48 protein-coding genes, 1 tRNA gene and 1 riboswitch (1 of these 50 running past the window's edge) are annotated in these 57,671 nt (G+C 66.5%); of the genes, 21 read left to right on the top strand and 28 right to left on the bottom strand.

What is annotated here, in order from left to right; all coding sequences use genetic code 11:
- From BDW16_RS20090 to BDW16_RS20065, 6 genes are all read right to left on the bottom strand, one after another.
- Nucleotides 1-42, bottom strand: partial view of a GtrA family protein gene (locus BDW16_RS20090; protein ID WP_066581451.1) — the start only. Its footprint begins 369 nt before the window's first position; 42 of the gene's 411 nt are visible here — the first part of the coding sequence; the start codon lies at nt 40-42; its stop codon lies off the left edge, out of view.
- A gap of 1 nt (nt 43) precedes the next feature.
- On the bottom strand, nt 44-784 hold the full coding sequence (locus BDW16_RS20085; RefSeq protein WP_066581453.1) for an SDR family NAD(P)-dependent oxidoreductase: 741 nt from the start codon (nt 782-784) through the stop codon (nt 44-46).
- On the bottom strand, nt 781-2,091 hold the full coding sequence (locus tag BDW16_RS20080) for an FAD-binding oxidoreductase (RefSeq protein ID WP_066581455.1): 1,311 nt from the start codon (nt 2,089-2,091) through the stop codon (nt 781-783). The genes BDW16_RS20085 and BDW16_RS20080 overlap by 4 nt, the downstream gene beginning before the upstream one ends.
- Nucleotides 2,092-2,093: 2 nt before the next feature.
- Nucleotides 2,094-3,590, bottom strand: a complete 1,497-nt coding sequence (locus BDW16_RS20075) for a UbiA family prenyltransferase (protein WP_083954459.1) — start codon at nt 3,588-3,590, stop codon at nt 2,094-2,096.
- Nucleotides 3,591-3,664: 74 nt separating this feature from the next.
- Nucleotides 3,665-5,236, bottom strand: coding sequence for a hypothetical protein (locus BDW16_RS20070; RefSeq protein ID WP_066581460.1), 1,572 nt, complete (start codon nt 5,234-5,236; stop codon nt 3,665-3,667).
- 9 nt (nt 5,237-5,245) lie between these two features.
- Nucleotides 5,246-6,655: a hypothetical protein gene (locus tag BDW16_RS20065; protein WP_066581461.1), complete on the bottom strand. Its 1,410-nt coding sequence runs from the start codon at nt 6,653-6,655 to the stop codon at nt 5,246-5,248.
- Between the two features lie 319 nt (nt 6,656-6,974).
- Between BDW16_RS20065 and BDW16_RS20060 the strand changes: the two genes are divergently transcribed.
- Nucleotides 6,975-7,661: a hypothetical protein gene (locus tag BDW16_RS20060; RefSeq protein ID WP_066581463.1), complete on the top strand. Its 687-nt coding sequence runs from the start codon at nt 6,975-6,977 to the stop codon at nt 7,659-7,661.
- Nucleotides 7,662-7,679: 18 nt separating this feature from the next.
- Here BDW16_RS20060 and BDW16_RS20055 read toward each other — a convergent pair whose 3' ends face one another.
- On the bottom strand, nt 7,680-8,555 hold the full coding sequence (locus tag BDW16_RS20055) for an ROK family protein (protein WP_198585809.1): 876 nt from the start codon (nt 8,553-8,555) through the stop codon (nt 7,680-7,682).
- A gap of 10 nt (nt 8,556-8,565) precedes the next feature.
- Nucleotides 8,566-9,135: a TMEM165/GDT1 family protein gene (locus BDW16_RS20050; RefSeq protein WP_066581470.1), complete on the bottom strand. Its 570-nt coding sequence runs from the start codon at nt 9,133-9,135 to the stop codon at nt 8,566-8,568.
- 16 nt (nt 9,136-9,151) lie between these two features.
- Nucleotides 9,152-9,335: riboswitch (yybP-ykoY riboswitch) on the bottom strand.
- A 93-nt stretch (nt 9,336-9,428) separates the two neighbouring features.
- Here BDW16_RS20050 and BDW16_RS20045 point away from each other — a divergent pair.
- Together BDW16_RS20045 and BDW16_RS20040 are read left to right on the top strand one after the other, a co-directional pair.
- A complete protein-coding gene (locus BDW16_RS20045; RefSeq protein ID WP_066581472.1) occupies nt 9,429-10,193 on the top strand; it encodes a class II aldolase/adducin family protein in 765 nt (254 codons plus the stop codon).
- A 411-nt stretch (nt 10,194-10,604) separates the two neighbouring features.
- Nucleotides 10,605-10,943 carry a YciI family protein gene (locus tag BDW16_RS20040; RefSeq protein ID WP_066581520.1) on the top strand — a complete coding sequence of 113 codons (339 nt, stop codon included), beginning with the start codon at nt 10,605-10,607 and terminating at the stop codon, nt 10,941-10,943.
- Nucleotides 10,944-10,958: 15 nt separating this feature from the next.
- Here BDW16_RS20040 and BDW16_RS20035 read toward each other — a convergent pair whose 3' ends face one another.
- The 4 genes from BDW16_RS20035 to BDW16_RS20020 are packed head-to-tail and all read right to left on the bottom strand — an operon-like array spanning nt 10,959 to nt 15,854.
- Complete coding sequence (locus tag BDW16_RS20035) at nt 10,959-11,747, bottom strand: alpha/beta fold hydrolase (RefSeq protein WP_066581475.1); 789 nt, start codon at nt 11,745-11,747, stop codon at nt 10,959-10,961.
- Nucleotides 11,748-11,792: 45 nt separating this feature from the next.
- Nucleotides 11,793-13,673 carry an acetyl/propionyl/methylcrotonyl-CoA carboxylase subunit alpha gene (locus BDW16_RS20030; protein WP_066581478.1) on the bottom strand — a complete coding sequence of 627 codons (1,881 nt, stop codon included), beginning with the start codon at nt 13,671-13,673 and terminating at the stop codon, nt 11,793-11,795.
- Nucleotides 13,674-13,683: 10 nt separating this feature from the next.
- Complete coding sequence (locus BDW16_RS20025) at nt 13,684-14,253, bottom strand: hypothetical protein (protein WP_066581481.1); 570 nt, start codon at nt 14,251-14,253, stop codon at nt 13,684-13,686.
- Entirely contained in the window at nt 14,253-15,854 is a 1,602-nt protein-coding gene (locus tag BDW16_RS20020) for a carboxyl transferase domain-containing protein (protein ID WP_066581523.1), read from the bottom strand. Before BDW16_RS20020 ends, BDW16_RS20025 begins: the two co-directional genes overlap by 1 nt.
- Before the next feature lie 48 nt (nt 15,855-15,902).
- Between BDW16_RS20020 and BDW16_RS20015 the strand changes: the two genes are divergently transcribed.
- Complete coding sequence (locus tag BDW16_RS20015) at nt 15,903-16,241, top strand: DMT family protein (protein ID WP_066581483.1); 339 nt, start codon at nt 15,903-15,905, stop codon at nt 16,239-16,241.
- Between the two features lies 1 nt (nt 16,242).
- Here the strand turns inward: BDW16_RS20015 and BDW16_RS20010 are convergent, their stop codons facing one another.
- Nucleotides 16,243-16,590: a hypothetical protein gene (locus tag BDW16_RS20010; protein ID WP_066581485.1), complete on the bottom strand. Its 348-nt coding sequence runs from the start codon at nt 16,588-16,590 to the stop codon at nt 16,243-16,245.
- A complete protein-coding gene (locus BDW16_RS20005) occupies nt 16,587-17,744 on the bottom strand; it encodes an isovaleryl-CoA dehydrogenase (RefSeq protein ID WP_066581488.1) in 1,158 nt (385 codons plus the stop codon). Before BDW16_RS20005 ends, BDW16_RS20010 begins: the two co-directional genes overlap by 4 nt.
- Before the next feature lie 90 nt (nt 17,745-17,834).
- Here BDW16_RS20005 and BDW16_RS20000 point away from each other — a divergent pair, with 90 nt between their 5' ends.
- The 5 genes from BDW16_RS20000 to BDW16_RS19980 all read left to right on the top strand — a co-directional run bounded on the left by BDW16_RS20000 (nt 17,835) and on the right by BDW16_RS19980 (nt 21,747).
- Entirely contained in the window at nt 17,835-18,701 is an 867-nt protein-coding gene (locus tag BDW16_RS20000) for a LysR family transcriptional regulator (protein WP_066581491.1), read from the top strand.
- 50 nt (nt 18,702-18,751) lie between these two features.
- Nucleotides 18,752-19,201, top strand: a complete 450-nt coding sequence (locus tag BDW16_RS19995; protein ID WP_066581494.1) for a MaoC family dehydratase — start codon at nt 18,752-18,754, stop codon at nt 19,199-19,201.
- A gap of 290 nt (nt 19,202-19,491) precedes the next feature.
- The gene (locus BDW16_RS19990; RefSeq protein ID WP_066581497.1) at nt 19,492-20,007 is read left to right on the top strand and encodes a (2Fe-2S)-binding protein; all 516 of its coding nucleotides are present in this window, start codon (nt 19,492-19,494) and stop codon (nt 20,005-20,007) included.
- Between the two features lie 104 nt (nt 20,008-20,111).
- Entirely contained in the window at nt 20,112-20,957 is an 846-nt protein-coding gene (locus BDW16_RS19985; protein ID WP_083954460.1) for an RcnB family protein, read from the top strand.
- An 85-nt stretch (nt 20,958-21,042) separates the two neighbouring features.
- Entirely contained in the window at nt 21,043-21,747 is a 705-nt protein-coding gene (locus BDW16_RS19980; protein ID WP_066581506.1) for a 2OG-Fe(II) oxygenase, read from the top strand.
- Nucleotides 21,748-21,863: 116 nt separating this feature from the next.
- Here the strand turns inward: BDW16_RS19980 and BDW16_RS19975 are convergent, their stop codons facing one another.
- From BDW16_RS19975 to BDW16_RS19965, 3 genes are all read right to left on the bottom strand, one after another.
- Nucleotides 21,864-22,256, bottom strand: coding sequence for a response regulator (locus BDW16_RS19975; RefSeq protein WP_066581509.1), 393 nt, complete (start codon nt 22,254-22,256; stop codon nt 21,864-21,866).
- A 62-nt stretch (nt 22,257-22,318) separates the two neighbouring features.
- Nucleotides 22,319-24,745, bottom strand: coding sequence for an ATP-binding protein (locus BDW16_RS19970; RefSeq protein WP_083954461.1), 2,427 nt, complete (start codon nt 24,743-24,745; stop codon nt 22,319-22,321).
- Nucleotides 24,745-26,148 (bottom strand): EAL domain-containing protein, encoded by a 1,404-nt coding sequence (locus BDW16_RS19965; RefSeq protein ID WP_241230569.1) that lies wholly within the window; start codon nt 26,146-26,148, stop codon nt 24,745-24,747. Before BDW16_RS19965 ends, BDW16_RS19970 begins: the two co-directional genes overlap by 1 nt.
- Before the next feature lie 441 nt (nt 26,149-26,589).
- Here BDW16_RS19965 and BDW16_RS19960 point away from each other — a divergent pair, with 441 nt between their 5' ends.
- The 6 genes from BDW16_RS19960 to BDW16_RS19935 all read left to right on the top strand — a co-directional run bounded on the left by BDW16_RS19960 (nt 26,590) and on the right by BDW16_RS19935 (nt 33,379).
- Complete coding sequence (locus BDW16_RS19960) at nt 26,590-27,915, top strand: UDP-glucose dehydrogenase family protein (protein WP_066581512.1); 1,326 nt, start codon at nt 26,590-26,592, stop codon at nt 27,913-27,915.
- Nucleotides 27,916-27,991: 76 nt separating this feature from the next.
- Nucleotides 27,992-28,156 carry a hypothetical protein gene (locus tag BDW16_RS21425; protein WP_157081436.1) on the top strand — a complete coding sequence of 55 codons (165 nt, stop codon included), beginning with the start codon at nt 27,992-27,994 and terminating at the stop codon, nt 28,154-28,156.
- A 63-nt stretch (nt 28,157-28,219) separates the two neighbouring features.
- A complete protein-coding gene (cysD, locus tag BDW16_RS19950; protein WP_255265781.1) occupies nt 28,220-29,134 on the top strand; it encodes a sulfate adenylyltransferase subunit CysD in 915 nt (304 codons plus the stop codon).
- 124 nt (nt 29,135-29,258) lie between these two features.
- Entirely contained in the window at nt 29,259-31,187 is a 1,929-nt protein-coding gene (gene cysN, locus BDW16_RS19945; protein ID WP_075152307.1) for a sulfate adenylyltransferase subunit CysN, read from the top strand.
- Between the two features lie 237 nt (nt 31,188-31,424).
- Nucleotides 31,425-32,144 carry a 3'(2'),5'-bisphosphate nucleotidase CysQ gene (locus BDW16_RS19940; protein WP_066581127.1) on the top strand — a complete coding sequence of 240 codons (720 nt, stop codon included), beginning with the start codon at nt 31,425-31,427 and terminating at the stop codon, nt 32,142-32,144.
- 86 nt (nt 32,145-32,230) lie between these two features.
- Nucleotides 32,231-33,379 (top strand): SET domain-containing protein, encoded by a 1,149-nt coding sequence (locus BDW16_RS19935; protein ID WP_066581197.1) that lies wholly within the window; start codon nt 32,231-32,233, stop codon nt 33,377-33,379.
- Between the two features lie 22 nt (nt 33,380-33,401).
- On the opposite strand, the gene BDW16_RS19930 is transcribed toward BDW16_RS19935, so the two are convergent.
- Both BDW16_RS19930 and BDW16_RS19925 read right to left on the bottom strand, forming a co-directional pair.
- The gene (locus BDW16_RS19930; protein ID WP_066581128.1) at nt 33,402-35,267 is read right to left on the bottom strand and encodes a sensor histidine kinase; all 1,866 of its coding nucleotides are present in this window, start codon (nt 35,265-35,267) and stop codon (nt 33,402-33,404) included.
- Nucleotides 35,267-37,150, bottom strand: coding sequence for a putative bifunctional diguanylate cyclase/phosphodiesterase (locus BDW16_RS19925; protein WP_241230605.1), 1,884 nt, complete (start codon nt 37,148-37,150; stop codon nt 35,267-35,269). The genes BDW16_RS19930 and BDW16_RS19925 overlap by 1 nt, the downstream gene beginning before the upstream one ends.
- 303 nt (nt 37,151-37,453) lie before the next feature.
- Between BDW16_RS19925 and BDW16_RS19920 the strand changes: the two genes are divergently transcribed.
- Nucleotides 37,454-40,492 carry a TonB-dependent receptor domain-containing protein gene (locus BDW16_RS19920; RefSeq protein WP_083954437.1) on the top strand — a complete coding sequence of 1,013 codons (3,039 nt, stop codon included), beginning with the start codon at nt 37,454-37,456 and terminating at the stop codon, nt 40,490-40,492.
- A gap of 300 nt (nt 40,493-40,792) precedes the next feature.
- Here BDW16_RS19920 and BDW16_RS19915 read toward each other — a convergent pair.
- Nucleotides 40,793-40,869, bottom strand: a tRNA-Arg gene (locus BDW16_RS19915).
- A gap of 84 nt (nt 40,870-40,953) precedes the next feature.
- Here BDW16_RS19915 and BDW16_RS19910 point away from each other — a divergent pair.
- Together BDW16_RS19910 and BDW16_RS19905 are read left to right on the top strand one after the other, a co-directional pair.
- Nucleotides 40,954-41,457: a hypothetical protein gene (locus BDW16_RS19910; RefSeq protein ID WP_125458924.1), complete on the top strand. Its 504-nt coding sequence runs from the start codon at nt 40,954-40,956 to the stop codon at nt 41,455-41,457.
- Nucleotides 41,458-41,574: 117 nt separating this feature from the next.
- Complete coding sequence (locus BDW16_RS19905) at nt 41,575-42,216, top strand: YceI family protein (protein WP_066581132.1); 642 nt, start codon at nt 41,575-41,577, stop codon at nt 42,214-42,216.
- A 6-nt stretch (nt 42,217-42,222) separates the two neighbouring features.
- Here the strand turns inward: BDW16_RS19905 and BDW16_RS19900 are convergent, their stop codons facing one another.
- Complete coding sequence (locus BDW16_RS19900; protein WP_066581133.1) at nt 42,223-42,624, bottom strand: BLUF domain-containing protein; 402 nt, start codon at nt 42,622-42,624, stop codon at nt 42,223-42,225.
- Between the two features lie 245 nt (nt 42,625-42,869).
- On the opposite strand from BDW16_RS19900, the gene leuA reads away from it, so the two are divergent.
- From leuA to BDW16_RS19885, 3 genes are all read left to right on the top strand, one after another.
- Entirely contained in the window at nt 42,870-44,534 is a 1,665-nt protein-coding gene (gene leuA / locus BDW16_RS19895) for a 2-isopropylmalate synthase (RefSeq protein ID WP_066581134.1), read from the top strand.
- Between the two features lie 55 nt (nt 44,535-44,589).
- Nucleotides 44,590-45,813 (top strand): bifunctional glutamate N-acetyltransferase/amino-acid acetyltransferase ArgJ, encoded by a 1,224-nt coding sequence (gene argJ, locus BDW16_RS19890; protein ID WP_066581201.1) that lies wholly within the window; start codon nt 44,590-44,592, stop codon nt 45,811-45,813.
- A 113-nt stretch (nt 45,814-45,926) separates the two neighbouring features.
- A complete protein-coding gene (locus BDW16_RS19885) occupies nt 45,927-46,244 on the top strand; it encodes a hypothetical protein (RefSeq protein WP_066581136.1) in 318 nt (105 codons plus the stop codon).
- An 83-nt stretch (nt 46,245-46,327) separates the two neighbouring features.
- Here BDW16_RS19885 and trxA read toward each other — a convergent pair whose 3' ends face one another.
- The 7 genes from trxA to BDW16_RS19850 are packed head-to-tail and all read right to left on the bottom strand — an operon-like array spanning nt 46,328 to nt 57,540.
- Complete coding sequence (gene trxA, locus BDW16_RS19880; RefSeq protein ID WP_066581138.1) at nt 46,328-46,654, bottom strand: thioredoxin; 327 nt, start codon at nt 46,652-46,654, stop codon at nt 46,328-46,330.
- Nucleotides 46,655-46,714: 60 nt separating this feature from the next.
- Nucleotides 46,715-50,113, bottom strand: a complete 3,399-nt coding sequence (gene addA / locus BDW16_RS19875) for a double-strand break repair helicase AddA (protein WP_066581140.1) — start codon at nt 50,111-50,113, stop codon at nt 46,715-46,717.
- On the bottom strand, nt 50,094-53,039 hold the full coding sequence (gene addB / locus BDW16_RS19870) for a double-strand break repair protein AddB (protein WP_066581141.1): 2,946 nt from the start codon (nt 53,037-53,039) through the stop codon (nt 50,094-50,096). Before addB ends, addA begins: the two co-directional genes overlap by 20 nt.
- Nucleotides 53,032-53,730: a nucleotidyltransferase family protein gene (locus tag BDW16_RS19865; protein WP_083954438.1), complete on the bottom strand. Its 699-nt coding sequence runs from the start codon at nt 53,728-53,730 to the stop codon at nt 53,032-53,034. Before BDW16_RS19865 ends, addB begins: the two co-directional genes overlap by 8 nt.
- Before the next feature lie 59 nt (nt 53,731-53,789).
- Nucleotides 53,790-54,758 carry an aminoglycoside phosphotransferase family protein gene (locus BDW16_RS19860; protein WP_174532079.1) on the bottom strand — a complete coding sequence of 323 codons (969 nt, stop codon included), beginning with the start codon at nt 54,756-54,758 and terminating at the stop codon, nt 53,790-53,792.
- The gene (gene tsaE / locus BDW16_RS19855) at nt 54,755-55,198 is read right to left on the bottom strand and encodes a tRNA (adenosine(37)-N6)-threonylcarbamoyltransferase complex ATPase subunit type 1 TsaE (RefSeq protein ID WP_066581204.1); all 444 of its coding nucleotides are present in this window, start codon (nt 55,196-55,198) and stop codon (nt 54,755-54,757) included. Before tsaE ends, BDW16_RS19860 begins: the two co-directional genes overlap by 4 nt.
- Nucleotides 55,198-57,540: a sensor histidine kinase gene (locus tag BDW16_RS19850; RefSeq protein WP_066581156.1), complete on the bottom strand. Its 2,343-nt coding sequence runs from the start codon at nt 57,538-57,540 to the stop codon at nt 55,198-55,200. Before BDW16_RS19850 ends, tsaE begins: the two co-directional genes overlap by 1 nt.
- Between the last annotated feature and the right edge of the window lie 131 nt (nt 57,541-57,671).

Below are 57,671 nucleotides of genomic sequence, written 5' to 3'. Positions count from 1 at the left end.
GAAAACCGGTATGCGATCGATCGCGGGGGCCGCGAGCGCCATGTCAGAGCTTCGTGCGATGGAAGATTGGTGTCGGGACCGAGCGGACGATGGTCATGATCAGGCGCCAATAGCCGGGCGCGTACACGATCGTCCCCTTCCCGTCGGCCGCCTTGCGGATCCGCGCGGCGATCTTCGCCGGCGAACTCCACAATGCGCCCTTGGGCTGGATATGCGCGGTCATGGCGGTATCGACGAAGCCAGGCTTGATCAGCACCGCCCGCGCACCCGTCGGCGCGAGCCGGTGTGCGATCCCTTCGACCAGCGCCGCGAGACCCGCCTTGGTCGCGCCATAGAGGTAGTTTGACTGGCGGCCACGATCCCCTGCAACCGATCCGATCACCGCCAGCGTGCCGCTTCCGGCCGCCTCCAGATGACGGGCCGTGGCGAGGCACCAAAGACTGGCCGAACGGAAGTTGGTATCGATCATCGCCGCCGCTGCCGAAAGGTCCGCCTCATCGATCCGCTGATCACCCAGAACACCATAAGCGAGCAGGACCAGATCAAGCCCCCCCAGAATGCCGATCCATCGCTGCGTGCATGTTTCCACATCCGCCGCGGCAAGGTCGACCGCATCGACCTCTGCCAGGCTGGCGCCCCGCACCCGCAAATCCGCGGCGATGTCCGCAAGCCGCACAGGATCGCGCCCCGCCAGGACGAACCGCGCGCCCTCCGCAGCATAAAGGCGCGCCGTTTCCTCCGCGATCTCGGAGGTTGCACCCAGAACAAGGATCCGTTTCGTCATTGAGCCACTCGCGTCCAGAAATCGGATCGACAGCACGGGTCGATCATCGCTTCAAATTGTTTCGATTGGGGATAGCCCGCCCGGAACAGCGCCGCCGGCATGCGCAAATCCTTGGCCGGATAGAGCCGGCCGCCCGCTTCGAGGACGATGCGGTCCAGCCGATCGAACAACGAGAGGGTCGCCGCGCCCCGGTTGCGGAAATCGAGGGCCAGCGTCAGCCCCTTCGTCGGGAAGGACAGCATGCCGGGGCTCGGGAGGTCTCCGAACGTCTTTAGCACCGCCAGCAACGATCCCTCGCCGGACGCAGCGATCTCCGCGAGCAGGGCCGCCAGCGGCGCTCGCCCTGCCGCTGCCGGGATCACGCATTGATACTGGTAGAAGCCCTGTTTTCCGTAGAGCCGGTTCCAGTTGAGGATAGCGTCCAACGGATAGAAGAACGGCGAATAATGGATCTGCGCCCGGCCCGCCCGCATTTGCCCCATCGTGAAATAGGCGCCGTTGAACAGCTTGAGCGTCATTGGATTGAGCGGCGTCGGAACACCGATTCCGGGTACCGATCGCCGGGGCGGCGCATGAACAGAAAGCGGTCCCGTCTCGGCCCAGTTGGCACGGCTGACAATACCGCGCCCGTTGCGTGCGGTGCAGTCGATCCATGCGACGCTGTGTTCGAAACCGGTTTCGCTCCGCTCCAGCGTGTCGCACAAAGCGTCTAGATCGACGCAGGCGATGGTCTCCACGTCGAGCTGCGACGACGCGATCCGCTGGAGCTGAAGCTCGACCTCGACGATGATGCCGGTCAGTCCCAACCCGCCGATCGTCGCGGCAAAGAGCTGCGGATTCTCGCCCGGCGAAACGCGTACCCGGCCCATGTCCGAACGCTCCAGCACGATGCTCCGGACGTGGCGGCCAAAGGTGCCTGCGCGGTGATGGTTCTTGCCATGGACGTCGTTGGCGACGGCACCGCCCAGCGTCACGAACCGCGTGCCGGGCGTGACGGGCAGGAAAAAGCCGCGCGGAACGAACGTCTCCAGGATCGCGTCCAGCATCACACCCGCTTCCGCGACCAGGATCCCGGTTTCGGGATCGAAGCTGCGAAAGCGATCAAGCCCGCCCATCGCGATCAGATTGCCCCGGTCGCAAAGCCCGACATCGCTGTAGGAACGGCCATTGCCGATCGCCAGGCGGGTATCGCGGCCGCTTTGGTTCCAGGCTGTTAGCTCCGCAGCGAAGCGCGGCCGGCCGACCCGGTGTTCGCGCTTCCCGACACGGCTCCACGACGAAACCCCGCTATCGGGGTGGAACGCCATGCTCACCGCAACAGCGCCGCGCCGGCAAAGCTGCACATCACGCCGGCGCCGAGAAGGATGCTGACCCGGTCGTGCACGGTGAACTGCACCGGATCGTCGTTGAGCTGGCCACGAGTGCAAAGCAGCCAGATCCGGCCGAGCCAGAGCCCGATCAGGACCGGTGCGGCCCAGAGCACCTCCGGATGGCTGTAGAGCGCGCTGGGGAAGGCCTCGTGGATCAGGTAGAGTACCATGATCGCGACCGCGGTGAGCGCGGAAGACACACCCAGCGTCGAGACGAACGGTGCGTCCGCAGGAACATAGCCTCGCCCGTGCATCGCCGTGATCGCCGATCCCCGGCTGATCGTCCGCGTAAGCTCGATCGAACGCTTGGCCAGCGCCAGCGAGAAGAACAGGAACATCGAGAATACCATCAGCCAAGCCGAAAGCCGGACATCGACGATCACCGCGCCGACCGCCAGGCGCAGCGTGAAGAGTCCCGCCAGCACAGTCACGTCGAGCAGCGGCACCCGCTTGAGATAGAGCGAATAGGTCAGCGTGGCCGCGCAATAGAGCAGGACGAGCGCCAGCGTCGGAAGGCCGCCCGCCAGCATGGCTAGGCCGAAGCCTGCTCCCAGAAGAAAGATCGAAGCCAGTGTCGCGGCAGGAATACTAATCGTGCCGGAAGCGAGCGCGCGGTTGCGCTTGCTCCAGTGCCGGCGATCCTCCTGCAGGTCCATCAGGTCATTGAGCAGGTAGGTCGCCGAGGCGGTGACACCCATCGCGACGAAGCCCAGCGTGCAGGCCAGCCAGGCATTGAGATCGAGTAGCACGCCGGCCAGCATCATCGGCAGAAAGATCAGCCCGTTCTTCGCCCATTGATGGACACGGAGCGCCTTCATCCAGCCGGTCAGACCGGCGCGCTCACGCTGGAAATGGGCTTCGACCGGAACCAGCGCCTTGACCCGGTTGAAGACGCCAGCGTCGTCGCCGGCAAAGATGGCGAAGCGTGCAGCACGCCAGACATGCAGGTCCGCAGCTGCGTCGCCCGCATAGACGAATCCGTCCGGATAGCGTGCGGCCAGCGCCTCGGCCTTCCGCTTGCCCTTCAAATTCAGCTCGGCGGTCGAGGCCAGCGCCTCGCGCGCGAAATCGAAACGATCGCACACATGCTGCGCAAGAAGCTGGTTCGCCGCGGTCGCGATGATTACCTCGCGCCCATTGTCGGCCGCGGTCTGCGCATAGGCGGCTAGCGCTTCGTTAACTGGGAGCAGGTCGATGGCGAGTTCGGCCCGTTCGGCGAGCTGCTGCTTCAGATATGCGATCCCGTGGAGCGCCCACCACAGGAGCAGGAAGACCCGCAATGGACGCGTGCGTACAAACTGCAGTGCGCATTCGAGGAGCAGATCGGTGCGAAGCAGCGTACCATCTAGATCGAGGACGAGCGGATAGAAGCCGCGGATTTCCGAAGGTGAGACTTCCCCTGCTTCGTCTGGCCGAATTGCAGTTGCAACACTCACCGTTCCGCCCCCTCATCAAGCTGCGAAGGCAATCCCACGACTGTGGTTAACGAAACGCTAAACCCGCACCCTTTCTATCGGGGGCGCCGCACCTGAAGCAGCGAGAAGAAGCTGCCCTGCCTGACCATGCGCAACGCCTGCGGATCGAAGTTCGGATTGGTCCCGAAGTGATAATAGACGACATAGTCGAAGCGCTCCGGCCAGCGATGCGCGTAGCTGACCTGTTTTGACAGCACCGGATAGCGCGTCAGCGCGTCGGGCAGCTTGAGCGCGATCGCCGCCTCGACCGGGAGCGGCATCGACGCCGGCACGTCATAATCGACGAAACGGCCTGTCGCATGCAGGGGCTGCATGCCGATCCCGGTGAACTCAAGCGGGTTGAAGACCCGCCGGTCCGCGGTGGCATAGCTTGCGAGGTGGCTGTACGCTACCGTCGGTGCGATGTTGGTGCGGGTATCCCCCTCATCCGCGCCGACGCTCAGGATCGTGGCATGCGCAGGCAGCACCGCAATCGCCGTACGGAATTCGTCCACCTGGCGGCTGAACGGCGCCCACACCGCCACCACGGTGACGAGATGCGCGATCAGCGGGACCGCCGCCAGCAGCGAAAGCAGCTTCGCGACGGGCCGGCCAACCCCCGCCGGGGCCAGCGACGCGAACAGCAGATAGGCAAGCGCTACGGAAGTCCGGGAGTCGATATCGACCGCATCCTGCAACTGGCACGGGACGATCACGATGTAGATCGCGACCATCAGCAGCGGCAATCGCATCCGTCGGTGCAGCGCGATCCGGCCATGCCGCCACAGGAGATAGAATGGCACCACCAGCGCCACGGGGATCAGGATCGCCTGCGCACCTGAATGGACCAGGAAGGGGGCGAACAATGCCCTCGTCTTCGCCATATAGCCGATGGAGAGCTCGGCGCTCTCGCTCGGCACGAACGGGATCAGCGCAAGCGGAACCGCGAACATCGCGAGCGTCCGCAGCCAGGCCTCGATGAGGCCGCGCAACCGTATCGGCCATTTCAGGAACCATCCAAAGAAGAAGACCACCGCGAAGGCCAGTGCGAAGATGTGGGCGAAGAACAGCAGGACGCCGCCCGCATTGCCGATCAGCACCAGCGACCGCATCCGTGGCCGCGCGAGTGCAAGCGCGATCATGGCGGCCGCGATCGCGACGCCAAACAGGAAGTTGATGTACCCGATGGTGGTGACCACGTTGAGGCTCATGGCGGGCACGAAGAGAAGGAACGGGTTGGTGGCCCCGTAGAGAGAACGCTGGATCTGCCAGCACGCGCAATAGAGGATGGCCAATGCGGCGATGATCGTCCCCTTGAGCACCAGTGCAGGCGCCGCGATCCCGCACAAAGGCGCGTTGATCAGGTCCGCCGCCAGATTGGGAATGAGCCCAAGCCTGAAGCCGTACATCGCCGAGACGACGGGATCGCCCATCGCGCATTGCAGGCCCAACCGGGCCGCATGGTTGGGAAAATCGACAATCGGCGGGTTGGCGACGGCGATGAACGGTACGACGCTGAGCGCGCAGAAGATCAGATACAGCCACCACGGCAGCGCCGCGGTGGCAGCCGGCTCCACCTGCGCGTGCTTGGCGGTCGCGGATGGCTGGGTGTCTTGCGAAGCGTACATCGATTGTCCCTATCGCGCGCGCTGCGGCGCAGCGTTGCCGGTGTCCGGCACGGTCCGCCCCGGCGGATCGATGCGGTACACCACATACTCATAGTCCTTGACCGGCGAGAGCGGCTGCAGCGTCCACCCCGACCGTTTCAGCGCCAGCGCCAGCTCGCCCCAGAAGCCCGGAGGATCGGCCAGCGCGACCAGATACTGCGCCTTCGCGCCGTGCGCGATCCCGTTCAGCGCCACGTCGCGCTTCCCGGTCTGCGCGGTATACCGGCGGTGCCATGTCATGCTCGCGGTGCTCTTGAGGCCCACCACATCGACCAGCCGATGACCGGGCAAGGCCCAGGCGAGATAGCCTGCGTCATGGACCAGAATGACGGAATCGCGCGGCAACTTCGTGCCGATGAGCTGTGCGGCGCGATCGAGCGCCTCGGTATGCGACCGGTCCAGATAGCTCCGCACGCCGATCGCGCCGGTGAAGAAGGTCCAGCCCAACAGCAGCGCGAGCAGCGGCGGATGCCAGGCGGCCTTGCGCGCGAAGATGATCGCCCAGCCGAGCAGCAACACGGGCAGGATCATGCTCACATAACGAAACCAGTTATGGTGGAGGCCGCCCGGAAAGACGAGCGCGGTCAGTCCGATCCAGCAGATCAGGAAGACGAGCGCGCAAAGCCCGGCCGGCCGGCGGGCCAGCGCCGGCATCGACAGCCAGAGCGGACCGAACAGGCACGAGATGACGACGCCGATCAGGATCCCCCGTCGCGCCCGCCAGCCCAGCGTCGTTTCTGCAAAGAACGCCACCTTGGCGCCGCCGGTATTGGGAATCGGCCAGCCGGTATAGACGGTGTAGAAGATCAGCCATGGCGACGCTGCGGCCAGCGCGAGCGCTCCGTTGGTTACCAGCCGGCGCAGGTCGCGCCGGTCGAGCCAGCAGCGATAGAAGAACAGCGGCGCGGCGAGAAAGGCGAGCTCCGGGCGCACGAAGGGCATCGTTCCGCAGAGCAGCGGCAGCCACTTGCTGTCGATCAGCACGAGCCCCCAGACGATCGCCGCGACCGCCAGCCCGCTCTCCAGCCCGTTGAGCAGATTATAGGGCATATAGCCGACCATCAAGCCGGTGATGAGGAGTATCGCGCGTGCGGCTGGCGGACACTGCAAGCGGCGCAGCAGCACGATCAGGCCAGCGGCGTAGAGCAGGATCGCCGCCAGTGTCACGAACTTGGACGCAAGCTCGAGCGGCATTGCCAGTCCCAGGATCGCGATAAGGACGAGATGGATCGCGCTGGTGGCGCCAGTCAGCGCGGTCGAGCCGGCATAGACCGGGTCCGTGCCCCCGGCGAGCAGCGTTCGCGCATTGTGAAGCGTGATATAGGCGTCGTCGAGGGGAAGGCCCGGCCGGGCGAACAGCAGAATCGCGAGGATCAGCAACGGCGCAGCGCAGATCCAATCCCAGGCAGAGGCCGGACGAAGAAACGTTCTCCCGCTGAACGCTGCCCGAGCAGGGGCGAGCCCAAGATCTGCCATTAATAGACCGTTTCCAATTGCCGGACCGGCGCAGCCCGCCCCCGTTTCGCCGCATCGACAATGGCGAAGCATGGTTACCCGAAGATTAAAGATCGAGACGGCGCGCCCGGATCCGGCCCGCGTGATGCCCGGCGGGGCATGGCGCTGCGATATTGTTCGGTTCGCGCAACAAACAGTCGATGATAGCGTTCTCCCGGCGCCATCCCTGCCCAGGAGAGTCCAGATGCAGAAACCGTTGATGCTTGCCGCCGCCAGCCTGTGCATCGTTGTGCCGGCCGTTGCCCAGTCGCCGGCCCGCAGCGAGCGCGTGCAGTTTCCACGCGGCGCCACATCCCAGGTCGTTCGCGGAACGATCCGTGGGTATTCGACCGTCGATTACATCATCAATGCGCGAGCAGGGCAGGCGATGCGGGTGAACATGCGCAGCGGCAACGCATCCGCCTATTTCAACGTCATCGCGCCGGGCGCGCAGAGCGCGATGTTCATCGGCTCCAACGGAGGCAACAGCTTCAGCGGACGGCTGCCGCAGACCGGCGACTATCGGATTCGCGTCTATCTGATGCGCAACGCCGCGCGGCGTGGCGAGAGCGCAAGCTATTCGCTCGATATCGGGGTGAGCGGGCAGATCGGCGGAGGTCCGGGTGGTCCCGGCGGCCCGGGCGGCATCGGTTCCGGTCAACCGATCGCGGCAGGCAACATGGCCGCTTATTGCCGGGGCGAGGCAGCGGGCCTTTATGGCCTGCGCCCGGCCTATGTCCGCACCGGAAGGCTCGCCGCCGCCCCAGGTGGCGGCACCCGGATCGAGGGCACGGCGGACAAGGGCCGCGAAGGAATCAAGCGCTTCCGCTGCCGCTTCGACGCGCGCAACCGCTTCATCGAGGTGATGCCGCTCGACCGCGACGGCGAGTGAAGCAATTCGCGGCGTGCGTCAGCCGGCGCGCGCCGCGGCCTGCCGGGCGAGGATCAGCGCGCCTTCGAGCCCGGCATGCTCGAGCGCAGCGGAGCGGATGAAATCCGCCTCGCCGACCGCGCTGCCGACGCCATAGCCACCGAGTGCCACGCGCATCCGCACGGTTGCCGCTTTCCCGAGCCCGGGTACATCCATCACACCGCCGCCGACGACGATCCGGTGCGGCGACCAGGCGAGCACGATCGTCGCGAAGAGCTGGCCGAGATAGTCCGCAACCGCGGCGAAATCGGCGGGCGAGTCCTCGAGTAGCTTGCCGCCGAGCCGCCGCTGCACTGCCGGGCCAGCCGCCATCCCCTCCGCGCAGCCCGAATGGAAGGGGCAAGCGCTCGGGGTCGGGTCCCCCTCGAATCGCAGCACCGGGACGTGCCCCATTTCGGGGTGCAGCGCGCCCGTCAGCGTTCGCCCGTCGCGCGCGAGACCGGCGCCGATGCCGGTGCCGACGGTGACATAGGCGAGGCTTGAACAGCCCTGCCCGGCGCCCGCCGCAGCCTCGGCCAGTGCGGCGGCATTGACGTCGGTATCGATCGCGACCGGAACGCCCAGCGCCTGTTCGAGCGCGGCGCGCAGATTGGCGCCAGTCCAACCGGGCTTGGGGGTCGCCAGCACCTCGCCATAGTTGGCAGCGGCGGGATCGACGACGACTGGTCCGAAGGCGGCGATGCCCACGCCCGCCAGCGGCGTGCGCCCGGCGAAGGCGAGCAACGCCGCCTCCGCCGCTTCCGGACTGGTGGTCGGCCAGCGCGCTTCGGCGACTACGCCTTCATCCCGCACCAGCCGCGCGAGTAGCTTGGTGCCGCCGGTCTCGATGGCCAGCCAGGTTCGCATGTCACTCATACCGCGCAGCCTATCCGGCCAGCGCAGTCTGCGCGAGCATCCAGATGCCGATGGCCAGGAACATGAGGGCCGCGACGATACGGACGGTGCGCAGCGGGACGCGCCTGACCAGCTCGTTGCCGAGGAAGACCGCCGGAACATTGGCGATCATCATTCCAAGGGTGGTTCCGGCGGTGACCCAGCCGACCTCGGCAAAGCGGGCGCCGAGCGCGATCGTCGCGACCTGGGTCTTGTCGCCCATCTCGACCAGGAAGAAGGCGATAGCCGTGGTCGCAAATGCACCGTATTTCAAAGGCTTGCTATCCTCATTGTCGAGCTTGTCGGGGATCAGCGTCCACGCCGCCATGACGATGAAGGAGGCCGCGATCAGGTAGCGGAACCACGCCCCTTCCAGCCAAGCCGCCGCCTGCTGCCCCACCAGCGCGGCGAGGAAATGATTGGCGAGGGTCGCGACGAGGATGCCGAGGATGATCGGCATCGGCCGCTTGAAACGGGTGGCCAGCACAATCGCCAACAGCTGCGTCTTGTCGCCGATCTCGGCGAGCGCGACCAGCGCGGTAGAGGTGAGGAAGGCTTCCAAGACAGGTCTCCAGGCCGGGCGGTGCGAAGTTCCAACGACACCACACCCTCCCGCCCAGCCTGAGCGGAAAGCATGGCGCCATTGGTCTCGCCCGAACGGGACGCAAGTCCCTGTTCCCTTCGCGCCATGGCCTCTCGACCAAGTGTGTTGACGCGGAGGCCCGTCGCAAGACGGCTGGCTACTCCCCAGATGACTGCGGCGGCCCCTAGCGGCTTCGCCCGCGCAACGCAAGTTGCCCTGCCCCGCCGCTTCATGGCATACATACCGCAACCACGAAAAACGGAGAGGGTATCATGGCCACCGCCGCCGCCGAGACCAGCCGCGTCATGACCGACGCCGAATGGGAGGCGCGCCAGCAGCTCGCTTCCGCCTACCGCGTGTTCGACATGCTCGGCTGGTCCGAGATGATCTACAACCACATCACGCTGAAGGTGCCGGGCGAGGATCATGCGTTCCTGATCAACCCGTTCGGGCTGCATTTCAGCGAGGTGAAGGCGTCGAACCTGGTCAAGATCGATATCGACGGCAACAAGCTCGACGGCAGCCCGTACCTCGTCAACCGCGCCGGCTTCGTCCAGCATTCGGTGTTCCACCGCAACCTGCCCGACGTGCATTGCATCATGCACACCCACACCACCGCGGGGATGGCGGTGAGCAGCCTGGAGGGCGGGCTGCAGCCGATCAACTTCTACGCCTGCAACTTCGCCGGGCAGATCGCCTATCACGACTTCGAGGGCGTGACGGTGCGCGACGAGGAAGGCGACCGGCTGATCGAGAATCTGGGCGACAAGCGGATGCTGCTGCTGCGCAACCACGGCATCGTCGCGATGGGCCGTACCCTGCCCGAGGCGTTCGTCAAGCATTGGGCACTGCAACGCGCCTGCGAGATCCAGCTCGCCACCCTGTCGATGGGCAAGCCGCTGGTGGTGCCGGACGAGGTGGTCGCGGTGCATCAGCGCGACCTGCACATGGCGCAGGCATCGATCGCCCCGGGCGCGGCCGACTTTGCCGCAATGGTGCGGCTGGTCGACCGCACCGACAAGAGCTGGCGCGAATAGCACGAACGGCGGCCGGCAAAGTTCACACTTGAATTGGCTGCGCGGTGCATCCTGTTCTCTTTCGCTTTCCCGTCCAATGCCGAGGATCGCAGTATAACCCATTTGGCTCGTGTAGGAAAACTTCACCAGGTTATTACGGTTATCCCGTGACTTACACGGCTGACGGGTTTCAGCGGGTGAGGACAACCGTACCGGACGGCGGAAGGCAGGGCGAAGGGCATTGAGGAACAGGTGGAGGTCGATGTTGCGGCGATGCTTCCGACGCGATTGCAGATCCGCCAGCGCAACGGCGAGCATGTCGATGCCACGCGGCGCTCCGGCAAACCGGAGATGTCGCACGCGCCTGCCAATCGCGCAGCGCATCCACCCTGCCCGCTTGCTGCGGCCCGATCTTCGCGACATCATCGCGGCATGACCAAATACCTCATCTCCTTCCCCGCCGAGGCCATGCAGGTCTCACAAGACGAGCTTCCGGCCGTGTCGATCGACGCGCATGCGGTGGTCGAGGAGGCCAAGGCCGCGGGAGTCTATGTATTCGGCGGCGGGATCGACGAGAGCGTCGCGCCGGTGCGGGTCTCCGGCGACGGATCGGTATCGGGCGAGACCTATCCGGGCAGCCGGCTGAATGGCGGGTTCCTGGTGCTGGAGGTGCCAACGCGCGACGAGGCGGTCGAATGGGCGCGCCGGATCGCGGTCGCATGCCGTTGCGCACAGGAGTTGCGCGAATTCGCATACGATCCTGCGAGCTAGGACGCCGTTGTCGCGCTAGACCGTCCGCACAAGATCCCGGACCAGGTTCAGCACCGTATCCGGCATCTCGCGATGCGGCATGTGGTGGCAGTCCTTGAGGATCACCGCGCGGGCCGGGCCGCCGGCGAGCGCGGCGATGCGTTCGGGATGCGCGTTCGAGCCATATTCGTCGTGATCGCCGTGCAGCGCCAGCACCGGGCAGCGTAGCCGGCGAAGCTCGTCGTCGAGCGACCAGGTCGCGAAGGCGGGCCTCCGCCAGGTCCCGATCCAGGCGTCGAGCACCCAGCGCGCCTTGTCGCCATGATATCTGGCGACGCGTTCGACTTGGCTTTCGGCCTCGAACGCGATCCTCGCCGCTTCGATGCCGGCGAGGGTCCGGTCTTCGGTAAAGGCCTGCGCCGCCAGTGTGATGATCGCGTCGGTTTCGACGGGGAACGCCGCGCCGCTCGCGATCGCCATGCCGCCGCCGACACTGTGCCCGAACAGGATCATGCGATCGATCGCGAACGCCGCCCGGATCGGGGCCAGACCCGAGCGCGCCTCGTCCTGCACGAAGTCGTTCCGGAGCGTGCCCGGATGCGGGTCCGACCGCCCGAAGCCGAGCCGGTCATATGCGATCACGGTGCGGCCGGTGGCCGCGGCGAGCTGTGCGGGGAAATCGCGCCACTGTTCGACCGAACCGAGGCTGTCGTGGAACAGGACGAACGGCGCAAGACCATTTGCCGGGGCGGCCTTCCATTCGCGGGCGAAGAGACGGCCGGCGGGGGTTTCGACATAGCGGTCGAAGGACGAAGGGTTATTCATGGCGCGCACATATGACACCCGCGGCGGACGAGCCGCCGCGCGGCCTCACTCCCCCTTCGCGACCTTGACCAGCAGCGCGTCGACCTGAACCTGAGCGCCCGCGACGGCGTTGAGGGTTTCGATCGTGCCGTCGAACGGGGCGGTGAGCGCCTGCTCCATCTTCATCGCTTCGAGCACCAGCAGCTTCTGGCCGGCGATAACCGCCTGCCCCTCCGCCACCTCGACCGAAACGATGCGGCCCGGCATCGGGGCAAGGATCGAGCCGTCTCCCGCCGCGGCGCCCGCGGCGCCGTCGGTGCGGTCGGCGGTGACGCGGAAGGTCGCGCCGCCATGGACGAGCAGCGCCGCGCCGTCGCGCTCATGGCCGTAGAAATGCGAGGCGATGTCGCCATGGTCGGCGGTGAACACAATCCGCTCACCATTCACGGCGAGCGCACGCTGGGTTACCGGCGAGCGGTTGAGGCGGAAGCCTTCGAGGCCGTGTGCCATCGACAGGGTGTCGGACGGGATGTCCGTTTCAAGCCAATAGGTCGCACGGGTCAGATCGGCCGCGGTCGGAAGCGGATCGATCGTCAGCACCTCGCCGCGGCGCTCGATCAGCCCGGTATCGAGCTGCGCACGGACGAAATCGCCGTCGCCGAGCAGGCGGAACAGGAAGCCGGCATTGGTGCGCACCGGCCAGACGGTGAGGTAGCTGAGCTCCGAGCGGAGCAAGGCGATCGCTTCCTCCCGCGTATCGCTGTGAACGATCAGCTTGGCGATCATCGGATCGTAGAAGGGCGAGATCACCGAGCCCGCCTCGACCCCGGTATCGACGCGCGCGTTGACCGGGAAGTCGAGCACCTCGAGCTTGCCGGTGCTGGGCAGGAAGCCGCGTGCGGGATCCTCGGCATAGAGCCGCGCCTCGATCGCATGGCCGCTGATCGCGATCTCTTCCTGCCGCAGCGGGAGCGGTTCGCCGCTGGCGACGCGGAGCTGCCATTCGACGAGATCGACGCCGGTGATCGCCTCCGTCACCGGATGCTCGACCTGAAGCCGCGTGTTCATCTCCATGAACCAGATCCGGTCGGCGTGCAGGCCCTGCGACGCATCGGCGATGAACTCGATCGTCCCCGCGCCGACATAGTTGACCGCGCGCGCGGCCTTGACCGCCGCTTCGCACACCGCAAAGCGCGCCGACTTGTCCATGCCCGGCGCGGGGGCTTCCTCGATCACCTTCTGGTGGCGGCGCTGCATCGAGCAGTCGCGCTCGAACAGATGGACGATGTTGCCGTGGCTGTCGCCGAACACCTGCACCTCGATATGGCGCGGGGCGAGGATATACTTCTCGATCAGCACGCGATCGTCGCCGAACGACGAGGCGGCCTCGCGCTGGCAGCTGGCAAGCGCGTCGGCGAAATCCTCGGCCACGTCGACGCGCCGCATCCCCTTGCCCCCGCCGCCCGCGACCGCCTTGATCAGAACGGGGTAGCCGATCTTGTCGGCCTCACGCTGGAGACGGTCGAGCGACTGGTCCTCGCCGAGATAGCCGGGGGTGACGGGGACGCGGGCGTCCTGCATCAGCTTCTTGGCGGCATCCTTGAGGCCCATGGCGCGGATGCTGTCGGGGTTGGGCCCGACCCAGATCAGGCCGGCGGCGACCACCGCCTCGGCGAAGTCCGCATTCTCCGAGAGGAAGCCGTAGCCGGGGTGGATCGCCTCGGCGCCGGTCTCCTTCGCGGCGGCGATGACCCGCTCGCCGACAAGATAGGATTCGCGCGCCTGCGAGCCGCCGATATGCACCGCCTGATCGGCCTCCCGGACGTGGAGGGCGTGCGCGTCGGCGTCCGAATAGACCGCGACGGTGCGGATGCCGAGCTTCCGCGCGGTGCGGATGATGCGGCAGGCGATCTCGCCGCGATTGGCGATGAGGAGGGAGTTGATCATACAGTATTCCTCAATACCGGTCGCCGAAGTCGGCTCGCCGTTGTTCTCGGGCCTTTTTCCTGCGATTGAGCGGCTCACGAAGCTGCTTTTCTCTCATGCGAGGACCAACGCCACTCTTGATCATGTATTCTTGCAAGGCCATTCCGGCGCCATAGACCTGATCAGCAACGGCGAGCAGCTCTTCGACTTTCACCGGCTTGATTTCGGCCTGGAGGCTACCGCGGGCTTTTTCCCGCAAACTATAAATTTCACCGCTATCGGGATGGATGGCGAATGCGTTGTGAGCCACCTCATTCCGAAGCTGCATTGCAGCTCTAATATTGTCTAGAATATCGTCGACTTCATCGACAGCGCTAGCGCTGGGTGCATTTAGTTCGACCACAGCACGAATGATGTCGTCTTTCATGGGCAGGGACATATGAGTGCCCAAGGCGATCGTCTCGATGATATCCGCACCGAGTAACGCCCCAAGAAAGCTTCTCATGATCTCTTCGGTCTGAGAGGCGCAAGAAATAACAAGGCCAATTGCTCTGAGGTAATCGTCCGGCAACTTATTCGGATTGAATTCATAAACTGTCATCACATCCGGAACACGCCGAAGCGTGTCCCCTCCTCCACCGGCGCATTCAGCGTTGCCGCGAACGCCAGCCCGAGGACGTCGCGGGTCTGGGCGGGGTCGATGATGCCGTCGTCCCACAGGCGTGCCGTCGCGTGCCAGGGGTTACCCTCGTCCTCGTACTTCTGGCGGATCGGGGCCTTGAAGGTCTCGGCCTGCTCGGGCGTCCAGCTGTCGGCGTCGCGATGGACGGTGGCGAGCACCGATGCGGCCTGTTCGCCGCCCATCACGCTGATGCGGCTGTTGGGCCAGCTGAACAGGAAGCGGGGCGAGTAGGCGCGGCCGCACATGCCGTAATTGCCCGCGCCGAAGCTGCCGCCGATCAGCACGGTGATCTTGGGCACGCTGGCGGTGGCGACGGCGGTGACGAGCTTGGCGCCGTGCTTGGCGATCCCCTCCGCCTCGTACTTGCCGCCGACCATGAAGCCCGAGATGTTCTGGAGGAACAGCAACGGGATGCGGCGCTGGCAGGCCAGCTCGATGAAGTGCGCGCCCTTGACCGCGCTCTCACTGAACAGCACGCCGTTATTGGCGAGGATCGCGACCGGCATGCCCCAGATATGCGCGAAGCCGCAGACGAGGGTCGAGCCGTAGGGCGCCTTGAACTCGTGGAACTCGGAGCCGTCGACGATGCGGGCGATGACTTCGTGGACGTCGTAGGGCGCGCGGACATCGGTGGGGACGATGCCGTAGAGCTCCTCGGCGTCGAATTTGGGCGGGCGCGGATCGAGGATCGCGACGTCGGGCGTGCGATCGCGCGGGAGATGGCTGACGATGTCGCGGACGATGGTCAGCGCATGCTCGTCATTCTCCGCAACATGATCGACCACGCCCGACTTGCGGCCGTGCAGGTCGCCACCGCCGAGATCCTCGGCGCTGATCTCCTCGCCCGTCGCCGCCTTCACCAGCGGCGGGCCGGCGAGGAAGATCGTGCCCTGATTGCGCACGATCACGCTCTCGTCCGACATCGCCGGGACATAGGCGCCGCCGGCGGTGCAGCTGCCCATCACGCAGGCGATCTGCGGGATGCCCTTGGCGGACATGTTCGCCTGGTTGAAGAAGATGCGGCCGAAATGCTCCTTGTCGGGAAACACCTCTGCCTGATGCGGCAGGTTCGCGCCGCCGCTGTCGACGAGGTAGATGCAGGGCAGCCGGTTGGCCTCCGCGATCTCCTGGGCGCGCAGGTGCTTCTTGACGGTCATCGGGTAGTAGGTGCCGCCCTTCACCGTCGCGTCGTTGCACACGATCATGCACTGGCGGCCCGAGACGCGGCCGATGCCGGCGATCATGCCCGCGCCGGGCACTTCGCCTTCGTACATGTCACATGCGGCGAGCTGGCCGATCTCGAGGAACGGCGAGCCGGGGTCGAGCAGCCGCTCGACGCGCTCGCGGGGGAGCAGCTTGCCGCGTGAGGTGTGGCGCTCGCGGCTCTTCTCGTTGCCGCCGAGCGCGGCCTGCGCCACATCGGCATGAAGCTTCTCCGCCAGCGCGCGATTGTGCGCAGCATTGGTGCGGAAGCCCTCATCCTCAGGGGAGAGCGCGGATCTGAGGACGGGACCGCTCATCTTGCGCACTCCGCGCGGGCGGCGCACAGCGGCGCGAAGGGGGACTTCATGACGACCATCCTGCTGCTCATTATTTCCAACGTCCTCATGACCATCGCCTGGTACTGGCATTTGGGGAAAGCGGGCCTCGACAAGCCCCTCATGACCGTCATCCTGATCTCCTGGGCAATCGCCGGAGCCGAATATTGCTTTGCAGTACCCGCGAACCGCGTCGGGTTTCTGGCAGGCTGGACGCCCGGCCAGCTCAAGATCGCGCAGGAGGCGATCGCGCTGATCGTGTTCGGGGTCTTCATGGTCACGGTGCTGGGCGAAGCGCTGCACTGGCGCCATGCCGCAGCGTTCGTCTGCATCATGGGCGGCGTCGCCTTCCTGTTCGTGGGGAAGTAGCTCACGCCGCGCCGATCAGCGCGCAGATGCCGGCACCGCTCAGCACCGGCCAGCCGACATGCTTGCCGCGGGTCCAGACGAGGCTGACCAGGCCGAGCCCGAGCCAGATCGCGCCGATCGCGCGGATCAGTGCGGCGGGCGTGCCGGGCCAGACGACGGCGATCGCCGTGGCCGCCATCAGCACGCTGGTGACGTGCCAGGCATAGCGGATGATCGTGCGCGCAAAGCCGCCGGCCAGCACCCCATGACGGGCGCGCAGCATCGGACCGATCAGCTTCGCCTCACCCAGGATCGAATGGGTGATCCCGGTCGCGAGCATCAGCGCCGCCGAGGCCCAGAGCCAGATCACGCGGCACCGATCAGCTCGCGGCCGATCAGCATGCGGCGGATCTCGTTGGTCCCCGCCCCGATGTCGAGCAGCTTGGCGTCGCGCAGGAAGCGCTCGACCGGCCAGTCCTTGGTATAGCCCGCGCCGCCCAGCGCCTGAACCGCCTCGCCGGCGACCCTGAAGGCATTCTCGCTGGCGAGCAGGATCGCGCCCGCGGCGTCGAAGCGCGTAGTCTTGCCCGCGTCGCACGCCTGGGCGACGGCATAGACATAGGCGCGCGCCGAATTGAGCGCGACATACATGTCGGCGACCTTGGCCTGCATCAGCTGGAAGCTGCCGATCGCCTGGCCGAACTGCTTGCGCTCGCGCAGGTACGGCAGGACCACGTCGAGGCAGGCCTGCATGATGCCGAGCTGGATGCCGGCGAGCACGGTGCGCTCGTAATCGAGGCCGGACATGAGCACGCCGACGCCGCCGTTGAGCGGGCCCATGACGTTCTCCTCGGGCACTTCGCAATCGTCGAACACCAGCTCCGCGGTGGGCGAGCCGCGCATGCCCATCTTGTCGATCTTCTGCCCGATGCTGAAGCCGGGCATGTCCTTCTCGATCAGGAAGGTGGTGATGCCGCGCGAGCCTTCGCCGGTCTTGGCATAGACCACCAGCGTATCGGCATAGGCCGCGTTGGTGATCCAGAACTTGGTGCCGTTGAGGACGTAGCGGTCGCCCTTGTGCTCGGCGCGCAGCTTCATGCTGACGACGTCCGACCCGGCGCCTGCTTCGGACATGGCGAGGCTGCCGACATGCTCGCCGCTGATCAGCCTGGGCAGGTATTTCGCCTTCTGCGCGGGGCTGGCCCAGCGGCTGATCTGGTTGACGCAGAGATTGGAGTGCGCGCCGTAGCTGAGGCCGATCGAGGCCGAGGCACGGCTGACTTCCTCGCACGCGATGACATGTTCGAGATAGCCGAGGCCCAGGCCGCCGAATTCCTCATCGACGGTGATGCCGTGCAGGCCGAGCTCGCCCATCGCGGTCCACAGCTCGTCGCGGGGGAACCAGTCCTCGGCGTCGATCTTCGCGGCGAGCGGCTCGATCCGCTCCTTCGCGAAACGCTGGGTGGTGTCGCGGATCATCTCCGCGGTCTCGCTCAGCGCGAAATCCATCTGGGGCAGGCTCATTCGGCTCTCCTGGGACTTTTGCCGTACTCTAGCGATGGAATGCGCCGGAGAAAAATTGAAAGGCGGCGCGCAACAGCATAGATGACATCTATGATCGACCGCTATCTGCTGCGCTATTTCCTCGCCGTCATCGATAGCGGGACGTTCACCGCGGCCGCCGCTCAGGTCAATGTGTCCCAGCCCACCCTCTCGGCCGGCATCGCCAAGCTGGAGCGCGAGGCCGGCGCCAAGCTGTTCCGGCGCAACAGCCAGCGCGTCGAGCTGACCGAGGCGGGCGCGCGCTTCGCGGTGCATGCACGACGGATCGAACGCGAGTTCAATCTGGCCCAGGCGTCGATCGACGGCGTCGCGTCCGGTGGCACGCTGCGGCTGGGCGTGCTCAACACGATCGCCAGCGCGGAGCTGGCCGCCTTCGCAGCATTGGCAGCGCGCGCGGCGCCCGAGCTTGCGGTCGAGCTGGTCGAGGGCAATGCGGCGGCGCTGTCGCAGCATCTGTCGCGCGGGCGGATCGATCTTGCGCTCACCGCCACGCAGCGCGAGCCGGGCGCGGAGATGGAGCCGCTGCGCAGCGAGGCGTTCGTCCTTGCGCTCACCGCGTCGCATCCACTTGCCGGCGAGGCGGCGGTGCCCGGCGAGGCGCTGGCAGGCGAAACGATGATCGTCCGGCGCAATTGCGAGGCGCTGTCGGAGACCAGCCGCTATTTCACCCGGCGCGGTATCCGCCCCTTCTTCGCGCTGCGTACCACCAATGACGACCGCGCGCTGGAGATGGTGGCGGCGGGGCTCGGTGCGACGGTAATTCCCCAGTCGCATCGCCATCCCGGCGTCGCGAGCCCGGCGCTGCTCGGCTTCGGCGCCGCGCGCACGCTGGCGCTGGCCTGGGGTGACGACACCGCGGCGATCCGCGAGGCGGCGGCCCCCCTCACGGATGCGCTGCGCACCCAATTCGGGGGCTGACAGGCGGCGAAGCGGCGCTATGTGAAGCGCAAATCAAGGGAGAGCAGGACATGGCCGGGCGCTATTTCGACGAGTGGCGGGTGGGCGACAGGATCGTGCACGACCTGCGCCGTACGGTGACCGAGACCGACAATCTGCTCGTCTCTACCCTCACCCACAATCCGCAGCCGCTGCACCTCGACGCCGACTATGCCGGCGCAACCGAGTTCGGCCGGATCGTCGTCAACGGCACCTTCACCTTCGCACTGCTGATCGGCATCTCCGTCGGCGACACCACGCTCGGCACGCTGGTCGCGAACCTCGGCTATGACGAGGTGCGGATGCCCAAGCCGGTCTTCATCGGCGACACGCTGCGCGCCGAGACCGAAGTAGTCGAACTGCGCCCCTCCAAGTCCCGCCCCGGCCAGGGCATCGTCACCTTCCGCCATGTCATGCTCAACCAGCGCGACGAGACGGTGTGCACCTGCCTGCGCAGCGCGCTGCTGCAAGCACGGAGCTGAACGCTCGTGCCGCTCCCGCCCGCCACGATCACCCGCGACTGCGTGATCCTGGGGAGCGAAACGTGACCGCCTCGCTCCGGCGCGATCGTACGGGAACGGCGGCGGATGCAGGGCGCGGCCTTCCTGGCGAGGGGCGGATCCGCGTCGCGACTGCTCGAGGCGGCCCCCGCGCTCGACTGCCCCCTGTTCCAGCGTCGCTGAAGCGCATGCAGGCATTGCTTCTGCCCCGCTGAAGGGATTCGACCGTCCGGGCTTGGGTTTCGTGCGGCATCCGCTAGGGTGCGCCCCGCATGACCCGGTTCACCGTCAACAACCAGCCCGTCGAATACAAGCTCGATGCGCGGACGCCGCTGCTCTGGGCGCTGCGCGATGCATCGAACCTGACCGGCACCAAATATGGCTGCGGCACGGGCGATTGCGGCGCATGCACGGTCGATATCGATGGTGCCGCGGTGCGATCGTGCCAGGTCACGATCGGGGCGATCGAGGGGAGCTTCGTCACCACGATCGAAGGGCTGGCGGAGAATCGCGCGCATCCGGTGCAGCGCGCCTTCCTCGCCGCCAATGTCGGCCAGTGCGGCTATTGCATCCCCGGCATGGTCATGGCCGCGTCGGTGCTGCTGCGGAAGAACCGCAACCCCTCGGACGAGGAGATCGCCGCGGCGATCACCAACCTCTGCCGCTGCGGCGTCTATCCCCGCCTGATCGAAGCCGTGGGGCGTGCGGCCCGGCTTGCCCGCGGCGAAGACGACAGCAGCGCGGGGGAGCCCGACGATCAGCAGACCGCGATCGAGCCCGAAGCCTGAATCCTTTCGCAATGCTGTCAGCGCAATTCAGACGCGTGTCAGCCGACTCGGTGCATTAGCGGGTTATTCTGAACGCCGGCGCTCTGCCGGAGCGGAGGACCGAGATGAAAAAGTTTGTTCTGGCCGCGCTGATCGGTGCGACCATCCTGACCCCCACCATGGCGGTCGCGCAGGAGCGTGGCCAGTGGCGCGGCCGTGACGGCGGCGGCGAAGCGCGGCAGCAACAGCGCGAACAGTTCCGCGCGCAGCGTGAGCAATTCCGCGCCCAGCGCGAACAGCAGCGTGCGCAGCAGCCGCAGTTCCAGCGGCCCGAGCGCCCCGATCGGCCTCAGTTCCAACGCCCCGAACGGCCCGAGCGGCCGCAATTCCAGCGCCCCGCACAACCCCAGGGCGTGACGCCGCAGCCGCAGCAGGATCGCCGCGACTGGCGTCAGGATCGCCGCGACGACCGCCGGGACTGGCGTAACGACCGGCGGGACGACCGCCGCGACTGGCGACAGGACCGCAACGACGACCGCCGGGACTGGCGCAACGACCGCCGGGACGATCGCCGCGACTGGAACCGTGACCGCCGCGACGACAATCGCCGCGACTGGAATCGGGATCGCGACTGGAATCGCGACCGGGGCGACAACCGCAACTGGAACCGCGGCTGGCGCCAGGATCGCCGTTACAACTGGGGCGACTATCGCAACCGCAACCGCAACATCTACCGCCTGCCGCGCTACTACGCCCCGCGCGGCTACAATTACGGCTATCAGCGCTTCTCGATCGGGCTGACGCTGGGATCGATGCTGTTCTCGTCGAACTACTGGATCAACGATCCGTTCTACTATCGCCTGCCGCCGGCCTATGGGCCGTATCGCTGGGTGCGTTACTATAACGATGCGCTGCTGGTGGATATCCATACCGGCCAGGTCGTGGACGTCGAATACGACATCTTCTGGTAGGGCGATCGCCGATCGTCACGCGGAGGCCCGGCCGGCAACGGCCGGGCCTCTTGCGTTTCACGGCGCCCTCGGCAAGTTGGCCGCCATGAGCATCTTCGCCAAACCCAAACCCAAACAGGGCGGCGCCTCGATGACCCGCGCGCGCGCCGGGCAGCAGGTCACGACCCGGCTCGAGGCCAATCCGGCAATCCGCAAGGCCAAGATCGATGCCGCCCAGATCTACTATTATCCCGGCTTTCTGAACGATGCCGAGTGCGACACGCTGATACGGCTGATCGACGCCAATCGCCGTCCCTCGACGCTGCTCGCGGCTTCGGAAGACCCCGAATTCCGCACCAGCGAAAGCTGCGACCTCGACCGCTGGTCGCCCGATGTACGCCCGCTGGACGAGCGGATGGCGAACCTGCTGGGCGTCCCTCCAGAACATGGCGAGACGATGCAGGGCCAGCGCTATGCCCCCGGCCAGCAATTCCGCCCGCACTATGACTGGTTCAGCGAGAATCAGGAATATTGGACCGCGATGAAGGCGTCGGGCGGCCAGCGTACCTGGACGACGATGATCTACCTCAACGACGTCGAGGAAGGCGGCGCGACCTGGTTCCCCCAGGCCGGGATCCGCGTGACGCCCAAGCGCGGGCTGCTGCTCGCCTGGAACAACATGAAGCCCGACGGTTCGCCCAATCCCGGCACGCTGCACGAGGGCAGCCCGGTGGTGAAGGGCACCAAGTACATCATCACCAAATGGTTCAGGGAGTTCCCCTGGATCAACCTGCCGATCAAGACCTATTGATTGGGGTAGGACGGCACCGGCCCGCTCCCCCACCCGGCCACCCATCCAGAATAGGCTGTGGGTGGCCGGGTGGGGGAGCGGGCCGGTGCTGCTCGCCGCGTGAGCGGCGCAAACGTCTAAAGCAGCATCCCGTCGCCGCCGCTGCGCAGCGCGAGCACGCGGCCGATCGTGTCGAACAGCGCGTCCATCGCCACCGGCTTGAACAGCACCTCGTCCGCCCCCGCGGTCAGGCAGCGTTCGCGCAGGTCGATCGCGGTATCGGCGGTGACGACGATAATCGGCAGTTCGGCCTTGGCGTCGTCGCGCGCCCGGATGCGTTCGATCGCCTCGATCCCGTCCATCCCCGGCATCCGCAGATCGACCAGCACGACATCGAAATCCTCGGCACCGATACGCCGCAACCCCTCTTCGGCATGCTCCGCCTCGGCCATCGACGCGCCGGCCACGTCAAGCATGTCGCGAACGACACGGCGGTTCATGGGATCGTCTTCGATAAACAGGATATTCATGTGCGGGCCATGCCCATCTCGTTGCCGTCGCGAGGTGAGGATATCATATGTGTGCTATCGTCTTAAGCCGCTTGCGACACAAGTCGGGATGCGGTGGATTGCCCAGAATTCTGTGGGCGCCCGGCCACCAGCGCTTCGACCAGCGCCGCCCCCGCGACGGGCTTGGCGACGACGGTATCCGCACCTGCTTCCGCCAGCGCCGCGAGCATCGCTTCGTCCGGCTTGACCCAGAGCACCGCGCTCCGTCCGCCCTTTTCCTTTACGGCCTTGGCGAGGCTGGCCAGAACCGCCACCGCATCGTCCCCCGCCGCCTTGAGCGTCGCCTCTTCGCCGAGCAGCAGCGCCGGGCCCGAACCGGTCAGCATCGCCAGCGCCTCGTCGGGTGTCGCCGCAAACTGGACTGAGGAGAAATGCGGTTCGAGCAGGGTGCGCAGCATGCCGCGTGCGATCGGGTTGCGGTCGAGCACGATCACCGGCTCGCCCGGCCCGCCGGCCGCGCCCGCGCCGTCCGGCGCCGCAGCCTCGATCAGCGGCAGATCGACGGTGAAGGTCGTCCCCTCGCCTTCCACGCTCGCGACCGAAACGTCGCCGTCGAGCGCCCGGGCGAGATTGCGCACGATCGCAAGGCCCAGCCCGGTCCCGCCGAACTTGCGCGTGGTGCCCGCATCGACCTGGCGGAAGGATTCGAAGATCTCCTCATGCTTCTCGGCAGGAATGCCGATGCCGCTGTCGGACACCGCGATGCGCAGCCGCCCGTCCGTGGCAAAAGCCTTGACCGCAACCGTCCCCTTTTCGGTGAACTTGAGCGCGTTGGAGAGCAGGTTGAACAGCATCTGCCGCAGCCGTCCGGCATCGGTTTCGACCCAGGCCGGCGCGCCTTCGGTCTCGAGCTTGAAGTCGAGCCCCTTGCCGCGTGCCTGCTCTTCCCACATCCGCGTCACATCGCGCAGCATCGCGTGCAGATCGGCGGCGGCCAGCTCGACCGTCAGATTGCCGGTCTCCATCTTCGCCACGTCGAGAATGTCGTCGACCAGCGCCCGCATCGTCATGCCCGCGCCGTGCACGATGCCCAGCCGGTCGCGCGTCTGCGCCGGCACCGTCGGGTCGCGCAGCATGATCTGGGTCATGCCGAGAATCCCGTTGAGCGGGGTGCGGATCTCGTGGCTGGTCGTCGCGAGGAACTCGGTCTTGGCCTTCAATGCCTTTTCGAGCGCGACGTTGGTCTCGCCCAGTTCGACGTTCGCGGCGCGCACCTGGTTGCGGCTGCGGCGGATCGTGAACAGGCCGATGCTCAGCAAGGTGATGATGATCAGCGTCGCGCCGCCCACCCCGAACAGCAGGGTGCGCTGGAATTCGGCTTCGCGCCGGGCTTCGTCCGCCTTCAGGTTCGCGATGCGCAGCTCCTGATTGGCATAGTCGAAGCGCGCGGCCATCAGCGCGATGTTCGTCGACGTGGCGAGCTGAGCGGCCTCGTCGCCAAGCTTGCGGACGCGCTCAAGATGCGGCAACGCCAGTGCGCTTTCGCCGAGCTTGCGATAGATATTATAGGCAGTCAGGTGCGCGTCGCGATACGCGATCGACGTTTGCGAGAGGTCGACCCCGGCGAAACTGCGCTCGATCAGCGAGCGGGCGCGGTTCAATTGCCCGCGGTGATAGGCCGCGTCCGCCGAGATTGCCAGGAGTTGCGCCTCGGGGCCCTTGCCGTCGTTGCGGCGCACGATCTCCATTGCCTCGTCGAGAACCGCGTCCGCCTCGTCCAGCTTGTCTTCCGAGATAAGTGAGCGTGCGAGATTGGCAAGGATCGGAGGCAGGACGGTTTCACTTCCCAGGCTGCGTGCCGTCGCCAGCGCGCGCCGGTACTGCGCCGACGCGTCCGCATTGCGTTCCAGCCGCAAGAGCACGTTGCCGCGATTATTGTAGAGGAACAACAACAGCCGCGGATCGCCCTCATAGATTTCAGACGCCTGGCGGAAATATTTGTCGGCGCTCGCGAAGTCGTTGGCCTCGGTATAGAGGTTCGCGATCGTCTGAAGGGCGATCGACTGGCTCCGCTTCTCGCCCACCGCGCCGAAGATGTTGAACGCTTCCTGGAGCGATGCCAGCGCTTCGGCCGGGCGCATCTCGTCCTGCTGGACGCCGGCCCGCGCGAGCAGCAGATCGCCGCGCAGCTTGCTCGGCTCGGGATAGGGACTGATCAGCTGCAGCGCGCGGGCGATGCGGGGCTCCGCCGTCTTTGAATCGCGTGTGCGGATCGAAGCCTCGCTCTGCAACCACAGCGCAGTCGCGATCGCCGTCGCCTTTGCGCGCGGATCGGTGATCACGGCCGCGCGGCGTTCGGCCTCGCCCGCCAGTTTGAGCGCCTCGCCAGGCTGCGTGATCATCGCAGCCTTGGCGCGGTCGATCAGAGTTTCCGCGGCACTCTGTTGCGCAAGTGCCGGAGCCGATAGCCCCAGCGTAATCGCCGCAACGATGGGAAGGAGCCGGCGCATCAGCCGCTCTTGCGCCAGAAGCCCTCGGGCCGCGCGAAGGTGGGCCGGATCGCCGACGCCGCCTTGTGCCCTTCCTCGTCGAGGAAGCGGATAAAGGCGTCAAGCGCGACCGGGCGGCTGATCAGGAAGCCCTGAACCATGTCGCAGCCCATCACGCTCAACAGCGCCAGCGCGGCCGGCGTCTCCACACCTTCCGCCGTCACTTCCATCTCCAGTGCGTGCGCAAGGTCGATGGTCGAGCGGACGATCAGCGGATCGCGATTGCTGCTGGTCAGCTGCATCACGAACATCTTGTCGATCTTGAGTTCGGTCGCTGGCAACTGCTTGAGATAGGCGAGCGACGAAAGCCCCGCGCCATAGTCGTCGATGGCGAGCGGGATGCCGATTTCCGAGAAGGACTGGAGGTGGCGGATCGCGCTGTCCGGATCGCGGATCACCGCCGTCTCGGTGATCTCGAACCCGATCTTCGCGCCGGTCTCGCGGATGATCCGGCACGCCTCGGTCACGAACGCGGCATCGGCCAGGAGCACGCCCGAAATGTTGATGAACACGGGCATGTCATGGCCATGCGCGGCCAATACCTGCTGATCGGCGATCACCTGGCGCAGCGTCCACAGCGTGAGGCCGGCGATCTCGCCCCCCTCTTCAGCGGCGGAAATGAAGTCGCCGGGCAGGATCAGCCCGCGCACCGGATGCCGCCAGCGCACCAGCGCCTCGGCACCGGTCACGGCTTCCTTCCGGACATGAACCTTGGGCTGATATTGCAGGAACAATTGCCCGGAGCTGATCGCGCGCGGCAGTTCGCGGATCAGCGCCAGCCGGTCGAAGGCGATGTCGGTCTGCGACAGGTCGAGCGTCACGATGCGCGATTCTGCGCGTGCCTGCGCAAGCGCCGATTCCGCGGCCTCGGTCAGACGCACCTCGTCGTCCTCGATCGCGGGCGCCACCGCAATGCCCCAGCGGAGCTGAATCACGTGCCGTTCGCCGTCGAGATCGACGGTGCGAGTGAATTCGCGCGCCAGTCGCTCGATCACCCCGGTCGCGGATTCGGCCGAGTCGGCTTCGAACGACATTTCGAGCAGCGAGCGGCCGGCCGCGGCAAGCCGGACATCGGGTTCGAGCCGGCCGATATGGTCGGCCAGGTCGCGCACCAGCGTGTCCGCGCGGGGCCGGCCAAGATGCCGGCGAAGCGATTGAAAATTCGAGATTTCGCAGAGCGATAGCGCGCGCCACAGGCCGGTTGCCGGGCCGGCGTCGCCGTCTCTGCGGACAACCGCGCCACGCTTGCGGGAAAGCACCATGGGCATCGGCATGTCGAGCCGCGCCGGAAGGCCGGACGACACGGCGTCATCCGCCAGCAAGGGCGGATTCGTGACTTCGGCGGGTTCGACACGCTCGGACATCAGATCCGCGAATAACTCCCACTCTTGAAGGAACTCTTAAGGACGAAACGCACGCCGTGCGGTGGCGCCCCTGTCCACCGCTATCAGTAAATCTTGATTTAAAGTTAAAATTCAATTAAGCATTCGCCCGTGCGCGTAATTGCGCACATGGGAGAAAATGAATGTTCGATTTCCTGTTTCGGGAAACCTACGGCGAGTCGCTTCGCCCCTGGTAATTCCGGAAAGCCCGGATGGGCGGTGCCACGGACGGTCCGCGGCTCTCGACCCGTCCGGGCTCTCTTCCCGTTCATGACATTGGTAACGGCAGCGCGCGTACCCCTCCGGACCGCGCTTTTTTTGCGTCCGCAGCGCATCGTTGGTGGACACCGCATCGGCAGCCGCCCCTTGCCGTCCCACCCTGTTGCGCTAAGAGCACGCTGACGTTCAACGAAAGGTCTTGGCGTGCGTATTGCGATGATTGGTACCGGCTATGTGGGCCTCGTTTCGGGGGCCTGCTTCTCGGATTTCGGGCACGATGTGGTTTGCGTGGACAAGGACGCGCGCAAGATCGAACTGCTGCACCAGAATGTCATGCCGATCTATGAGCCCGGCCTGGCCGAGTTGGTCGCGTCGAACGTGCAGGCGGGACGCCTGTCGTTCACCACCAACCTTGCCGAAGGCGTGAAGGGCGCGGACGCGGTGTTCATCGCGGTCGGCACCCCCAGCCGCCGCGGGGACGGTCATGCCGACCTTTCCTATGTCTTCGCCGCCGCCGAGGAGATCGTCGCCGCACTCGATGGCCCGGCGGTAATCGTCACCAAGTCCACCGTCCCGGTCGGCACCGGCGACGAGGTCGAGCGGATCGTCGCCCGGATCGCGCCGGACAAGTGCATCAAGGTCGTCTCCAATCCGGAATTCCTGCGCGAGGGCGCGGCGATCGAGGATTTCAAGCGGCCGGACCGCGTCGTGGTGGGCAGCGAGGACGAGGGCGCCAGCGAGGTGATGCGCGGCATCTACCGCCCGCTGTCGCTCAACCAGTCGGCGCCCGTCATGTTCACCGGCCGCCGCACCGCCGAGCTGATCAAATATGCCGCAAATGCGTTCCTCGCGGTCAAGATCACTTTCATCAACGAGATCGCGGACCTGTGCGAACAGGTCGGCGCCGACGTGCAGGAAGTGTCGCGCGGCATCGGCATGGACAACCGCATCGGCCGCAAGTTCCTGAACGCCGGGCCCGGCTATGGCGGTTCGTGCTTCCCCAAGGATACGCTGGCGCTGCTCAAGACCGCCGACGACCATGAGACGCCGCTGCGCATCGTCGAGGCGACCGTGCAGGTCAACGACCAGCGCAAGCGCGCCATGGGCCGCAAAGTCATCAAGGCGATGGGCGGCGAAGTCCGCGGGAAAACCGTTGCAATTCTTGGACTTACCTTCAAGCCCAACACCGACGACATGCGCGACGCACCGTCGATCGCGATCATCCAGACGCTGCAGGATGCTGGCGCGACCGTGAAGGCGTTCGACCCCGAGGGCGTCGAACAGGCCAGGCTGGTCATCAAGGACGTCGAATTCTCCGCCAGCCCCTATGCGGCCGCGGAAGGCGCCGACGCGCTGGTGATCGTGACCGAGTGGGACGCATTCCGTGCGCTCGACCTCAATCGGATGAAATCACTGCTCAACCAGCCGCTGCTGATCGATCTGCGCAACATCTACCCCGCCGCCGAGGCCGAACGCGCCGGCTTCACGTTCGTCGGCGTCGGCAAGCCACGGCGGGACAGCAACGGCTGACCGATTCCGCCTGCACCCTTCACGCGAGATCGGCGTTGTGGTGACGCCCCGTCCTGAGGTGAAGGATCAGCATAGCATGAGTATTCTGCAGCTTGCGCGTTGCGCGCTAGGCCAGCACAAGCGCGATCGCTCCAGCGTGGTCATCGGCACGCATTGGCATCACGGGCGCTGCAAGGGCTGTGGTGCTGCGATGGTGAAGGATGCGGTCGGATGGCGGCTCGATCGCGATCGCGCGGCCTGAGATCGCGCCCCGCGCCAGACTGGAGCGGCCTAAACTTTATCTAGATCGCAGCCGCGGGTTCGTGTGACTAAGTCGGCGGCCATGCAGTCGCTTACCCATCTTGCCCGGCTAGAGGCCGAGAGCATCCATATCCTGCGCGAGGTCGTGGCCGAGGCGGAGCGTCCCGTGATGCTCTATTCGATCGGCAAGGACAGCGCGGTGATGCTCCACCTGGCCAAGAAGGCCTTCTACCCCGCCCCGCCGCCCTTCCCGCTGCTTCACGTCGATACGACCTGGAAATTCCGCGACATGTACGCGCTGCGCGACAAGGCCGCGCGCGACGCGGGCATGGAGCTGCTGGTCCACCGCAATCCCGAAGCCGAGGCGCGCGGGATCAACCCGTTCGACCATGGCGGGCTGCATACCGACCTGTGGAAGACCGAGGGACTGAAGCAGGCGCTGGACAAATATGGCTTCGACGCGGCGTTCGGCGGCGCGCGACGCGACGAGGAGAAGAGCCGCGCCAAGGAGCGCGTGTTCAGCTTCCGCTCGGCCAGCCACCGCTGGGATCCCAAGGCGCAGCGGCCCGAGCTGTGGCGGCTCTACAATGCGAAAAAGGCCAAGGGCGAGAGCATCCGCGTCTTCCCGCTCTCGAACTGGACCGAGCTCGACATCTGGCAATATATCCGCGCCGAAGGGATCGAGATCGTCCCGCTCTACTTCGCGGCGCCGCGCCCGACCGTGGTGCGCGGGGGCCTCACGCTGATGGTCGATGACGATCGCTTCCCGCTGGACGGCGAAGTGCCGGTCGAACGATCGATCCGCTTCCGCACCCTGGGCTGCTACCCGCTGACCGGCGCGGTGGAGAGCGAGGCTGCGACGCTGGACGAGGTGATCCAGGAAATGCTGCTGACTACCACCAGCGAGCGCCAGGGCCGCGCGATCGATCACGATCAGGCCGCATCGATGGAGAAGAAGAAGCAGGAGGGGTATTTTTGACGTGCCACGGAATGCGAAGCGTTCCGAAGCGTCAACCCCGGCGCAAGCCGGGGCCGCGCGCCAGGAACATCACACTCACGACCGAAAGAGACCCCAGCTTTCGCTGGGGTGACGGATTGAAACCATGACCTCCAGCTATCGCCCCGACGCATTGATCGCGTCCGACATCGGCGCCTATCTGGCGCAGCATCAATCCAAGTCGCTGCTGCGCTTCATCACCTGCGGATCGGTCGACGACGGCAAGTCCACACTGATCGGCCGCCTGCTCTACGACAGCAAGATGATCTTCGAGGATCAGCTTGCCGCACTCGAGGCCGACAGCAAGCGTGTCGGCACGCAGGGGCAGGAGATCGACTTCGCGCTGCTCGTCGACGGTCTCGCCGCCGAGCGCGAGCAGGGCATCACGATCGACGTCGCCTATCGCTTCTTCGCGACCGAGAAACGCAAGTTCATCGTCGCCGACACGCCGGGGCATGAACAGTATACGCGGAACATGGTCACCGGCGCCTCGACCGCCGACCTCGCCGTGATCCTGATCGATGCGCGCAAGGGCGTTCTGACCCAGACGCGGCGGCACAGCTTCCTCGCCCACCTGATCGGCATCCGTCACATCGTCCTGGCGGTGAACAAGATGGATCTGGTCGGCTATGATCAGTCGGTGTTCGACGGCATCGTCGCCGACTATCGCGCATTCGCGGCTTCGATCGGTATCGAGGATTTCACCGCGATCCCGATTTCGGGCTTCAAGGGCGACAACATCACCGCCACTAGTGCAAACACGCCTTGGTACACCGGCCCGGCCCTGATCGCGCACCTCGAGGAGGTGCCCGTCGGCGAGGGCGGCGCCGCCCGTCCGTTCCGCATGCCGGTGCAATGGGTCAACCGCCCCAATCTGGATTTCCGCGGCTTTGCGGGAACGATCTCCGGGGGCACGGTGAAGCCGGGCGACAAGATTCGCGTCCTCCCCTCGGGTCGAACCAGCACCGTCGCGCGTATCGTCAGCTATGACGGCGACCTGGACGAGGCCGGTCGCGACCAGTCGGTCACGCTGACGCTTGCCGACGAGATCGACTGTTCGCGCGGCGACGTGATCGTCGCGGCGGGCGATCCGCCCCAGGTTGCGGACCAGTTCAGCGCCACGATCGTTTGGATGGACCAGCAGGAGATGCTGCCCGGCCGCAGCTACTGGCTGAAGCTCGGGACGCAGACGGTGAGCGCCACGATCCGTGAGCCCGAGCACGCGATCGATGTCAACACGCTGGCCAAGCTGTCCGCCAAGACGCTGGGACTCAACGACATCGGCGTCGCCGAAATCGCGACCGACCGGGGCGTGGTGTTCGAAACCTATGCCGCCGAGGCGGGGACTCCCAACAAGGACCTGGGTGGCTTCATCCTGATCGACAAGATCACCAACGCCACCGTCGCGGCGGGGATGATCGACCACGCGTTGCGTCGTGCGCAGAACGTCCACTGGCAGGCAGTGGAGATCACGCGCGAAGCGCATGCCGCACAGAAAGGCCAGCACCCGCGCCTGTTGTGGTTCACCGGACTGTCCGGATCGGGCAAGTCGACCATCGCCAATCTGGTCGAAAAGAAGCTGCACGCGATGGGCAAGCACAGCTTCCTGCTCGATGGCGACAATATCCGCCACGGCCTCAACCGCGATCTGGGCTTCAGCGATGCCGACCGGGTGGAGAATATCCGACGCGTCGGTCAGGTCGCCAAGCTGATGACCGATGCCGGGCTGATCGTGCTCACCGCGTTCATCTCGCCCTTCCGTGCCGAGCGCGAAATGGTGCGCAGCATGATCCCCGATGGCGAGTTCTTCGAGATCTTCATCGACACCCCGATCGAAGAGGCCGAACGCCGCGATGTGAAGGGTCTCTACAAGAAGGCACGTGCCGGCGAGATCACGAACTTCACCGGCATTTCAAGCCCATATGAAGCACCCGAGAACCCCGAGATCCGAATTATCACCAGTTTGATGACGCCCGAGGAAGCTGCCGAATTGATCATCGAGCGTATCCTCGGTATCTGGTCCCCAGTGTTATGACGCGCCGGTTTGTCGCGCTTGCTTGCGGAGTAGAGAGTTGGGGGAGTTTGAAGTTCGGGAGTGGATCGCCTTTGGGATCCTCGCTGCGCTCTTCACGGGTGCCACTGTGGCGGGGCTGGTGTACCGCCAACGCGCGCATTGGCGTAAGCTGCGCATGGCGGGCAGTTCAGAGGCAAAGCGCCGCGAGCTGCAGAAACGCCCTTAGGCTGGCCCCGGTCCGATCAAGGCCATACGGGTATGGCTGACGCCGAAGTTGCGCGCGCCGTCGCGGATGCGGCCGGAGCATTGCTGCTCAAGATCCAGGAGGAAGGCGCCGACGGCGATCGCGGGGACCGCGAGGCGAACCGCCTGATCCTCGACATGCTGCGCAGCATGCGGCCGGACGATCCGGTGCTGTCGGAGGAGTCGGCGGACGATCCCATTCGCCTCGCGTCCCGCCGGGTCTGGATCGTCGACCCCCTGGACGGGACCCGCGAGTTCGCCGAAGGCCGCGAGGATTGGGCCGTGCACATCGCACTTGCGATAGACGGTGCCCCGGCCGTGGGCGCCGTGGCGCTGCCCCGCCGCGGCATCACGCTTTCGAACGATGCGCCCCCGCCCCTGCCCCCCGCAGCCGCCCCGCCGCGGATGCTGGTCAGCCGCACGCGTCCGAGCCAGCTGTGCGCCGCGGTATCGCAGGCGCTCGACGCGCCGACGCTCGGCATGGGTTCCGCCGGCGCCAAGGCGATGGCGGTGGTGCTGGGCGAAGCGGAAATCTACCTCCATTCGGGCGGCCAGCATCAATGGGACAATTGCGCGCCGGTCGCCGTAGCGCTTGCCGCAGGGCTGCACGCCTCGCGGATCGACGGATCGCCCCTGGTCTACAACCAGGCGGGATCGAGCATGCCGGACCTGTTGATCTGCCGTCGCGAGCTTGCCGATACGGTCCTCGATCAAGTCGCCAAATGTGACTTTTGATTCCACGCGACTCGTGGACTCAGCACGAGTCGCGCTTTGACGAAGGTTAGCGGATAAGGTAAACAGTCCCTTGGCAAGGGGGCATGATGACGGCCGATTTCTGGTTCGTGACCGCGATGGGATTCAGCTTCGCTGCCTATGCGGTCTATCTGCTCGGGCTACGACGCGAGATCGTCCAGCCCAACCGCGCGTCGTGGCTGATCTGGAGCGCATCGGCAGCGGTCGAAGCGCTCACCTACAACGCGGTGAACCCCGGCTCGCCGCAAAGCTGGGTCTTCCTGCTCTCCGCCATCTGCTGCATCGTCGTCACGCTCGCGCTGTGGCGGCGGTCGAACTGGGCACAGCCCAGCACCGTCGAATCCCTGTGCATGGCCGCCTGCCTCGTCGCGCTGATCCTGTGGGTCGCGTTCCGCGAGACCTTCTGGGCGCACATGCTGGTGGTCGCGGCCGTCCCGATCAGCTTCTGGCCGACCTGGGCGAGCGTATGGAAGGACCGCAGCCGCGAGCGTTCCCCGGCATGGGGGTTGTGGACGCTGGGCGACCTCGCGACGCTGCTCGTCGCCGCACGCGCGGGGGGCACCGGCGTGGACGAGTTCGCCTATATCTTCGTCGAACTCGCCTGCCATGCGAGCATCTGGTTCATGATCGGTCTGGCCACGATCAACCCGTTGCGCTCGCTGGGGTCGGCACGCGGCAACTTCCTCATCCTCGACCGGTACCGCCCCGACCGAAATCTGTTCGCGGTCGGCGACAATCATCTGGGCAAGGCCGTGTACGCCCGGTGTCGCTTCGCCGAGGGGGCGGAGCTGATGCGCTTCACCGGCCGCCGTTTCCATGTGACGGAGGTGCCGAGCCTGATGCGCGGGAGCGAGGACCGCTTCGTGCAGGTCACCCCCGACCATTATATGGGTCCGTCGGGGCAGCTCGACGATCTGGTCAACCATAGTTGCGATCCCAACGCCGGGCTGCGCTTCACCGATGACGGCGTGATCCTGGTCGCGATCCGCGACATCGCATTCGGCGAGGAGATCAGCTGGGACTATTCCACCACGCTGGCGCAGTCGAACTGGCATATGATCTGCCAGTGCCGTTCGGCGAACTGCCGCCGCGTGATCGGCAATTTCGAGACACTCACGCCCCACGCCCAGGAATTCTTCCGCGCCCGCAACCTCGTCGCACCCTATCTGCGGCGCAGGGACGATCTGGCACCACCGAAGCGGGTCGGCTGGGGCTAGGGGCTGGCGCGATCCGCGTGCCCTAGGCCGCGATTCCCGCTTTCGCCGCGTCGGCGGCCTGAAGTGTCAGCACCGCGCGCGCGCCCGTCCCCTTGCCGTCGCTGCGCAGCGCCAGGCTGCCGCCCATTGCGATCATCGAATTGGCGCACCAGTGCAGGCCGAGCCCGCCCATCTTGCTCTCGCGGGTCGAGAAGCCGCGCTGGAACAGCTTGGCGGCGATCTCCGGATCGAACCCCTCGCCATCGTCGCGGATCGCGATCTCGACCTTGCCGTCATGCTCGCGGATCGTGACCGAGATGCTGCCACTTTCATGTCCGGTCGCGGCGATCGCCTCGGCGGCATTGGCGAAGAGGTTGCCGATCACCTGGCTGAGCAGCACGCGGTTCGCTATCGCCCAGTGCGCCCGGGACGGGAAGTGGAAGGCGATCGAGCTGCCGCCCGAATAGCGCGCGATCGTCGCGTTGCGGGCGACGATGTCAGTGACGTCGCACGGGTCGAGCGGCGGGCGCTCATGCGCCTGCTCCTGCTGGCGGCCGATGATCTCGAGGACATTCTGCAAGGCGTCACGGCCGATCGCCATCTGGCCGTCGCGTTCCTCACGCGCGCCCGCCTCGCTGGCAAAGGCCGCAGCCACGAACGCCGCCAGCTTCTGCCGCCGCACCGCCGGGATCTCCGGGTCCGCCAGTTCGGCCAGTGCGCGATCGACCAGCGCGCGATCGGCAACCGGCACCGGCGCCAGACCCTGGCTCAGCACCGTGCTGACCGGGTTCAGCGCGTTGCGGACATTGTGCATCACCGCAACCGCACTCTCGGACTGACCGAGCTTGAACGACTGCGCCTCGACCTGCTCGCGCAGATCCTTGAGCTGGCTCAGCATCCCGTTGAAGCTGTTGACCAGGCTACCGATCTCGTCCCCGCGCGATTTTTCGGTCAGCGGCAGCAGATCGCCCGAACTGCGTACCAGCCCCATATGCCGTTCCACCCGATGGAGCGGCCGCAACACCAGCCGCGCGATCATCAGGCTGAGTACGGCCATCACCACGAGCAGCAGCAACACCGTTCCGCCGACGGCGAACAACAGCATATTGCGTCCCAGCGCCGATAGATCGCGCGACACCGAATAGGTGGCACTCGCGACCGGGACACCGCCGGGTCCGCGGATGGGCACTGCAACCATCTGGCTGTACTCGTGGCGCGTCACCGTTGCGTCGGGCACCGGATGCGGCACATCAAGCGCCGCCTTTACCTGCAAAAGGGTCGACAGCTGCTTGGAGGAGAGAAGTCGCGCCATGACGACATGCCCCCGCGGTTCGCCGGTGCCGTCGGTGCGCCGGACCTGTGCGATGCCGATCGCGGCGATCTGGTCGCCAAGCCGAACATAGAAGCTCGCCGAATTGTCGCCCGCCAGCGCCGTGGCAAGATCGATCCGGCCGATCGCCTCGAGCATGCGGCTGCGCATCGCCGGAACGTCGCGCCCGCTGTCGATATCGAGCCAGCGGGCGATCACCACTTTGCCCTGCGGCGTAACATAGGCCATCCCGTTGACGCCGAGGTTGATCATCGCGGACGTCGCGAAGCTATCCTCCTCGAACGCCTTGTTCGGTGCGCCCATATAGTCGTAGCTCTCGCTCCAGTCGCCATAGTCGCGGACCGAGGCTTCGACCTTCGAAGCATATTCGGTGAGCGCGGCGCGGGTACGCTCGACATGCCCCTCCACCGCCGCCTGTTCGAGCTGGTCGAAACCGGGCGTGATGACGAGGGCAAGCAGCAGCGTCACCGCCCCCGCCCCCAGCAGCGCGACGCCGGTCAGGATCGCGACCAGCTTGGCGCCGAGAGAAACGGGAATGCGCCGGCGCAGCCGCGCGAAAGTGGTCCGCCAGCGCGGCATCAGCCCCGGGTGCCGTTGCCCGGCATCTCTGCATCGGCCTCCGCGATCGCGATCGGGTCCGCCGCCATGAATGGCTCATGCGCGAGCGCCACCGCGTCCTCAGCCTCGAGCGGCCGGGCGAGATAATAGCCCTGATAGTGGCTGCAGCCGGCGAGCTGGAGCGCTCTCAGATGCGCCTCGGTCTCGACGCCTTCCGCGACGACTTCGAGCCCCAGGGCGCGGCCGAGATGGATGATCGAATGGACGATCGCTGCGCTTTCGCGCTCGCGGCCCATCCCGTCGATGAAGCTGCGGTCGATCTTGAGGCAATCGAGCGCGAACTTGCGGATATTGTAGAGCGAGGAATAGCCGGTGCCGAAATCGTCCAGCGCGATCCGGAACCCCATCTGACGCAGACGATAGAGCGTTTCCGCCGCCCGTTCGGCATTGTCGAAGATCGCCGTCTCGGTGATCTCGATCTGAAGCCGATTGGGCTCGATCCCGGCGCGCTGGACGCGTTCGACGACATGGCCGACGAAATTCTGGCGGCGGAACTGGCGCGGGCTGAAGTTCACCGAGACATATTGCCCCGGCCATTGCTGCAGGGTCCGCAGCGCCTCGTCGAGCACCCAGTCGCCCAGTTCGTGAATGAGGTTCGATTCCTCGGCGATCGGAATGAACAGGCCGGGGGAAATATGGCCATATTCGGGGCTGCTCCAACGGAGCAGCGCTTCGAACGCCACGACCTCCAGTCCGTCGCGCGCGACGATCGGCTGGTACATGAGGCGCAACTCGCCATTGGCGATCGCCTGGCTGAGCCCTCCCTCGATCTGGCGGCGGAAACGGATGGATTCGTCCATGCTCTCGTCGAACAGTTTGACGATGCCGCGTCCGGCCTTCTTGGACTCGTTGAGCGCAAGGTCTGCGCGGCGCATCACGTCGATCGGGTCGTGCTGCATCCCCGGCTGGACGATGACGAGACCGGCCGAGGCCGAGCCCTGCACCGAATGACCGAACACGGTGAAGGTCGTCGAACAGGCGAGGAGCAGCCGCTCGACCGCCATCACCGCCTCGTCCTCGCCGGTCACCTTCATCAGCACCGCGAATTCGTCGCCGCCGAGCCGGGCGACGAAGCCACCCTCCGGCACCGATTCCTGCACGACGTTGCAGACCATGCGGATCAGCTCGTCACCCGCCAGATGCCCGAACGTATCATTGACCAGCTTGAACCGGTCGAGGTCCATCATCGCCATCGCAAACACGTCCGGCCCGCGGACATGATCGGTCAGCGCGCGCATGAAGGCGAGCCGATTGGGCGCATCGGTCAGGCTGTCGTGATTGGCGAGATGCGTGGCCTTGCTCTCGTTCGCAGCAAGCTCGGCCTTCTGCTCCTCGAGCCGCGTCATCGCCGCAGCGAGCGCGCGGTCGGCTTCCCAGCGATGCGAGAGCGCGATCGCGGTCTGCACGACTTCTTCGGCCTGAAACGGCTTGGCGATGTAGAAGATCTTGTCCGCCGGGCCCGCCGCACGGCTGATTTCGAGCGGCGAGAAATCAGAGAAGCCGGTCACGATCACGAGGTTGATGTCGGGATCGAGCTGACGGATCCGCTTTGCCGTTTCCTTGCCATCGATCCCTGGTGGCATGCGCACGTCGATGAACGCGACCGCGAACCGCTCCCCGCGCGCAAGCCCCGCCGCGACCGCCTCGACACCCTCGACGCCCTGCATGCAATGGACGGTCTCGAACCCCGCGGGCTCTTCCGCAGCCGCAGGCGCAGCTTCGTCGCCGAACAGTTCGGCCGCCATCGCATCGAGCGCGTGCCCCTGATCCCCGCTCGCGCGCCTGAAGCACTGGCGATAGGATTGGTGCATCCCCGGCTCGTCGTCCACGATCAGAATGCGCAAGGCGAACTCCCCTTCTTCGGCCCTTGCGACGGGGTAACCATACAGGGTTAAGGGGCGGTAAAAGGGTTAACGCCCGCCCAACCCGCCGCGCGCGCCCCCCTTGAGAGGCGTCACCTTCAGGCAACAGTTTCGGGCGGAACCGTAGATGATAACGTTCCCATCGCCTGGGCAACTATCCAGCACAGATGAAACCGGTTACATTTTTCAATCGAAGAACATAAGAGCGCGCCGTCGAGTCGTTTCGAGTCGCGAGACGCCATCGAAGGTAAACGTTGTCACGCTTGTGTAACAAGGGGGGATGCAGTGAATTCAACACATATCGCCAAAACCGGTGTCGTTCGCCGTTCGCGAATCCGCGCGGTCGCGGCCGCACTTGCCTGGACCAGCGGCGCCGCGGCGCTGGCGGTCGGAGTCGCCGCCCCCGCGCAGGCGCAGGTGTCCTCGTCGCTGCGCGGCAAGGTGACTGCCGAGGGCGGCGTCAGCCAAGTCACGATCGTCAACGTCGATACCGGCTTCACCCGCACCAGCACGCCGACCGCCGATGGCGCCTATCAGTTCGCCTCGCTTCCCCCGGGCAACTACCGGCTTGAGGTCACGACCCCCAATGGCGTGCGCCGCACCGACGAATTCCGCCTTGCGGTCGCGCAGAATGCCGAGTTCGACTTCGATCTCTCGACGCCCGACGTCAGCACGCCTGGCGGTGAAGAGGTCATCGTCACCGGCAGCCGCATCCGTTCGATGCAGGGTGGTGAAATCGGCACGACGATCTCGCAGCGCCTGATCCAGCAGCTGCCGCAGTACAACCGCAACTTCATGGCCTTTGCCGACCTCGCTCCCGGCGTGCAGTTCGTGACCAGCGGCAGCACCCAGCAGGCTCGTCTTCAGGGCGGCGCGCAGACCTCGAACACGGTCAACATCTTCATCGATGGCGTCGGCCAGAAGGACTATGTCCTGAAGAACGGCATCACTGGCCAGGATTCGAGCCAGGGCAACCCGTTCCCGCAGTCGGCGATCGGCGAATATCGCGTCATCAGTTCGAACTATAAGGCTGAGTTCGATCAGGTCAGCTCGGTCGCGATCACCGCGGTAACCAAGTCGGGCACCAACAAGTTCGAAGGCTCGGGTTTCGTCGACTTCTCCAACGAGCACCTGCGCGACGCGCGCCCGGTCGAATTCATGCCGACGAACGCGACCGGCATCAAGGTCAAGAGCAAGGATCTCCACTTCGGCGGCACGCTCGGCGGCCCGATCATCAAGGACGTCCTGCACTTCTTCGTGGCCTATGAGGGCAAGCGCATTTTCAACCCGCGCGACGTCACTTTCCCCAGTCTCCTGAGCTCCGGCCGTCCGCTGCTCCCCGCGAACCTCGCGGGGAACTACGGCTCGTTCACGGAGGAGTTCAACGAGAACCTCTACTTCGGCAAGATCAACTTCACGCCGAGCGATCGCGACCTGTTCGAATTCTCGGGCAAGTATCGTGACGAGAATGGCGAATCGTTCGGCGGCGGCATCACTGCCTATGAGACCCGCACGGTCGCTCGCGTGAAGGAAATCCGCGGCCTGGCGCGCTGGGAACATACCGCCGACAGCTGGATCAACGACTTCAAGGTCGCCTATGAGGACGTGGAATGGAACCCGCGTCCGTTCACAGACGCGAACCGAAACGTCTATCGCATCCGCATCCCTGATCCCTCTCGTGCCGGTGCATTCCTTGACGGCAACGTCCTCGAGACCGGCGGCGGCACCAACTTCCAGAACAAGGGCCAGAAAGGCTGGCAGATTTCGAACGACTTCACCTACACCGGCCTCGAAGATCACACCTTCAAGGTCGGCGTGAAGACGAAGTGGGTGACGCTCAATTCGCTGCAGCTCAACGGCTTCAACCCGACGTTCCGCTACTTCACGCCGCTGGGCGCGACGACGCTCAACACGACGGCGCCGTACCAGATGACCTTCCAGGCGCTGGCTGGCGGCTTCAGTGATGCGCAGATCCGGTCGAAGAACTTCCAGCTCGGAATCTATCTGCAGGACGACTGGGACGTAACCGATCGCCTGACCGTCAACCTCGGCCTGCGTTGGGACTATGAGCGCACGCCGGCGTTCCTCAACTATGTCCATTCGGCGGCGCAGGTTGCCGCTGTGAGCCCGGCCAACTACTCGAACCTCAACGGCGCCAACTACAACATCAACGACTATATCTCGACGGGCAAGGAACGGAAGGCGTTCACCGGCGCCTGGCAGCCGCGCATCGGCTTCAACTACAAGCTCGACGAAGCCGGCCGCTTCGCGATCTTCGGCGGTTTCGGCCGTTCGTATGACCGCACGCAGTTCGACTTCATCCAGCAAGAACTGGCGCAGGGCCAGGCAGCGGGCCGCACGTTCAACTTCAACGTCCCGGGCGACACGGTGAACGTCTGCACGCCGAGCGTGACCTGCATCGCCTACAACGCCAACTATCAGACCGCGGCCGGACGCGCCGCGCTGATCGCCGGCCTACCGGCGGGTGCCGGACGCGAGCTGCGCTTCATCAAGAACGACATCAAGATGCCGTATTCCGACCAGTACAGCCTGGGCGTGCGCGGCAATTTCGGTCTGCTCGATCTTGAAGTGGGCTATTCGCATGTCGAAAGCCGTGACGGCTTCGTCTATATGCTGGGCAACCGTCGTCCGGGCGGACTGTTCTTCCCGGCGACGGGCGCGCCCGACGCGCCCTTCGGCTTCACCCCCGCACCGTTTGGGTCGATCATCATCGGCGACAACGGGCTGGAGACCAACGCCGACACCGCCTTCGTGAAGCTCATCAAGCGTTACACCAAGGAATCGCCGTGGAGCATCGACGCCACCTATACCTACACCAAGGCGAACGAGAACCGGCAGTTCGGTGAGACCTTCGCGCTCGATTACGAGGACATCAGCGACTATCCCTTCCGCCCTTCGGCGGGCGTGCGCAGCCATCGCTTTGTGATGGCGGGGACGGTCGATGTGCCGGGCGGTATCACGCTTGCGACCAAGTTCCAGATCGCCTCGCCGGTCTGGCTCAAGCGCTTCGTGACGACGCCGGGCACCGGCGTGCCGGGGACGAAGGACATCGTCGCGATCGAGGCGGCCGGCAATGGCGACCGCTGGGGCTATCGCCAGATGGACCTGTCGGCGACCAAGGAGCTGAAGCTCGGTTTCCTGAGCGACGCCACGCGGGTCTGGGTGCGCGTCGATATCATCAACCTGTTCAACGACTATAACTATAACGGCTTCAACGCCACGACGGGTCGACGCGACCCGAACAATTACAACATCGACGGTCCGCCGCGGACCGTGAAGCTGTCCACCGGCTTCAACTTCTGATCACCCACTCCTTTCAGGGCGTGCGGCCGGGTTCACCCCGTCCGCACGCCCTTTTCTTTGCGCGGATGAGATCTCGGACCAGCTCGCGAGCCCATCATGGGCGGTCAGAGAGGCAACTCCGGGGCTGGGGCGCCAGGACACAAGCCCGGCACTAACGCGCGCCCTGCCCGCTCCAGTGGCGAAATCCCGAGACATCCGATGTTGCGCGGGCGCTACCAGGCCGTCCCGCGCCGGCTTGCGATGCGCGGCGCCAGAAGCAACAAAGCCCCGCCGGGTCCTAAGACCTGGCGGGGCTTTGAATGGCGCGCCCGGAACGATTCGAACGTCCGACCCTCAGATTCGTAGTCTGATGCTCTATCCAGCTGAGCTACGGGCGCGCAGTGGAGGGGCGCAGATAGAAGCGCTTTTCGGGAAAGGCAACCCCGTTGCGCACACTTTCTTCGCGGCATAGAAAAAACGCAATGCGACGCACCATTCTCCTCTCCGCGCTGGCTCTCCCAATGGGCATGCTGGCCGCCTGCACCGCTACCGATGCGGGCTACCCATCGCTGCTCCCGCGGCCGATCGAAAGCCGCGACGATCGCGAACCCGTGCACCCCGATCCGGTTGCGGCACCCGATTCCGCGCTCGACGCGCGGATCGCAGAGAAGCGCAGCAAGGCGGCGGACGCTGCGAAACGCTTCCAGACGGCGGCGGCCATCGCCGAATCGCGTGTCGCTGTCGCACGCGGCGTCGCAGCGGGCAGCCAGCCATGGGTGGCCGCACAGATGGCGCTGTCCGATCTGGATGGCGTGCGTGGCGAAACGGTCGAGCTGATCACGGAACTGGAGCAGGAGGCCAGCGCGCGCGCTCAGGCGGGTACGCCGGCCTATCCGGCGCTCGATGACGCAATCGACGCGATCGCCGCACAGGCGCTCGCCCAGACCAAGCGCGTCGAGATGCTCGAGGGAGCGCTGGCGGGCTGAACGCCCCTGCGCACGGAAACACAGGTTTCCCGAATCGTTGTTTGACCGCGGGGGCCGGCGCGCCGACAATCCCCGCGCTTTTCCGACACTAGTTTCCGACAAAGGGGAGTCCTGCCAATGCGCCTCGTCCTCGCCGCCTTCACGGCCAGCATCGCCATCGCCACGCCGATCGTCGCCCAGCAGCAGATGCAGTTGCCGGGCTCAAAGAACAGGGCCGCGATCAGCGGCGGCAGCTACACCGTCGATCCGGGGCACACGCTGGTCCGCTGGGAAGTCGATCATTTCGGCTTCACCCCCTATTGGGGCCTGTTCGGCGGCATCACCGGCACGGCGACCTTCGACAAGGCGAATCCCGCGGCCTCGAAGGTCGACATCACCATTCCCGTGTCCAAGGTGATCACCGCCAGCGAAGGCCTGACCGGCCATTTGCTGCGCGCGGGCAAGGACGGCGGCAAGCCCGACTTCTTCGGCCCCGCCCCTGCCGACGCCAGGTTCGTCTCCACCAATGTCGTGATCGACGAGGATGGCGACGAAGCGAAAGTGACGGGCAACCTCACGCTCAACGGCGTGACGAAACCGGTGACGCTCGACGTCGATTTCTATGGCGCGGGCAAGACCCCGCCGCAGATGGGCGGCAAGGAGAATGTCGGGTTCGAGGCCGAGGCGACGATCCGCCGCAGCGATTTCGGCATCACCTATGCCATCCCGCTGGTCAGCGACGCCGTCGATCTCAAGATCGCGGCCGCATTCGTCAAATAGACGGGTTCAGGCAGCTTCGCGCGCCGATACCAGTTCGAGGAACGGCGCGCGAATTTCCTCGGCGGCATTGGCCATCATCCGCCGGACGCGCTGATCGTGCACGTCGGCCAGCGTTTCGGCCGTCTTGTGCGCCATCGCCCAATAGCCGAACTCGCGGCGATCGACCGTGCGCTCGACAATCGTCACGATCGCGCGATGCCGGGTGTCAGCGCGAATGCGTGCGTAGCAGGCATCGACCGCCTCTTCGCCGCCTTCGATCACCTGCAGGAATCGGTGGCCGTCGGTCCATAACAGCCCGGTGATCCCGTCGAGCGCGTTGTTGTGTCGCGACTCCTCAAGGATGGCGATCACGTCCACCGGCTGCTCGCCGGGATGCGCGCTGACGCTGGCGTACAGAATTTGCTTCATCTTTCAGGAGCTTGCACGCTGAAAGCCAGGCTTGCAACTGATCGAGATCAATCTTGGCTGCGGCTATGGACATTTCTTGCTTCCACGGTCTATCTGCGACCCCAGATGTTGCGCACGCTTCGCCTTCGCCTGCTTCGACTTACGCGCCCTTAGGCGCGTGCATTCGCGTGGCCGCCGTGCCGCGCACACGGCCTAAGGGCAAAGCCACTCCCGAACGCCACGTCAGAATCGAAGCGAGACCGCAAATGTTGCGCGACCCCAGCGTCAAATACCGCCCTTTCCCGCCAATCGCCCTGCCCGACCGGCAATGGCCGAACCGCACGATCACCCGCGCACCGCGCTGGCTGTCGACCGACATGCGCGACGGCAATCAGGCGCTGATCGACCCGATGGATGCGGAGAAGAAAACCCGCTTCTTCGACTTGATCTGCCGCGTGGGCATCAAGGAAATCGAGGTCGGGTTCCCCAGCGCGGGTGCGACCGAGTTCGACTTCATCTCCGGCCTCGTCCGCGACAATCGCATTCCGGACGACGTGACGGTGCAGGTGCTGACCCAGGCCCGGCGTGACCTGATCGACACGACATTCGAGAGTCTGCGCGGTGCCAAGACCGGCATCGTCCATGTCTACAACGCGGTCTCGCCGGCGTGGCGCAAGATCGTCTTCGGCATGGACCGCGCCGAGGTGAAGCAGATCGCGATCGATGCGGCGAAGCTGCTGCGCGACAATGCCGCCGCCCAGCCCGATACCGACTGGCATTTCCAATATTCGCCCGAAACCTTCTCGACCGCCGAGATCGATTTCTCGGTCGAGGTCTGTGCCGCGGTGATGGACGTGCTGCAGCCCACGGTCGAGCGCCCGATCATCTTCAACCTGCCCGCGACGGTCGAGTGCGCGACGCCCAACATCTATGCCGACCAGATCGAGTATTTCTGCCGCAACATCCCCAATCGCGACGCGGTGGTCGTCTCGCTGCACACGCATAACGACCGGGGCACCGGCGTCGCGGCTGCGGAGCTGGGCATGATGGCCGGCGCCGACCGCGTCGAGGGCTGCCTGCTCGGCAATGGCGAGCGGACGGGCAATTGCGACCTCGTGACCGTCGCGATGAACATGTACACGCAGGGCGTCGATCCCGGCCTCGACTTCTCCGACATCGACGAGATCGTGAAGACGGTGGAATATTGCACCAACATCCCGGTCCACCCGCGCACGCCCTATGCCGGCGATCTGGTGTTCACCGCCTTTTCGGGCAGCCATCAGGACGCGATCAAGAAGGGCTTTGCCGCGCAGGAGGCGCGCAACGACCAATATTGGGAGGTGCCCTATCTCCCGATCGACCCCGCCGATCTCGGCCGCAGCTATGAAGCGGTGATCCGCGTCAACTCGCAGTCGGGCAAGGGCGGCGTCGCCTGGGTACTGGAGCAGGACAAGGGCCTGAAACTGCCCAAACGCCTCCAGGCCGATTTCAGCCGCCACGTCCAGCGCGTCGCCGACGAGAGCAGCCGCGAGCTCAATGCGCAGGATATCTGGGCGACCTTCGTCGAAACCTACCGGCTCAAGCATCCGCAGCGGTTCACGCTGGGCGCCTATGACGAGACGCGCGCGTCGAATGGCGAGCGCATCTTCGCCGGCTCGATCGAGGTGGACGGCGTGCAGCAGTCGGTCAGCGGGCGCGGCAACGGCCTGATCTCCAGCGTCGTCGCAGCGATGCGCGAGGGCTTCGGCGTCGATCTCGACATCGCTGACTATGCCGAGCACGCGATCGGCCACGGATCGGGCGCGCAGGCCGCCGCCTATGTCGAGTGCCGCACCGCCGACGGTCGCACCGTCTGGGGCGTGGGCATCGACGAGGATGTCGCCACCGCCAGCGTCCGCGCGGTACTCAGCGCCGCGGGCGCGGTTGCGTAACGCCCCCGCTACCCCGGCCCTGTGCCGGGATGACGTTCGAACGACAGGATTGAAGATGCAGCGCTCCCCACTCGCCCCACTCGGCTTCCCCTATCTCCCCCCGATCGAGGGCGTGACGCTGCGTGTCGCGCGCGCCCGCTACAAGACCTGGGATCGCTGCGACCTGACCTTCGTCACGCTCGACGAAGGCACCAGTGTCGCGGGCGTCACCACCACCAGCAAGTGTCCCTCGCCCGAAGTCGAATGGTGCCGCGAGGCGCTGGTGCTGGGCAAGGCGCGCGCGCTGGTCGTCAATGCGGGCAACTCCAACGCCTTCACCGGCAATCGCGGCCGCGCGGCGGTCGAGGCGATCGCGGCGCGGGTGGCGGGGCATCTGAGCTGCCAGCCGTCGGACGTGTTCGTCTCCTCGACCGGGGTGATCGGGGTACCGCTGCCGATCGACAAGGCCGAAGCCGGCCTCGACGCCGCCTTTGCCGCCGAACCGTGCGGTTGGGAGGATGTGGCCAAGACCATCGGCACCACCGACACGTTCGAGAAGGGCGCCGTGACGACCGCGGTCGTTGGCGGCAAGACGGTGAGCCTCGTCGGCGTGATCAAGGGCAGCGGCATGATCGCGCCCGACATGGCGACGATGCTGGGCTATGTCTTCACCGACGCTGCGGTCGATCCCGCCTTTCTTCAGCGCGCGCTGTCCGACGCCAACACGCGCAGCTTTTCGTGCATCACGGTCGACAGCGACACTTCGACCAGCGACACCGTCCTCGCCTTCGCCACCGGCAAGGCCGGCAACACGCCGCTGACGGACGACGACAGCGACGGCGCCGATGCCTTCCGCGCCGCGCTCGCCGATCTCTGCCTTCGCCTCGCCCACCTCGTCGTGCGCGACGGCGAGGGCGCGTCCAAGTTCATCCGCATCGATGTCGAGGGCGCCGAGAGCGACGCCAGCGCGCACCGCATCGCGCTCAGCATCGCCAACTCCCCGCTGGTCAAGACCGCGATCGCCGGCGAAGACGCCAATTGGGGCCGCATCGTCATGGCCGTGGGCAAGGCCGGCGAACCCGCGGATCGCGATCGGCTCGCCATCACCTTCGGCGGCGTGCAGGTGGCTTCGGGCGGGCTAGCGGTCGAAGGCTATGACGAAGCCCCCGTCGCCGCGCATCTCAAGGGCCAGGAGATCGAGATCGGCGTCGATCTGGGCCTGGGCGAAGGCCGCGCCACGGTGTGGACCTGCGATCTGACGCACGGCTATATCTCGATCAACGCCGACTATCGCAGCTGAGCCTGGCGGTCACCTTAACCTGAGATAAGCCTGCCGTCGCCGCGGGTTCAGACCCGAGGGCGTATCCAGAATCGTCGCCCGTCCCCGGATGGGTATGATCTTGGAGAGCAGACATGCGAATCTTGATTCTAGCAGCGACGCTGGGCGCCAGCGTGCTCGCAACCACCGCTCCGGCAAACGCGCAATATTACGGCTCCCGTCACCGCGAGGTCCGCCAGGAGCAGCGCGAATGCCAGCGCGAACTGCGCCACGCCCGCAATCGCTACGAATATCGTCGCGAACTGCGCGAGTGTCGCCGCGAGATTTCGCGCGCCCGGGCCGGCTATCGCGATCATGATCGCTGGAATCGCTGGGACGATCGCCGCGACCGGCGCTGGCGGGACCGCCATGACCGATACGATCGCTATGACCGATATGGCCGCCGCTACTGATGACTGAAAAGAAGACGGGCGGGGCCGCAATGGCTCCGCCCGTTTTCGCTACAATGCGCAGGGCGAACGACCGCCCTACCCGGTCAGACGACGCTTTCGATCCACGCCTTGAGCTTGGACTTGGTCGAGATGTCCTGAATACCCACCTGCTGAGCGATCTTCTGCCCGTCCTTGTAGACGAACAGGGTCGGGATACCGCGGATGCCGAGGCTGCCCGGCGTATCCGGATTCTCCTCGATGTTGAGCTTGGTGATCGTCACCTTGTCGGCCAGCTCCTCGGCCAGCTCTTCCAGGCTCGGCCCGATGATCTTGCACGGCCCGCACCACTCGGCCCAGAAATCGACGAGGACGGGCTTGTCCGACTGAAGAACGTCGGCTTCGAAGCTTGCATCGGTGACGGCCTTGGCCATTTCAAAATCTCCTTTGTGTTGGCTGTAACCTAGGGAGGCGCCCTCGCCCCCTCAAGCGTTTCAGATCAAGCTTTGCTCCGCCGCGGCGAAGCCGGGCTTGTGCGTGGCGAGCAGCGCGTTGGGCAACGCATAGAGCACCGGTCCGGCTGTGTAGAGCAGGCCCGCGACCACCTGTCTTCCCGGAAAGACGACTTCCAGCGCGGCGACATAGGCGGCCATCTGGCGCAGATGATAGGGCGGCACATCATCCAGCGTCGCGGGCGCGCGACGGCCAGTCTTGAAATCGACCACCAGCACGCCGTCATCGGTCACCAGCAGCCGGTCGGCGGTGCCCGACACGACATGCCCGCCCGCCACCACCGCCGCGATCGGCGCCTCGGCCAGCGCCTCCGGTCCGAACAGCTCGGCGAAGTCCGGGTCGGCGATCACGCCGAGCGCAGCTGCGGCCAGTTCGGAACGCATCGCCGGATCGGCAACGCCGCCCGCACCCTCGAGCCAGCGCGCGGCAATATCGGCGCGCCGCTCCGCCGCAACGGCAGGCAAGCGTTCGAGCAGGGCGTGGATCAGCCGCCCCCGCTCCGCCGCCGCACGCAGCGCGGGCGCAGGCGGCGGATCGGCCACCAGATCCTCACCCAGCGAGGAAGGCGCGAGCGGCCGTGGCGGACGCGCCTCGGCCGGCGCGGGCCGCGTCACCCATCCGGGCAGTTCCACCCGGGCGTCGGCAACCAGCGCCTCGCGCGGCTTGCGGGCCACCGGCGGCTGCGGGCGGTGGCCGGTGAAGCTGCGCTCGGCTTCGCTCTCCGCGACGCCCAGCGCGTCGAACGCGGCGCGCGACGCCGCATACCAGCTTGCCCCCGGGGTCTCACCCTTGGCCTTCGGCCCCAGCGCGCCCGCGATCACCAGTCGCTCCTCGGCCCGTGTCGCGGCGACGTAGAAGAGGCGCCAATGCTCCTCCAGCTCGCGTGCGTCGACCAGCGCCACGGCGGCGTCCACCGGCCCGCCCCGCTCGGCCTTGCCGGGACGAAACACCGGGAACGGCGCACCATCATGATCCTCGGGCGCCCATTTGACGAAGTCGCCTCGATTGCCCCCCTGCGGATCGGCGGTGGCATCGGCCAGAATCACCAAAGGCGCCTGAAGCCCTTTCGCACCGTGCGCGGTCATCACCCGCACCGCATCCTGCGGTTGCGCGGCATCGCGGACGATTTCGACATCGCCGCGATCGAACCAGTCGAGGAAGCGTTGCAGGGTTGGCGTCGCCAAGCCTTCGAACCCGAGTGCCGCAGTCAACAGCTCCTCGACCGGGTCGAGCGCTTCCTTGCCCAATCGGCGCAGCAGCTTGCGCCGCCCGTCCATCTCCCCCGACAGAATCGTCTCGAGGAAACGATGCGGCGTCATCAGGTCGGCGCGCGCGAGCAGACCGTAGAGCGGCGCGAGCCTGTCGTCGGCTTGGGTTGCGCGCAGATGCCGCCACAGGCTGCCCCGCTCACGCAACGCCGCGTGCATCAGCTCGTCCTGGCTCCACCCGATCAGCGGCGAGACCAGCAGCGCGGCGAGCGACAGATCGTCGTCAGGCTGGAGCGCGAAACGGACGGCGGCGAGCAGGTCCTGCACCGCCAGCGGGGCGTTGAGCCGCAGGCGATCGACACCAGCGACCGGCACCCCCTCGGCATGCAGCCGCGCGACCAGCAGCGAGGCGAGCTCGCCGCGCCGCTTGACCAGGATCATCACATCCTCGGGCCGCAGCGTCCGTCCCTTGCTCTCCAGTTCGAGCGTACCGATCCAGTCCTTGATCTGGCGCGCGATGCGGTTGGCCACCTCGCGCGTCGCGTCGTCGATCCAGCCTTCCTCGTCCTCGGGATCGCCGCCCGCCACCACCGGCGGCCAAAGCGTCACCGTCCCCGGCCCGGCGACGCGGCTGGCATGCGCTTCGGACTCGGTCCCCATTCCCGGCTCGGGCAGCGCCGCCACCGCCGCGTCGACGAATTCGAGGATCGGCGCGGTCGAGCGGAACGAGTGCGTCAACGACAGCGTCTCCAGCGCGCCGTCCGATCGCTCGCTGAAATGCAGGTGCGCCGCCGCGAAATTGACCGGGTCGGTGCCCTGGAAGCCGAAGATCGCCTGCTTATAGTCGCCCACCGTGAACAGCGTGCGCACCTCCTCGCCATGCGCGCCCTCGCCCGCGAAGAACTCGTCGGCCAGCGCACGGACGATGCGCCATTGCGCGATATTGGTGTCCTGCGCCTCGTCGATCAGCACATGGCTGGTCGCCTGATCGAGCTTGAAGCGGATCCAGTCGCCCATGCCCGGCTGGTCGAGCAGCGCCACTGTCTTCCCGATCAGATCGTCGAAATCGACCGCCCCCATGCGGCGCTTGGCGGTCTGGTACGCCGCCGCATATTCGCGCCCGGCGGTCAGCCCCTGCGCCAGCAGATCGGCATAGCCCGCACGCGCGATCATCCCCGAAACCGCGATGCATGCCTCGCCCAATTCGCCCGCCAGCGTCTCGTAATCCGGGTCGAGCGCGGCAAGCTTGGGCGATACCTTCTTGGGCTCGTCCTTGGCCGTCAGCACGATCTTGCGCAGGTCGACCAGCATCGCCACCCGCACCGCAGGGTCCGCCGCCAGCCACGCGCCCGCCACCGCAGCATTCTCCTGCCCCGTCGCGGTGCCCCATGCGTGATTGGCATCCGCGATCCGCCGCAACCCTTCGACGTCGAAGGCGTCGTCCGAACACCAGCGCGCGGCTTCCTCCAGCACATCGCCCTGCGGCAATCCCATCGCCCGGCGCAGGAACGGCTGCATGCCCGCGGGGAGCGCCGCCATCGCATCGGGCGCCTTGGCGCAGACATGCAGGAACGCCTCGGCCTTGCCCTCGCCCAGCCTCAGGCTGAGCGCGCCGACCGCGTCGATCAGCGCTTCCCTTCCCTCGCGCCCGGCATCCGCCAGCATCGCCGCCAACGTGTCGCGGGCCAGCGCCGTCTCTTCGCGCGCTTCCAGCGGGCGAAAGCCCGGCGTCAGCCCCGCCTCGACCGGAAAGGCGGAGAGCAGCGTCTGACAGAAGCTGTGAATCGTCTGGATGCGCAGGCCGCCACCCGGCGCGTCCAGCACCTTGGCGAACAGCGTGCGGGCAAACGCGATCCTGTCATCGTCGGCGTCCTCGCCCAGCGCCTCCAGATCCTTGAATACCTCCATGCGCGGCGCGCGCACCCAATGCGCCAACCGCCCGCTCACCCGCGCCGCCATCTCGGCCGCGCCCGCCTTGGTGAAGGTCAGGCACAGGATCGCGCCGGGGTCGACGCCACGCAGCAGCAGGCGGAACACGCGCGCGGCCAGCACCTGCGTCTTGCCCGTCCCGGCGGAGGCAGACAGCCATACGCTCGCGCCCGGGCTGGACGCCGCCGCCTGATTGCCCGCCAGAGGCGGCAGCGCGCCGGTGCTAGCGCCGCTCACGGCCATACCATTCGTCGCGGCGCATCAACTGATCATAGTCCGCATAGGGGGCGTATTCGGGGTGAAGCTTGGCGGTGAACGGCGCATCGCCGGTCAGATAGGCGCGCGCGGTCTCGGTGAAGTTCTCGGCGGCGGTCGGCACGAACTCATCGGGCAGCATCTTGCCGTATTTGCCCGCGGCGTCGACCGGCGACTGGACGTAGCCGAATTCGCCGCCCTTGCGCGCGAGCGACCAATATTCGAAGGCGCTCGCGCGGCCGGATATCCCCTGGAACCCACCTCGTTCGGCGATCAGCCCGAGCAGGCCCAATTGCAGGCTGTAGCCCGCACGCACCGCCTTGGTGCTCGGCGGCTGGCCGGTCTTATAGTCCACCACCCCCAGCGTGCCGTCGCCCATCGCATCGATCCGGTCGAACTTGCCCTTGAGCGTCACCCCGGCAAAGTCGATCGCGCCCTCCTGCTCCACCGCCAGCACCCGGCGTTGCGGCCGCGCCTCGATCTCGCGGACGATCCAGCGTACCGCCTCGATCAGACGCGGCTGCCACAGCGCGCGCATCATCGGGTGCGCCTGAGCGAGCATGGCCAGTACGCGCGGCTCGAGCGCCTCGGGGTCGCACGCGTCAAGCTTCGCCCATTTCTCCAGCACATCGTGCACCGCCGTCCCGCGCCACGCCGCGCTGGGATCGGCATCGACTGGGTCTAGCTGACGCAACCGCAGCATGCGCTTGGCGTAGAAAGCGTAGGGATCGGCCTTGAGCCGGTCGACATCGGTCACCGGGATCACGCGAGGACGAATAGCGGCGGGCGGGCACGGTTCGGGCCGCGACGCGGGCTCATATGCCCCCGGATCGTCGATTGCCCGCGCCCACGCCTCCAGTTCTTCCGCGCGGTCCAGCCCGCCCGACAGCGCCTCAAGCCGCAGCCAGAAGCGCGAGGCGATGGTCGGCGCACCGGCATCGCGCCTCGCGCGCGTCAGCAGCACCTCGCGCGCGCCAAGGCCCATGGCCAGATCGTGCGCCGAAAGCCCGATCCGCCGCTCCAGCCCCGGCAGCCCCAGCTCGGACCGGATGCGTGGCGCGAGCCAGGGATCGGGCGCAGGCAGCCCCGGCCACACCCCCTCGTTGAGCCCGCCGAGCACCAGCAGATCCGCGGTCTGCAACCGCGCTTCGATCAGACCATAGATGGCAAGCCGCGGATGCCCGCCCTGCGGCGGACGCACCGCGATCTCGTCCATCAACGTGCGCAGCATCGCCGCAAGACTCTCGGGCTCGACCAGCGCCGGGCCATGCGACGCCTCGCGCTCCAGATCATCGAGCAGCGCCGCCGCAGCACGCCCGTCAGCACGGGCCCACAGCCCATCCCCGCACAACGCCGTCGCGGTCTCACGCAACTGCGCCAGCAAACCGGTCAAGGGCGCTGCACCGCCCGCATAGAGCGCTTCGAGCGGCGCGAGCAGCGGCTCGACTTCACGCCACCAGCCCAGCGCCGAACGCCGGATGTGCGCGTCATAGCCCTCGCCGTCCGCGAGGTGCGCCTCGACCCCGGCCAGTCCCGCCGCCGGGCGCGGGCCGCGCAGGGCGAGGTCGAGCGCCCTCGCCCCGTCCAGCCATCCAAGCCGTCCATCGCCCGCAGCGACCAGCGGATGCTTGAGCAATGCTAGCAGCGCCATCGGCGCGAAGGCCTGCGCGCCGGCCTCGGCAAGCGCGAGCAGCAAGGTACCCGGCGGCTGGCTGGCAAGTGCCGCACCCGCCGAATCGTCGATCGCCAGCCCCCAGCGCGCGCAATGCGCGGCGACTCGCTTCGCCAGCGCTCGGTCGGGCGTCACCAGCGCTGCGGTGCGCCCCTCGGTCTCCAGCACCTCGCGCAGTGCCAGTGCGATCGCCTGCGCCTCCTCGGCCGGGGTTGCGACTTCAAGCGCGCGGACCTCCGCAAGCCGACGTTCGGCGGCGGGCAGGTCGCTCCAGCCCCTGGTCAACTCGGCGGGCATCATCGCGCTCGCAATCGCCTTGCTGCGCGCTGGCGGCGCGTCAAGCTCGGTCGCGACGCGCCAGGGCTCGATCTCGCCGCGCTGCACGCCCATCCGGTCGATCAGCAGCTTCAGGTGGAATTGCGGATGGGTCTCCAGCGAACGCCTACGCCTTCCGGTAACCGGATCCGCTTCGAACGGCCCCAGCATCGCCCATTCCGCGTCCCCCATCGCCAGGTCGATGCCAGGGAACACGACCATGCCTCCGGGGAGGCCCGCAACGACGCGCAACAGCCGTGCGATCGCGGGGGCGGAAGTCGTGATGCCCGCAGCGCAGACGAACCGGTCGGGCGGATCACCCCGCCACCGCTCCGACACGCGATCGAGCAACTGGTTGCGCCGCTCGGCCAGATCGATCCGGCCAAGCTTCTCAAGCTCTTGCGGCCATTTGCTCAGGACGATTTCGAACAGGTCGAGCGATCGCTGCCAATGTTCGGACAGTTCACCCGCGGCCACGTCACGCATCCGTCGCGGGTCGATCTCCTCGACCAGCAGCTGATCGAGCGTGCGGCCGAGATCGCCGGCCAGCCGCACCGCCTCCGCCGCATCGATCCCCGGCTGTCCTGCCTGAACCAGCCGGGCGAGGATCAACCGCCGCTGAAGCGGATCGACCGCTGGCGGTATGGGATCGTCATCATCCGCCGGGTCGAGAAACGGCCCCGCCGCCTCGTCCAGCTCCGGGTCGCCCACCGCGACCAATCGCGGCAGCAGCAGCCCGCCCCCGCTCGCACGGACGAACGCGTCGGTGACGGCCTTCTTCGCGCGATTGGTCGGCACCAGCACGATCCCCCGCGCCAGCCGCAGCGGATCGCCGCCGAAGCGGCGGATCAACCCCTGGGCGAGCGCGTCGGCAAAGGCCCGGTGCGGCGGGATGGAATAGAGGTGGAGGCCGCGGCCCTCACCCATCCGCCAGGACCGCCTCCGTCGCGGCAATCGCGGGGGGCGAGCCGACGTCGAACCACAGGCCTTGATGCACCACGCCATAGGCGCGACCCGCTTCGATCGCCCGCTGCCAGAAGAGGTTGGTCGAGAATGGCCCCTCCGGCCAGTCGCGGATCACGCGGGGCGATAGGATCTGCACGCCGGTGTAGACGAACGGTGCGAGCCGCCCCGGTGCGCGGCGGCGAGTGATCTTGCCGAAGGCATCGATGTGGAAATCGCCATTGCCCGGGTGGCAATGCGCGCGGGCAAGCGGGACGAGCAGCAGCAGCGCGTCCATCTTCTCGTCGTCCCACGCCGCCGCGAGCTGGCGAATCGCATCGATCGGGCCATCGATCCAGAGATTGTCGCTGTTGACGCACAGGAACGGTTGGTCGCCCAGCAACTCGCGCGCCTGGACCAGGCCGCCGCCGGTCTCCATCAACTGCTTGCGTTCATCCGAGACGACGACTTCGACGTCCTTCACGCGATGCGTGACATGCGCCTCGAGCGCGTCGGCAAGGTAATGGACATTGACCACCGCACGCCTGACGCCGGCGCTGCGCAGCCGGTCGAACGCGTGGTCGATCAGCGGCTTGCCTGCCACTTCGATCAGCGGTTTGGGGCGCGTCGCGGTGAGCGGGCGCATCCGTTTGCCAAGGCCCGCAGCCATCACCATCGCGGTTTCGGGCACCGCCGCACCAGGCACCGGACGCAACGCAAGCGTCTTCTTCGTCGTCACGCTATCACCGTCATCGGGTCGCCGCGCAGATGCACGGGAATATTGGCGTCGAACCACGCGGCAACGGGCGCCAGCGCTGGATGCTTGAGATCGCGCTCGAGATAGCCCCAGACACGCGGGCAGAGGCTGGGATAACGCGGCTTGCCATCGCGCTTCCACAGCCGGGTGAAGATGCCGATGATCTTTGCGTTCCGCTGCGCGCCCAGCACGTGATAGGCGTCGAAGAACGCCTCGTCCGCGCTGGTGATCCGGCGATAGCGGTCCAGCATCGCCGCCTCCAGATCGGGATGCACGTCGCGGCGGGCGTCCTGCAGCAGCGAGACGAGGTCATAGGCCGGGTGGCCCGCCAGCGCGTCCTGGAAATCGAGCAGGCCGAAGGTTTCGCTGCCCTCGATCAGCATCAGATTCTCGGCATGATAGTCGCGCAGCACCGTTACCGGCGTGCCATCGAGCACCGGTGCCAGCACAAGGTCCCATGCCGCGACATAGCCGTCGATATCGACGTCCAACCCTACCGCCGGGCAATACCATTCGGTCAGCAACGCTGCCTCGCGCTGATAGACGTCGCGGTCATAGGGAGCGACCTCGGCCGCTGCATGGTCGCGCAGGCGGACCAGCACGTCGATCGCGGCCTCATACAGGCGCAGCTCGCTCTCGGGTGCGGCATCGACCGTCTCGCGTAGCCGCGCGTCGCCGAAATCCTCGATCAGCACCAGCCCAGTGTCCAGATCCTCACCATAGATTCGCGGCGCGGCGAATCCCCGCCCGACCAGCCAGCGGGCGACGTCGATGAACGGCCGCGGATCCTCATGCGGCGGCGGCGCATCCATCAGGATCGCGCTGCGCCCAGGCGCCTGCACGCGGAAATAGCGGCGGAACGACGCGTCACCGGCCAGGGGCAGGATCTCGCCATCCCCCCAGCCCAGCTCGTCCAGAAAATACGGCGCCCGTGCGGGCGGATTCATGTCGGGAACCATCGGTCCTTCCATGACGCGGGCACCTGCGCTGTCAAGCCGCGCGCGCCGTCCGGCTCGATCGTCAGGGTGAGCCACAGCGCATCGCTCCATGCGGACGCCGGCAACCGCTCCGGCCACTCGACCACCAGCAGCGAATCATAGCGGGCATCGTCCAGCCCCAATTCCTCTGTCTCGGCCGGATCATCGATGCGGTAGAGATCGACATGCAGCACCGGAAATCGCACTTCTGGCGGCGCATAGGGCTGGACGATCGCGAAACTCGGGCTCGGCGCCTCACCCTCGAGGCCGAGCGCCGCGAGCAATCCGCGCGCGATGCTCGTCTTGCCGGCGCCCAATTGGCCCGACAGTGCGATCACGTCGCCCGGCCGCGCCAGCCCGGCCAGCCGCGCACCCAGCGCCTCGCTCGCGGCGGCATCCTCCAGCCGCATCATGTACGGGGCAGCTCGACGATCACCATCGTTCCCTGCCCCGGCTCGGAGATCAGCTCGATGGTGCCGCCATGCGCCTCGACGAACTGCTTGGCGAGCGGCAGGCCAAGCCCCAGTGCGCGGTCCCCGTCGCGGCTGATGCCGGGCTGGGCGAAGCGCTCGAACGCCTTGTCGGCCAGCTTCTTCGCCATCCCGGGGCCATTATCGGAAACGACGATCCGCGCGCCGCTGGGGCCCCCGTCGATATGCAGCAGCACGCGCCCCTTGTCCGGCGTCCCCGCCACCGCATGGCGCAGCAGATGTTCGACCGTCTGGCGGATGCGCCGCGCATCACCCTCGATGATCCCCGCGCTGCCTTGCACTTCGACGGCCAGCTCGATCCGCTTGGCCTGTGCGGCCGGTGCCACGGCTTGGGCGGCGGCATCCGCCGCCAGTTCCAGATCGACCTTGCCGCGCGCAACCCCGTCATCCTCGCGCGTAAGGTCGAGCACGTCATCGACCAGCGCACCGAGCCGATCGACGGAGGCGAGGATCGCCTCGGTATATTCGCTGCCGCTCTCGCTGAGTTCGCCAGCATAGCCGCCGTGCAGCATCTCCGCGAACCCCTGGATCGACGTGAGCGGGGTGCGCAGCTCGTAGCTCATGTTCGCGACGAACGCGGTCTTGACCCGATCTGCGGCCCGCAACGCTTCGTTGCGCTCGCGCAGCGCATTCTCCACCCGGCGGCGGTCGGAGACGTCAAGCATCGTGAACAGCGCGTTTCCGTCGGGCAGCGGCACTGCCGCGACTTCGAAATAACGACCGTCCTTGAACTCGATCGTCGCGCCGCGCTGCTGTCGCTCGACCGTGGCGGCGCGGATCAGCTCGCCCATCAGCACCGCGCGGCCGGGATTGGCGAGCAGACTGCCCGCCTTCTGCGCCAGCGCGTCGACCCGCGGGTGACTGGAAACGAACGCCTCGTCAAAGCCCCAGAGCTGGCGGAAGCGGTTGTTCCACAGCTGCAAGCGCCCGTCCGCAGTGAATACGCCCAGCGCCTCGAACAGATTGTCGAAAGTCGCGGTCCGAACCCGCAGCAGCGTGTCGCGCGCGCTGGCGAGCTGAACCTGTTCGGTCAGGTCCTCGAAGAACAGCAGCAACCCGCCCTCGGGCAAGGGCTGGGCGACGACGCGCAGGTGATTGCCGCCCGGCAGCGTCCAGTTTTCCTCGCGCGCGGTGTCGGCAACGAACCAGTCGCGCCGTTCGGCCTTCCAGCCGGGGAAGTCGCGGACTACCGGCAGCCGGTTGGACTCGCGCATCCGCTCCAGCACGCGTTCGAACTCCGGCTTGTCGGCCAGCCACTCGTTGCGCATCGCGAACATGCGCCGGAAGGGCTGGTTGCAGAAGACTAGGCTGCGGTCCGCGGCGAACTGGGCCACCCCTGCGGACATGCGGTCGAACATTTCGCGCTGGGCATCCTCGGCACGCTTGATCCCGGCGCGCGCCCGCTCGAGCTCCTCGACATCGACCGCAAAGCCCGCGACACCGCCGGTCGGCAGCGGCACGTCATGGATGTGCAGCATCCGCCGCGCACCCGCGATCGTCGCTGGCAGCTTGACCATCCTGGGCCGCCCCGCCTCCCGCGCCTTGGCGGAGCTGGCGAGCGGGCCGCCCGGCGCTGACGCATCGACCAGTTCGATCCCCGCCTTGACCACAGCCTCGGCATCCTTGCCGTTGACCGCCGTGACATAGGCATTGTTGACCATCGCCAGCCGCAGGTCGCGGTCGCGATACCACATCGGCATCGGCGCCGACTGGATCAGGCCGGTCAGCGACTCGAACGCCTCGCGATAGCGCGTGGCGTTGCCGGAAAGACGCGCCACCTCTTCCTGCGCCTCGGTCGCGTCGAACACCCAGAGCAGCACGCCGCCAGGCGCCCGGATCGCGTCGGGCGCACGCTGCCCGATCATCAGCAAGGTACGCGAAGAGCCCTGCGCACGGACCGTCGCGCGGAACGGGCGCGCGGCCTTCTGCGCTGCCGCTATGTCCTGTTCGAGCGCGGCCGCCTCCGCAGGCGCGAACACCGCTTCATTGCCGGTGATTTCGGACAGGTGCGTCGGCACCGTCTCAAGCCCCAGCAGATCCGCCAGCTTGTCACTCAGTTCGACGCGGCCATCGGCGCGCACCACCATCGCCTGTGCGGGCGCGCTGGCGGAAAGCGCATCGGCGCGCCGATGCGCGTCGAACAGAATTGCGGCCCGGGCTCGAGCGCGAAGTCCGGCGAACAGCATTGCGGCGCTCACCCCGACGAACAGAGCCACGACCGCCCCGGCCGTTACGGCTGCAGCATTTGATATCTCGATCACTGCGTCACGCCGTTCTGCATCCTGCGGCTCTTAGGCCATGGTTCGACGCCCGAAAACCCGGTGCGGCGGCGAAACGCACCATGCATTCGTTGTTGCAACTTTACTACATAGCTCAGCGAACATCGTAACGC

Origin of the sequence: Sphingomonas koreensis, from assembly GCF_002797435.1 — a bacterium.
Classification (GTDB): Bacteria; Pseudomonadota; Alphaproteobacteria; order Sphingomonadales; family Sphingomonadaceae; genus Sphingomonas; species Sphingomonas koreensis.
Note: the sequence above shows the minus strand (reverse complement) of the source record. Positions and strands in the feature narration are given on the sequence as shown.

Excerpts from the sequence above, each read along its gene's own strand:
- BDW16_RS20085 (WP_066581453.1), bottom strand. The coding sequence starts at position 784 with ATGACGAAACGGATCCTTGTTCTGGGTGCAACCTCCGAGATCGCGGAG.
- BDW16_RS20080 (WP_066581455.1), bottom strand. The coding sequence starts at position 2,091 with ATGGCGTTCCACCCCGATAGCGGGGTTTCGTCGTGGAGCCGTGTCGGG.
- BDW16_RS20070 (WP_066581460.1), bottom strand. The coding sequence starts at position 5,236 with ATGTACGCTTCGCAAGACACCCAGCCATCCGCGACCGCCAAGCACGCG.
- BDW16_RS20060 (WP_066581463.1), top strand. The coding sequence starts at position 6,975 with ATGCAGAAACCGTTGATGCTTGCCGCCGCCAGCCTGTGCATCGTTGTG.
- BDW16_RS20055 (WP_198585809.1), bottom strand. The coding sequence starts at position 8,555 with ATGAGTGACATGCGAACCTGGCTGGCCATCGAGACCGGCGGCACCAAG.
- BDW16_RS20045 (WP_066581472.1), top strand. The coding sequence starts at position 9,429 with ATGGCCACCGCCGCCGCCGAGACCAGCCGCGTCATGACCGACGCCGAA.
- BDW16_RS20040 (WP_066581520.1), top strand. The coding sequence starts at position 10,605 with ATGACCAAATACCTCATCTCCTTCCCCGCCGAGGCCATGCAGGTCTCA.
- BDW16_RS20035 (WP_066581475.1), bottom strand. The coding sequence starts at position 11,747 with ATGAATAACCCTTCGTCCTTCGACCGCTATGTCGAAACCCCCGCCGGC.
- BDW16_RS20030 (WP_066581478.1), bottom strand. The coding sequence starts at position 13,673 with ATGATCAACTCCCTCCTCATCGCCAATCGCGGCGAGATCGCCTGCCGC.
- BDW16_RS20025 (WP_066581481.1), bottom strand. The coding sequence starts at position 14,253 with ATGACAGTTTATGAATTCAATCCGAATAAGTTGCCGGACGATTACCTC.
- BDW16_RS20020 (WP_066581523.1), bottom strand. The coding sequence starts at position 15,854 with ATGAGCGGTCCCGTCCTCAGATCCGCGCTCTCCCCTGAGGATGAGGGC.
- BDW16_RS20015 (WP_066581483.1), top strand. The coding sequence starts at position 15,903 with ATGACGACCATCCTGCTGCTCATTATTTCCAACGTCCTCATGACCATC.
- BDW16_RS20005 (WP_066581488.1), bottom strand. The coding sequence starts at position 17,744 with ATGAGCCTGCCCCAGATGGATTTCGCGCTGAGCGAGACCGCGGAGATG.
- BDW16_RS20000 (WP_066581491.1), top strand. The coding sequence starts at position 17,835 with ATGATCGACCGCTATCTGCTGCGCTATTTCCTCGCCGTCATCGATAGC.
- BDW16_RS19995 (WP_066581494.1), top strand. The coding sequence starts at position 18,752 with ATGGCCGGGCGCTATTTCGACGAGTGGCGGGTGGGCGACAGGATCGTG.
- BDW16_RS19990 (WP_066581497.1), top strand. The coding sequence starts at position 19,492 with ATGACCCGGTTCACCGTCAACAACCAGCCCGTCGAATACAAGCTCGAT.
- BDW16_RS19985 (WP_083954460.1), top strand. The coding sequence starts at position 20,112 with ATGAAAAAGTTTGTTCTGGCCGCGCTGATCGGTGCGACCATCCTGACC.
- BDW16_RS19980 (WP_066581506.1), top strand. The coding sequence starts at position 21,043 with ATGAGCATCTTCGCCAAACCCAAACCCAAACAGGGCGGCGCCTCGATG.
- BDW16_RS19975 (WP_066581509.1), bottom strand. The coding sequence starts at position 22,256 with ATGAATATCCTGTTTATCGAAGACGATCCCATGAACCGCCGTGTCGTT.
- BDW16_RS19970 (WP_083954461.1), bottom strand. The coding sequence starts at position 24,745 with ATGCGCCGGCTCCTTCCCATCGTTGCGGCGATTACGCTGGGGCTATCG.
- BDW16_RS19965 (WP_241230569.1), bottom strand. The coding sequence starts at position 26,148 with ATGTCCGAGCGTGTCGAACCCGCCGAAGTCACGAATCCGCCCTTGCTG.
- BDW16_RS21425 (WP_157081436.1), top strand. The coding sequence starts at position 27,992 with ATGAGTATTCTGCAGCTTGCGCGTTGCGCGCTAGGCCAGCACAAGCGC.
- cysN (WP_075152307.1), top strand. The coding sequence starts at position 29,259 with ATGACCTCCAGCTATCGCCCCGACGCATTGATCGCGTCCGACATCGGC.
- BDW16_RS19940 (WP_066581127.1), top strand. The coding sequence starts at position 31,425 with ATGGCTGACGCCGAAGTTGCGCGCGCCGTCGCGGATGCGGCCGGAGCA.
- BDW16_RS19935 (WP_066581197.1), top strand. The coding sequence starts at position 32,231 with ATGACGGCCGATTTCTGGTTCGTGACCGCGATGGGATTCAGCTTCGCT.
- BDW16_RS19930 (WP_066581128.1), bottom strand. The coding sequence starts at position 35,267 with ATGCCGCGCTGGCGGACCACTTTCGCGCGGCTGCGCCGGCGCATTCCC.
- BDW16_RS19910 (WP_125458924.1), top strand. The coding sequence starts at position 40,954 with ATGCGACGCACCATTCTCCTCTCCGCGCTGGCTCTCCCAATGGGCATG.
- BDW16_RS19905 (WP_066581132.1), top strand. The coding sequence starts at position 41,575 with ATGCGCCTCGTCCTCGCCGCCTTCACGGCCAGCATCGCCATCGCCACG.
- BDW16_RS19900 (WP_066581133.1), bottom strand. The coding sequence starts at position 42,624 with ATGAAGCAAATTCTGTACGCCAGCGTCAGCGCGCATCCCGGCGAGCAG.
- leuA (WP_066581134.1), top strand. The coding sequence starts at position 42,870 with ATGTTGCGCGACCCCAGCGTCAAATACCGCCCTTTCCCGCCAATCGCC.
- argJ (WP_066581201.1), top strand. The coding sequence starts at position 44,590 with ATGCAGCGCTCCCCACTCGCCCCACTCGGCTTCCCCTATCTCCCCCCG.
- BDW16_RS19885 (WP_066581136.1), top strand. The coding sequence starts at position 45,927 with ATGCGAATCTTGATTCTAGCAGCGACGCTGGGCGCCAGCGTGCTCGCA.
- trxA (WP_066581138.1), bottom strand. The coding sequence starts at position 46,654 with ATGGCCAAGGCCGTCACCGATGCAAGCTTCGAAGCCGACGTTCTTCAG.
- addA (WP_066581140.1), bottom strand. The coding sequence starts at position 50,113 with ATGGCCGTGAGCGGCGCTAGCACCGGCGCGCTGCCGCCTCTGGCGGGC.
- addB (WP_066581141.1), bottom strand. The coding sequence starts at position 53,039 with ATGGGTGAGGGCCGCGGCCTCCACCTCTATTCCATCCCGCCGCACCGG.
- BDW16_RS19865 (WP_083954438.1), bottom strand. The coding sequence starts at position 53,730 with ATGGTGATGGCTGCGGGCCTTGGCAAACGGATGCGCCCGCTCACCGCG.
- BDW16_RS19860 (WP_174532079.1), bottom strand. The coding sequence starts at position 54,758 with ATGAATCCGCCCGCACGGGCGCCGTATTTTCTGGACGAGCTGGGCTGG.
- tsaE (WP_066581204.1), bottom strand. The coding sequence starts at position 55,198 with ATGCGGCTGGAGGATGCCGCCGCGAGCGAGGCGCTGGGTGCGCGGCTG.